This window comes from Streptomyces sp. NPDC053673, from assembly GCF_055585225.1.
Genome location: NZ_JBVJKN010000005.1, coordinates 1 through 44796, shown reverse-complemented (window position 1 = coordinate 44796; position 44796 = coordinate 1). Strand labels below are relative to the sequence as shown.

The 44796-nt window shown below is 71.2% G+C and carries 31 protein-coding genes, 2 tRNA genes, 1 pseudogene and 1 riboswitch; of the genes and pseudogenes, 20 read left to right on the top strand and 14 right to left on the bottom strand.

Annotated elements, in window-relative coordinates; translation table 11 throughout:
- The 6 genes and pseudogenes from ACZ6ZQ_RS09605 to ACZ6ZQ_RS09580 form a co-directional block, all read left to right on the top strand.
- Positions 1 to 632 (top strand): annotated as a pseudogene (locus ACZ6ZQ_RS09605) (DEAD/DEAH box helicase); the annotation flags it as partial.
- A 225-nt stretch (positions 633 to 857) separates the two neighbouring features.
- Positions 858 to 4109, top strand: a complete 3252-nt coding sequence (locus tag ACZ6ZQ_RS09600) for an FG-GAP-like repeat-containing protein (protein WP_469767999.1) — start codon at positions 858 to 860, stop codon at positions 4107 to 4109.
- 226 nt (positions 4110 to 4335) lie between these two features.
- Positions 4336 to 7527, top strand: coding sequence for an FG-GAP repeat domain-containing protein (locus ACZ6ZQ_RS09595; protein WP_469767998.1), 3192 nt, complete (start codon positions 4336 to 4338; stop codon positions 7525 to 7527).
- A gap of 149 nt (positions 7528 to 7676) precedes the next feature.
- The gene (locus tag ACZ6ZQ_RS09590) at positions 7677 to 9260 is read left to right on the top strand and encodes an FG-GAP-like repeat-containing protein (RefSeq protein WP_469767997.1); all 1584 of its coding nucleotides are present in this window, start codon (positions 7677 to 7679) and stop codon (positions 9258 to 9260) included.
- Positions 9261 to 9347: 87 nt separating this feature from the next.
- On the top strand, positions 9348 to 11507 hold the full coding sequence (locus ACZ6ZQ_RS09585) for an FG-GAP repeat domain-containing protein (RefSeq protein ID WP_469767996.1): 2160 nt from the start codon (positions 9348 to 9350) through the stop codon (positions 11505 to 11507).
- 201 nt (positions 11508 to 11708) lie between these two features.
- Positions 11709 to 11781, top strand: a tRNA-Lys gene (locus tag ACZ6ZQ_RS09580).
- Between the two features lie 169 nt (positions 11782 to 11950).
- Here the strand turns inward: ACZ6ZQ_RS09580 and ACZ6ZQ_RS09575 are convergent.
- The 4 genes from ACZ6ZQ_RS09575 to ACZ6ZQ_RS09560 all read right to left on the bottom strand — a co-directional run bounded on the left by ACZ6ZQ_RS09575 (position 11951) and on the right by ACZ6ZQ_RS09560 (position 12920).
- Positions 11951 to 12127, bottom strand: coding sequence for a hypothetical protein (locus ACZ6ZQ_RS09575; protein ID WP_469767995.1), 177 nt, complete (start codon positions 12125 to 12127; stop codon positions 11951 to 11953).
- A gap of 2 nt (positions 12128 to 12129) precedes the next feature.
- The gene (locus ACZ6ZQ_RS09570) at positions 12130 to 12468 is read right to left on the bottom strand and encodes a DUF397 domain-containing protein (protein WP_469767994.1); all 339 of its coding nucleotides are present in this window, start codon (positions 12466 to 12468) and stop codon (positions 12130 to 12132) included.
- 135 nt (positions 12469 to 12603) lie between these two features.
- Complete coding sequence (locus tag ACZ6ZQ_RS09565) at positions 12604 to 12780, bottom strand: hypothetical protein (protein ID WP_469767993.1); 177 nt, start codon at positions 12778 to 12780, stop codon at positions 12604 to 12606.
- A complete protein-coding gene (locus ACZ6ZQ_RS09560) occupies positions 12777 to 12920 on the bottom strand; it encodes a hypothetical protein (protein WP_469767992.1) in 144 nt (47 codons plus the stop codon). The genes ACZ6ZQ_RS09565 and ACZ6ZQ_RS09560 overlap by 4 nt, the downstream gene beginning before the upstream one ends.
- A 204-nt stretch (positions 12921 to 13124) precedes the next feature.
- Between ACZ6ZQ_RS09560 and ACZ6ZQ_RS09555 the strand changes: the two genes are divergently transcribed.
- Together ACZ6ZQ_RS09555 and ACZ6ZQ_RS09550 are read left to right on the top strand one after the other, a co-directional pair.
- On the top strand, positions 13125 to 14237 hold the full coding sequence (locus tag ACZ6ZQ_RS09555; RefSeq protein WP_469767991.1) for a helix-turn-helix domain-containing protein: 1113 nt from the start codon (positions 13125 to 13127) through the stop codon (positions 14235 to 14237).
- 13 nt (positions 14238 to 14250) lie between these two features.
- Positions 14251 to 14835 (top strand): HD domain-containing protein, encoded by a 585-nt coding sequence (locus ACZ6ZQ_RS09550; RefSeq protein ID WP_469767990.1) that lies wholly within the window; start codon positions 14251 to 14253, stop codon positions 14833 to 14835.
- Positions 14836 to 14955: 120 nt separating this feature from the next.
- On the opposite strand, the gene ACZ6ZQ_RS09545 is transcribed toward ACZ6ZQ_RS09550, so the two are convergent.
- Entirely contained in the window at positions 14956 to 15291 is a 336-nt protein-coding gene (locus tag ACZ6ZQ_RS09545) for a hypothetical protein (protein ID WP_469767989.1), read from the bottom strand.
- 25 nt (positions 15292 to 15316) lie between these two features.
- A complete protein-coding gene (locus tag ACZ6ZQ_RS09540) occupies positions 15317 to 15943 on the bottom strand; it encodes a TetR-like C-terminal domain-containing protein (protein WP_469767988.1) in 627 nt (208 codons plus the stop codon).
- A gap of 75 nt (positions 15944 to 16018) precedes the next feature.
- Here ACZ6ZQ_RS09540 and ACZ6ZQ_RS09535 point away from each other — a divergent pair, with 75 nt between their 5' ends.
- The 7 genes from ACZ6ZQ_RS09535 to ACZ6ZQ_RS09505 all read left to right on the top strand — a co-directional run bounded on the left by ACZ6ZQ_RS09535 (position 16019) and on the right by ACZ6ZQ_RS09505 (position 22380).
- Positions 16019 to 16513, top strand: coding sequence for an FBP domain-containing protein (locus tag ACZ6ZQ_RS09535; protein ID WP_469767987.1), 495 nt, complete (start codon positions 16019 to 16021; stop codon positions 16511 to 16513).
- A gap of 76 nt (positions 16514 to 16589) precedes the next feature.
- Positions 16590 to 16790, top strand: a complete 201-nt coding sequence (locus ACZ6ZQ_RS09530; protein ID WP_453663284.1) for a DUF5988 family protein — start codon at positions 16590 to 16592, stop codon at positions 16788 to 16790.
- 282 nt (positions 16791 to 17072) lie between these two features.
- Positions 17073 to 18356: an LAETG motif-containing sortase-dependent surface protein gene (locus tag ACZ6ZQ_RS09525; RefSeq protein WP_469767986.1), complete on the top strand. Its 1284-nt coding sequence runs from the start codon at positions 17073 to 17075 to the stop codon at positions 18354 to 18356.
- 92 nt (positions 18357 to 18448) lie between these two features.
- Positions 18449 to 18522: transfer RNA gene (locus ACZ6ZQ_RS09520), tRNA-Met, on the top strand.
- Positions 18523 to 18775: 253 nt separating this feature from the next.
- Positions 18776 to 19525 (top strand): MerR family transcriptional regulator, encoded by a 750-nt coding sequence (locus tag ACZ6ZQ_RS09515; RefSeq protein WP_469767985.1) that lies wholly within the window; start codon positions 18776 to 18778, stop codon positions 19523 to 19525.
- A 299-nt stretch (positions 19526 to 19824) separates the two neighbouring features.
- Positions 19825 to 20913 carry a PP2C family protein-serine/threonine phosphatase gene (locus ACZ6ZQ_RS09510; RefSeq protein WP_469768261.1) on the top strand — a complete coding sequence of 363 codons (1089 nt, stop codon included), beginning with the start codon at positions 19825 to 19827 and terminating at the stop codon, positions 20911 to 20913.
- A 249-nt stretch (positions 20914 to 21162) separates the two neighbouring features.
- A riboswitch (cyclic di-AMP (ydaO/yuaA leader) is annotated at positions 21163 to 21298 on the top strand.
- An 11-nt stretch (positions 21299 to 21309) separates the two neighbouring features.
- Positions 21310 to 22380: a M23 family metallopeptidase gene (locus ACZ6ZQ_RS09505; RefSeq protein WP_469767984.1), complete on the top strand. Its 1071-nt coding sequence runs from the start codon at positions 21310 to 21312 to the stop codon at positions 22378 to 22380.
- Positions 22381 to 22539: 159 nt separating this feature from the next.
- On the opposite strand, the gene ACZ6ZQ_RS09500 is transcribed toward ACZ6ZQ_RS09505, so the two are convergent.
- The 4 genes from ACZ6ZQ_RS09500 to ACZ6ZQ_RS09485 form a co-directional block, all read right to left on the bottom strand.
- Positions 22540 to 23868, bottom strand: a complete 1329-nt coding sequence (locus ACZ6ZQ_RS09500; protein WP_469767983.1) for a PrsW family intramembrane metalloprotease — start codon at positions 23866 to 23868, stop codon at positions 22540 to 22542.
- Positions 23869 to 24137: 269 nt separating this feature from the next.
- On the bottom strand, positions 24138 to 24941 hold the full coding sequence (gene trmB / locus ACZ6ZQ_RS09495) for a tRNA (guanosine(46)-N7)-methyltransferase TrmB (protein WP_469767982.1): 804 nt from the start codon (positions 24939 to 24941) through the stop codon (positions 24138 to 24140).
- Between the two features lie 160 nt (positions 24942 to 25101).
- Positions 25102 to 26307, bottom strand: a complete 1206-nt coding sequence (gene lhgO, locus ACZ6ZQ_RS09490) for an L-2-hydroxyglutarate oxidase (protein WP_469767981.1) — start codon at positions 26305 to 26307, stop codon at positions 25102 to 25104.
- A 145-nt stretch (positions 26308 to 26452) separates the two neighbouring features.
- Entirely contained in the window at positions 26453 to 27934 is a 1482-nt protein-coding gene (locus ACZ6ZQ_RS09485) for an MFS transporter (RefSeq protein ID WP_469767980.1), read from the bottom strand.
- A 797-nt stretch (positions 27935 to 28731) separates the two neighbouring features.
- On the opposite strand from ACZ6ZQ_RS09485, the gene ACZ6ZQ_RS09480 reads away from it, so the two are divergent.
- Positions 28732 to 30867: an asparagine synthase-related protein gene (locus ACZ6ZQ_RS09480; RefSeq protein ID WP_469767979.1), complete on the top strand. Its 2136-nt coding sequence runs from the start codon at positions 28732 to 28734 to the stop codon at positions 30865 to 30867.
- A 425-nt stretch (positions 30868 to 31292) separates the two neighbouring features.
- On the opposite strand, the gene ACZ6ZQ_RS09475 is transcribed toward ACZ6ZQ_RS09480, so the two are convergent.
- Positions 31293 to 32111, bottom strand: a complete 819-nt coding sequence (locus ACZ6ZQ_RS09475; protein WP_469767978.1) for a DUF427 domain-containing protein — start codon at positions 32109 to 32111, stop codon at positions 31293 to 31295.
- Between the two features lie 92 nt (positions 32112 to 32203).
- On the opposite strand from ACZ6ZQ_RS09475, the gene ACZ6ZQ_RS09470 reads away from it, so the two are divergent.
- The gene (locus tag ACZ6ZQ_RS09470; protein WP_469767977.1) at positions 32204 to 35383 is read left to right on the top strand and encodes a BTAD domain-containing putative transcriptional regulator; all 3180 of its coding nucleotides are present in this window, start codon (positions 32204 to 32206) and stop codon (positions 35381 to 35383) included.
- Positions 35384 to 35495: 112 nt separating this feature from the next.
- On the opposite strand, the gene ACZ6ZQ_RS09465 is transcribed toward ACZ6ZQ_RS09470, so the two are convergent.
- Together ACZ6ZQ_RS09465 and ACZ6ZQ_RS09460 are read right to left on the bottom strand one after the other, a co-directional pair.
- Positions 35496 to 37430, bottom strand: a complete 1935-nt coding sequence (locus tag ACZ6ZQ_RS09465) for a sigma-70 family RNA polymerase sigma factor (RefSeq protein ID WP_469767976.1) — start codon at positions 37428 to 37430, stop codon at positions 35496 to 35498.
- A 214-nt stretch (positions 37431 to 37644) separates the two neighbouring features.
- Entirely contained in the window at positions 37645 to 38412 is a 768-nt protein-coding gene (locus ACZ6ZQ_RS09460) for a TetR/AcrR family transcriptional regulator (protein ID WP_469767975.1), read from the bottom strand.
- A gap of 425 nt (positions 38413 to 38837) precedes the next feature.
- On the opposite strand from ACZ6ZQ_RS09460, the gene ACZ6ZQ_RS09455 reads away from it, so the two are divergent.
- On the top strand, positions 38838 to 40235 hold the full coding sequence (locus ACZ6ZQ_RS09455) for an NAD(P)/FAD-dependent oxidoreductase (protein WP_469768260.1): 1398 nt from the start codon (positions 38838 to 38840) through the stop codon (positions 40233 to 40235).
- Positions 40236 to 40413: 178 nt separating this feature from the next.
- A complete protein-coding gene (locus ACZ6ZQ_RS09450; protein WP_469767974.1) occupies positions 40414 to 42132 on the top strand; it encodes an ATP-binding SpoIIE family protein phosphatase in 1719 nt (572 codons plus the stop codon).
- A gap of 18 nt (positions 42133 to 42150) precedes the next feature.
- On the opposite strand, the gene ACZ6ZQ_RS09445 is transcribed toward ACZ6ZQ_RS09450, so the two are convergent.
- On the bottom strand, positions 42151 to 43476 hold the full coding sequence (locus ACZ6ZQ_RS09445; protein WP_469768259.1) for an MFS transporter: 1326 nt from the start codon (positions 43474 to 43476) through the stop codon (positions 42151 to 42153).
- A gap of 141 nt (positions 43477 to 43617) precedes the next feature.
- Between ACZ6ZQ_RS09445 and ACZ6ZQ_RS09440 the strand changes: the two genes are divergently transcribed.
- Entirely contained in the window at positions 43618 to 44208 is a 591-nt protein-coding gene (locus ACZ6ZQ_RS09440) for a MarR family winged helix-turn-helix transcriptional regulator (RefSeq protein WP_469767973.1), read from the top strand.
- The last annotated feature ends 588 nt before the right edge of the window (positions 44209 to 44796 follow it).

Here is a 44796-nt window from a genome sequence, read left to right as displayed (position 1 = left end):
AGCGTCGCGACCGCGGTGGTGACCGTGGCGGCTTCCAGCGTCGTGACGACCGTCGTGACAACGACCGTGGCGGCTTCCGCCGTGACGACCGTCCGTCCGGTGGTTTCCGTCGGGACAACGACCGTCGTGACGACCGCCGGGACGGTGACCGTGGCGGCTTCCAGCGTCGTGACGACCGTCGTGACAACGACCGTGGCGGCTTCCGCCGTGACGACCGTCCGTCGGGCGGTTTCCGTCGGGACAACGACCGTCGTGACGACCGCCGGGACGGTGACCGTGGCGGCTTCCAGCGTCGTGACGACCGTCGTGACGACCGCGGTGGCCGTTCCTTCGAGCGCCGTGACAACGACCGTCCGTTCAACCGCGACCGCCGCGACGACCGTCCCTCGGGCGGTTTCCGTCGGGACAACGACCGTGGCTTCGAGCGTCGCGACCACCGCGGTGGCAGCGACCGCCCGTTCAACCGCGACCGCCGTGACGACCGTCCCTCGGGCGGCGGTTTCCGCTCCGGCGGCCACGACCGCCCGTACGGCCGCCGTGACGACCACCGCGACCACCGTGGCGGTTCGAGCTCCGGCTCCTTCGGCGGCGGGCGCCGTGACGACAAGCCGCGCTGGAAGCGCAACGGCTGAAGCTGAGCCAAAGGCCTGACGAACGGGCCCGTACCGCACTTCGGTGCCGTACGGGCCCGTTCGCTTTGAACAGGTTCGAATCCCCTTTCGTGGCTTGTGAGGCCGGTGTTAAAGTCGGCGCACTCGCACGGGGGTTGGCTGGGGGTCTCTCTCGCTCGTAGGTGCGTCGCCGCGCAGGCAGACGCCGTTCGCCCCGTGCCTCATGTCCTGGGGAGGGACCTCACTTTGGCTCGTACGAGCAATGCCCGGGTGCGTGGAAACGGCCGTACCCGAGCGGCTCTCGTCCTGGCGCTGGCGACAGTGACGGCGGCGGGATCCGGAATCACGGCACCGCAGGCGACGGCCGTACCGTCCTCGGCCGCGGCGGCCGAGGACGTGACCGTCCTGCCGCCGGGCAAGCGCTTCGCCCCGCGCGCCACCTCGATCCTCAACGCCGGTGAGACCGGCTACCTTCTGGCGCAGGAGAACGACGACCGGCTGCTCTGGATCGACTACGCGACCGGCTCGGCGACCCCGCTCGCCACCCGGCTGCCCGAGAAGCCCCGTTACGACCCCGAGACGGGGTACTGGGACCACTTCCAGCGCCTTCCGATCGCCGAGGGCGGCTACTACGGCACCGGCTCCGACACCGTCGCCCTCCACTCCGCCTCGCCCGCACCGCACGTGACGCTGCAGAAGGGCGCGGGTGCCGTCTTCGCCGACATCGTGCTGCCCGAGGGGCAGTCGTACGTGAGCACCTTCGGCGACACCGTCCTCACCCGCACCGGTGAGCCGGGTGGCGCGCCGACCGGCTACCACCTGCTGCGGTACGAGGGCGGCACGGTCACGGACACGCCCGTCACCGGATTCCCCGAGGGCGCCGTTTTCCAAGGGCTCGAGGACGGCGACGCGGACTCGCTGATCATCCGGTACACGGAGCCCGACGTGCCGAACCAGCGGTGGCGGATCGTGGACCTGGCGGAGGCGGTGGCGAAGCCCCTGCCGGACCGCCCCGATCCCGAGGAGCCGTGGCTGGTGAACGGCTTCCGGCTCGGCGGCGACTCGATCCTGCGGCTGCGTACCGGGCGAGGCAAGGCCGATGTCCTCGACCGTGCCGCCCCGGACACCGTGATCCGCACGGTCGAGACCAGCGCGATGACGTACGACGCGACCTTCGCGATGGTCGGCGGCTCCGTCCTCGCGGTCGAACGGCAGAACCCCGGAGGCAACGAGTACCGGGGGACGGCCCTGTGGCGCCTCGCCGACGAAGGCGGCCTCGAGGAGGTGTTGCAGCTGGCGGACGAGCAGATCGCCGTCGCTCCCGACGGCTCCGTCCTGATCGCCGGGGCGACCTCCGCCGCTGCGCAGGGCGACATCGACTGGGCCGTGCACCGCATCCTGCCCAAGGCGGACGGGGGCCTGGAGACGCGCCGCCTCGCGACGGTCGAGCCCATGCCCGCGCACATCTACGGTCTCTCCCTCGGCAGCGGCATCCTCACCACGGGCGACGACAGCACGCTGTTCCAGCCGTTCACCTACCTCGGCGCGTACCGCAGCACCTGGCTGAGCACCACGGGTGAGCCGCAGGCCGTCCGCACCACGGTGGACGGCCTGCTGAGCGGGCGCGACAGCGACTGCTCCGGCGGGGGGCTGGCCGAGCGCTGCGTCACGATGTGGGCGACCGGTGACGGCTTCCACGGCCGTGAGAACGGCACCGAGTCCGACCTCACCATGCTGTTCGAGAACGGCGCGGCGAACTGGGGCCCACGCGTCACCACCGGTTTCCAGAGCCCCGAACTGACCGACCTGTCGGGCCGGTTCGGCGTGGTCCGCCCGGCCGCCCGCGGCTCCCAGGCCGTCGTCGAGTTCAAGAAGCCGGACTCCGGGACCGTACTGGAGAAGCGGACGGAGGTCGCGGCCGCCGTATGGGGGTCCACCCTCTGGAGCGGCACCAAGGACACGGGTGTGGTCACCTCGAAGACCCTCCCGTCGGGCACCGTCGGCGAGTCCTTCACCACACTCAACAAGTGCGTCCCGCAGGAGCTCCAGGCCGTGGGCCGCTGGGTGTACTGGAAGTGCGACAACGCGTCGGGCGTGTACGACCGGCAGGCCAAGCGGGCCGTCGCCGCGCCGCTCGGGAGCGTCCTGCTGGGCGACGGCTACTTCGTCCACCGGGGCGACGGCACCGGACTCACGCTCTACGACCTGCACGCCGGGCTTCCCGTCTCCGGCGCGGCTGCCGACGTGCCGCACCGCACCCTGGTGAGCGCCGCGGACCTCGGAGAGTCCATCGTGCGGCGCGCCGGCTGGACCGTCGACCGCTTCGGCGGACACGTCGCGTACGCGGGCGCCGACGAGCGGGTGCGCATCGTGCGCACCGGCGTCCCCGCCTCCGCGATCACGGCGATCGACTCCGTGGTGACCACCGGAACGTTCGACCCGGCCGCGGCCGGCGCGCGCTGGACCGGCACGTGGTGGCTCTCCAAGCCGGCCGCCGGCTGGCAGCTCACCGTGAAGCGGGCGGACACCGGCGCGGTCGTCCGCACCGTGTCCGGCGGCGAGGGCCGCGGTCGGATCGACGCGGCCTGGGACGGCAAGGACGGCGCCGGAAAGGCAGTGCCGGGCGGCACCTACCGATGGACGCTCACCGCGCAGCCCGCCGACGGCGTCGGGGCCGCTCTGGTCACCTCGGGCGACATGAACGTGGTGGGCGAGCTGCCGCCGCCGGCGTTCCGCGATCTGGCGGGCGCGGACGGTGTGGGCGACCTGGTCTCGCTGAGCTCCTCGGGCGCGTTCGCGTACCGGCACGGGAACGGGACGGGCGGCTTCTCCGGTGCCACGACGGGCTCCGGCTGGGCGACGTCGGTCGTGGCGGTGCCGTTCGGGGACCTGAACCGTGACCGGTGCAATGACGTGCTGGTGCGGTTGGCGAGTGGTGAGCTGCGGGCGTACCGGCCGGGTTGTGGGAAGGCGCTGACGCCGACGAGTCCGTACACGTCGCTGGGCACGGTGTGGGGTCAGTTCAACGTGCTGACGTCGCCCGGTGACCTGACGGGTGACGGCCGTGCGGATCTGGTGGCGCGGCAGGCGTCGACGGGGGACATGTATCTGTACGCGGACGACGGTGCGGGGAAGCTGAAGGCGCGCGGCCGGATCGGCACGAACTGGAAGCTGTACCGGGCGGTCTTCGGTGCGGGGGATCTGAACGGCGACGGGATCGGTGAGCTGTTGGCGGTGGACGGTGCCAATTCGCTGTGGCGGTACGACGGTACGGCGGCGGGTGCGGTGAAGCCGCGGGCTCTGGTGTTCGGGAACAACTGGGGCACGGGCCGCAATGTGTTCGTCGGTGTCGGTGACCTGAACAGGGACGGCAAGGCGGATCTGGTGTCGCGGAACGCGGCGGGTGAGCTGCTGCGCAACAGCGGGAACGGGGCTGGGTCCTTCGGGTCGACCGTGAAGATCGGGACGGGGTGGCAGGGGTACAAGGGCCTGTTCTGACCCTTGGCAGATGCTTGAGCGGATCCGGTCCGTGTTTCCTGGTGGGACACGGGCCGGACCCATTTTTGAGCGGGTTCGAAACCGCTTCCGTTGATAGTGAAACCACTGTTACGATCCGCGCACTTGTGCTGGGGGGCACGGCAAGGGGATCAGTGGGCCGCACGTCTCTGCGGCTATGAGCTGCCGTGTCTCTTCTCGCCTTTCAGGCTCCTGGGGAGGGGACCTTTTGAAGCGTCGTGCGCTGCTGCGTCCGGACAGACCGTTCACCGCGACCGGCATCCTCACGGGTGTACTCACCACAGTCCTCGTCGTGGGGGCGACCGGCGGTGCCGACGCCGCCCAGCCCTCAGCGGTGGCTCAGCCCGCGGCTGCGGCGGCAGCAACCGTGCCGTCGTGGCTCACACCGCTGAACGTGCGGGACGGTGCGGCAGCCGAAGCGCCCGTCGCCGAAGAGACCGTGATCCCTGCCGACGCCCGGCTCGCCCCGCGTTCCGAGACCCTGCGGGACGCCGGTGCATCCGGATATGCGCACTACCAGGAGGGCACGAGCGGCCTGCTCTGGACCGACTACGCCTCTGGGCGAACGAGCCCGGTCACCGTGCGGGGTTACGGATTTTCCCATTCGGGCCTGCGCATCACGTTCAGCCCCGGCCTGACGACCGAGCCCCGTACCGCGACCATCCACGATCTGGGCGACGGCTCCGTCACGGAAGTGGACGTCCCCGCGAACGCCGTCCACGTCGGGTACAGCGCCGATTCGGTCGCCGTCGTCCGGCGCACGGACGGTGCCATCACCGGCATGAGCGTCCTGAGGTCGGTCGAAGGACAGACCGAGGAACGAGTGGTCGAGGGCTTCCCGTCCGGTACGAGCAGTTACTCGACGCCCAGCCTTCACGACTCCCGGAGTTCCGTCGTCGACCTGCGTGCTGCCGATGGCGCCAACCGTCGCTACGTCCTGGACCTCGAGTCCGCGACTCTGCACAGACTTGCTCCCGAGATGGTGGGCCAAGCCCTCTACGTCAGCGGAGAGTACGTGCTGGGCGTCCCGAGCGACGGTACCGGGCGCATATTCACTGTCCCGCGCGACAACCCATCGGCGACGCCCGTGGTGACCACCCTGCCGGCGCCGTCCGAGGGGGAGTACACGACGGGGGTCTTCCGCGCCGTCGGTGACCACATCGTCTTCCGCAGGAACATCCCCAGCCAGCTGGCCGACGAGGTGCCGGGGCACAAGCTGCAGTCGATCCCGGTGGGCGGTGGCCCGGTGCGGGATCTGCTGCCGTACGCCGCCTCCCAACTGGAGTCCGCTCCCGACGGCAGCGCCGTCGCCGTCGGCGGCACCAGGGCCAGTGACTGGGCCGTGCACCGGATCACGGCCGGTCCGGACGGAACCCCGGAGATCACGCGACTGCATGAGGTACCCCCGGTACCTGTGGCTCCTGAGTCGCTGGCCCTCGGCGCCGGCAAGCTCAGCTACGTGAGCCGGAACGACAGCAACGTGGACAAGTCCCTGTACGAGCGCGACGTGGCGATCCAGGGGACACCCGCGGTCGGAGAGCGCCGACGGGTGTTGAGCCTCTCCGCAGGAGCCGTCCCGGGCGTGCAGTCTCTGGGCGACGGGTACACCGCCGTGATGTGGCCGTTCAGCGTGTGGGTGACGACGGGCGCCAACACCGGTAAGTCGGTGCTCTTCGACAAGCGCTCGACCCTCGTGGACGGACAGGGCCGGTACACGGTGAGCAACGAGGTGGATGGCGCCGCGCCGAAACAGTACATCGGCGACTTCGAGCAGTACGCGGACAACAACGTGCTCCTGACCCGTCCTGCGACGGCCGCGGCTGTGTGGGGCACGACACTCTGGCAGCCCGGCACGGCCACGGGGACGGTCAGCTGGTACGACCTCAAGTCGAAGAAGCGCTCGGCGGATCTGGCCATCGGCTCGGGATGCGTTCCGGTCGACCTCCAGGCGCTGGGGCGCTGGATCTACTGGTCGTGCGGACCCACCGGCAAGGCAGGGGTGTGGGACCAGAAGACCCGTAAGAGCACTGTCGTTCCGTCGGGCGAGGCCCTCCTCGGGGACGGTTTCGTGGTCCGTCGGGACACTGCCGCGGGCAAGCTGATGCTGACGGACGTCCACTCCGGTGGTGGTACGTCCGCGACGACGACCGAGTTCGCCGATGTGCCGGCCGGAGGAGGGACCGTCTCCGGTCGGCGGTTCTCCTGGACCGTGGACAAGTACGGCGGCCACGTCGCGTACGTGGACGCCCAGAAGCGCATCCGCATCAAGCCGGTGACCGTGCCGCGCACTCCGACCGGCATTGCCGACTCGACGACCGCGGCCGCCATCAACTTCACGCCGAACACCGCAGGCCGCCGCAACACCTGGAAGGGAACGTGGCTGCTCACCCGGCCCGTGGCCCGCTGGACCCTCGCCTTCACCGACTCCTCGGGCCGCGTCGCGAAGAAGACCACCAGCACGGACCGGAGCGGTGCGCAGGTCACCGTCGCCTGGGACGGCAAGGGTGACGACGGAAAGATGGTGTTCAGCGGCAAGTACACGTGGATGCTGAGCGCCGATCCAGGAGATGGCACCGGCAGCCGGACGGTGAGTACAGGTACCGTCACCGTCGCCGGAGGGAACACCCCCTTCCGGGATTACAACAGTGATGGCGTGCCTGAGCTGTTCACCCTGCGAGGTGGCGCACTCGCCGCTCACCAGGGGCTCTACGCGGGCAACTACAGCGGCGCGTACCTCCAGTCGTCGAGCGGCTGGACCACCGTCAACGGCGTGGTGCCGTTCGGTGACATGGACGGCGACGGATGCAACGACGTGCTCGTCCGCAACACCACCGGGGACGTCCACCGCTACGGAGTCCAGTGCAACGGCGTCCCCAGCACCTCGGGCCCCAAGGCGAGGATCGGTGCCGGGTTCGGGCAGTTCGACGTGGTGACCAGCCCCGGCGATCTGACTGGCGACGGCCGGGTCGATCTGGTGGCGCGGCAGCGTTCCACAGGCGATCTGTACCGGTACGCCGACAACGGAGCGGGTGGCCTGAGCGCACCGGTCAAGATCGGCAGCAAGTGGACCGCCTACCGGGCGATCATCGGTGCGGGCGATCTGAACGGCGACGGCATCGGCGACATCCTGGCGGTCGACAAGGCAAATTGGCTGTGGCGGTACGACGGCACAGCCGCGGGCGGCCTGAAAGCCCGCGTCCTCGTCTTCGGCAACAACTGGGGCGCCGGGCGCAACGCGTTCGTCGGCGTCGGCGACATCACCGGGGACGGCAGGAACGACCTCGTCTCCCGTGACACCAACGGCAAGCTGCTCCGCAACAGCGGTGACGGCAAGGGCTCATTCGGGAGCACGGTCCAGATCGGGACCGGCTGGCAGCGCTACGACGGAGGCATCTACTGATGCGACCGGTTTCTCGCGTGCAGCGGGCGCCGGCCGGCCGTCCCCTGACAGCCCCGCAGGGCCTCCCGCCCCTCGAGCGCTCTTGCCCCTCGGGTTCCTCCCGCCCCGCAGCCCGCCTTCCGACTCCTGACCGGAAACGAGACCCACTCATGAGAACGACCAAGACCCCACGGCACGCCGCGGTCGGCCTGCTCACCGCGACCGCGCTCGCGGGCGGGCTGCTGGCCGGGGTGACCGGTACCGCCCAGGCGGCGGCCGTCGCGACGCCCCGGGCCGCTGCGCCCGCGACACCCCGCGCCGCCGCGCCCGCGACCCCCTCGTGGCTCATCCCGCTGTCCTTCGCGGGCAACGGCACGACACGTGCCTGCACCGGAATCGTCCTCTCGGCCACCCGGACCCTCGCGGCGCCGGACTGTTTCACGGGCCGGTCCGACACGGACTTCGCGTATGACTACAACCTGGCCACCGGCCAGATCGAGAGCGGCACCAACAGGCCCGACTACCGCACCCACCCGCAGTTCGACGCGACCACCCGCCAGGCCGGTGTCGGTGTCCTCGTCGACAGTCACGTCGAACCTTCCCGGTACGGGAAGCCGGTCCTCGCCGGATCGGCGGACACCGTCCTCTATGCGGTGGGGAAGCCCGCGACGTTCTACTCGTGGGCGGCTCCGGCCGGTGCGTCCGAGCAGCGCGTCAAGCACACCGAGCAGGTCGTGGTGCGCCGCAGCGCCGACTGCGCCGCCGCGCTCGGGCTGGGCAGCAGCCTGCCGCCCGGGATGATCTGCACCTCGGCCGCGCCCGGCACAGCGACGCCCGACCCGAAGGAGCAGTGCACCGGGGACTCCGGCGGCGCTCTCGTGGCAGGCGGCAAGCTGGTGGCGTTCTCCGCGACCGGGGCCGCCGCGTGCGTGCGGGACGGCTTCCGGCTCTACACCGCGGTGCCGACGTACCGTCCGGTGATCGAGGGGTGGACCAGGGACGTCGACCTCGACCACTGGACCACCGGTTCGGTGCTCGGCCGCGAGCCCGGGCCCGGCATCTTCGACCTGCTGCAGTCCGGGCCGTACACGAAGGACCCGGTCAACGGCACCGGCCAGCTCTTCGAGGACGAGTACAACCTGCTGCTCCAGGCCGGCGACTTCAACCGCAACGGCTACGCCGACCTGCTCGGCCGCACACCGGGCGGCACTCTCTACCGGATCCCGGTCAACGAGAACCTCGAGCCCGGCACCCGGGTCAGCCTCGGTACGGGCTGGAGCCGCTACAACCGTCTCCTCGCCGTCCGTGATCTGTCCGGTGACGGCCAGCCGGACGTCGTCGGCCGGGACGCCTCCGGGTACCTGTGGATGCACCCCGGGACGGGATCCGGCGGGCTCGGTGCACGGGTGAAGATCGGCGTCGGCTGGGGCCAGTTCACCGTGATCACGGGCCGTGGCGATCTGTCCGGGGACGCACGCCCCGACCTCCTCGCCCGTGACGGCAAGGGTGATCTGTGGCTGTACCCGGGCAACGGCCGCGGCGGATTCCTGCCCCGCATCAAGGCCGGGGCGGGCTGGAACTCCTTCAACACCGTCGTCGCGTCGGGCGACTTCGACCGGGACGGCCGCCAGGACGTCATCGCCCGTACGCCGTGGGGAGCCGCCTACCTGTACAACGCGAACCACGTGGGCAGCTTCTTCGGGGCGAAGCAGATCACGGACAAGTACTGGAAGCGGTACACCTACCTGTCCTGACAATCATTCAAAGCTGTACAACCACGAGCGGGTCCCGGTGGTCAAAGCTTCCAGGACGATGATGGGGCATCCAACAGGGGGCTGGGCATGACCACCGGCAGGAACACCTGCAGACGTACGTCGCTCGCGGCCGGGGCCGCCGTCGCACTCGTTGCCGGCGGCCTCGGGTTCACTCCACCGGCGGTGGCCGCCACCACGGCGGAGGAGCTGCAGGAGGTCGTCATCGACCTCGGCACGTACCAGGGCGAGCCCGCTTCTCCCGAGCGGATCGCGCTCGCGGCGGGCCAGCTAGCCGTGGCGGCGCGCGTCGACCCGCAGCGCGAACGCGGGCTCTACCTGTACGACCTCGCGGTCACCGGCACTCCGGAGGCGGGTCCGCGCAAGACGATCGCGTCCGATGTCTGGGACGAGTACCCCTGTCCTCCGGGTGACCCCAGAGACGAATGCAGGGATTTCCCGACCGAGTTGCGGGGTACCGGCGACGGCCAGTTCGTGTTCACGAATCCGGTGCCCTACAGCCACACCGTGGTCGACGTCGAGCAGCCGAACGTGCAGAAGGTCCACTCCGTCGGGATGCTCAACACCTTCCAGGCTGTGAGAGCCGTGGACGGTGCGTACGCCGCCGTGGACGAGCCGAACACCGGCAAGCAGTACATCGTGAACATCGCCCGTCAGGACGGCCCTCCCGTGGTCCACACCCGGTCGAGCACCGCGGTCGCGATCTGGGGTTCGAAGATCTGGAAGCCGGGAACGAGCGCCGGCACGGTCAGCTCGTACGACGTGGAGACGAAGGTCAACTCGCCCGAGGTGAACCTCGGTTCCGGCTGCCGCCCCGACGAGCTGCAGTCCGTCGGCCGCTGGCTGTACTGGAACTGCAGAGTCGGGCAGAAGGCCGGTGTCTGGGACCACGCGGCCGGCAAGAACATCACGGTCCCCTTCAGCCACGACACACAGCTCGGCGACGGCTTCCTCGTGCGGTTCGAACACGCCCAGGTGGGCGGGTCGCTGCTGCTCACCGACTTCCACAAGGGAGCCGGCAGTGCGCCGCTGACCAGCACGTTCGCCAGTGACGCCGTGAATGGACTGAGTACGTGGAGCGTCGACCGGTACGGGGGCCATGTGGCGTTCGTGGACACCTCGGGCCGTATCCACGTCAAGCCCGTGACCGTGCCGCGCAGCCCGCTCACCGTGGTCCACTCCACCACCCAGCCGTCGGTCAGCGCTCTGCGATGGCCGTGGCGGGGCGAGTGGCGGATGAGCCGGCCGACCGCGTCCCGTACCTTCGCGGTCAGGGATGCCTACGGGCGACTGTTCGACGAGGGCACCAGCACGGAACGCACCGGGGCGCTCGTACGGGCCACCTGGGACGAGTCGGCCATGTACCCGAAGTGGCCGGTCAGCGGGGCGTACTCGTGGACCGTGGGCGCGCGGCCGGCGGACGGCGCGGCCGAGCTGGCGCGGCGGGAGGGCACGCTCCGGCTCGTCGACGGGTGGGCCGCGTACCGCGACTCCAGCAACGACGGCTACGGCGAGTTCTACTCGATGACGACCACGGGCAAGGCCGCCGTCCACCACCTCGCGGGAGGCACCCGCTCCTGGGCGACGACGGGCTGGGACCCGCGTACGCTCATCATTCCGTACGGCTCAAACACCGGGGACGAGCCCCGCAGCGATGTGCTCCTGCGCACCCCCGACGGCAATCTCTACCGGGCTCCCGGCACCAACCCGATCGACCCCACCCGTCCGCACCACCTGATGGGCAAGGGCTGGCAGGGCTTCGACGCCATCACCTACTCGCCCGACTTCACCGGCGACGGCCGCCCCGACCTGTTCGCCCGGCAGGCCTCCACCGGCATCCTCTTCCTCTACCGCGGCAACAGCCGCGCCGGCCTCGACCCGGCCGTGAAGGTCGGCTCCGGCTGGAAGGGCTGGACCATCATGGGCGCCGCCGATCTGACGGGCGACGGCCACGGCGATCTCCTGGCCCGGGACGCGGGCGGCGAGGTGTGGCGCTACGACGGCACGGGCACGGGCACGTTCAAGCCGCGCAAGCTGGTCTTCAGCGACTGGGGAGCCGGCCGCAGGGAGATCCTCGTGGTCGGCGACGTCACCGGCGACGGCTTCCCGGACCTCCTCTCCCGCGACACGAACGGCAAGCTGCTCCGCAACAAGGGCGACGGCAAGGGTTCGTTCGGCGCGACGGTGACGGTGGGAACGGGGTGGCAGAACTACCGTTCGCTGTTCTGACGGGCCTCGGCGGGCGACGCGGGGTGGGCGCGGGGAGGACGCGCGGTACTCCCCGGCGACCTGCGAGGGTCCGTGGAACCGGCCCCGCCCGTCTGTATCCCGGCCTGTGACACCACCGGGAACCCGGTGGACGACGCCCTGCACCCGATACCCGATCGGATGCCGGGCGTCGTCCGGCTATGCTCAGGGATGACTCGCCGAGGGCCGTTAGCTCAATTGGCAGAGCAGCGGACTTTTAATCCGTTGGTTGTGGGTTCGAGTCCCACACGGCCTACCGTAGAACCCCAGGTCAGAGCACCTCTGACCTGGGGTCGATCTCGTTTCGGGGGCGAAATTCGGCGGATGCTCAGTCAATGCTCAGCCGAAGCGTCAACGATCAAGACACGAAGAAGCCCCGGCTCGCCGACGGGGGACGGCGGGCCGGGGCGGCCTTGGGGCGGTGGTCAGTGGTGAACGAGCTGGCCCTTGCGGGTGGCTCCGCCACAGTCCTCGCACGAGACGACGACCGCACTCTCGCAGATCAGAGCGACGGTGTTGCGGCCTCGGCACTCCCGGCAGGGGGTGCGGTTGTACTGCTTCTGTACGTGCGCGAATGCCGCGTTGACCTGCTGCGCGTTCATGGTCAGCTGGCCACGGCGGCGGCTTGCACCGTCTCTCCGTGTGTGGGCATGAGGTCGTCGAACTCGCCGGCCTTCACGCCCTCGAAGAACTTCCCGATCTCCGCGCGGGTGAAGTACAGGACCGGGCCCGCCGGGTCCTTGTCGTCGGACAGGGCCACCATGCGGGTGCCGTCCGGGATGTGCGGGTGAGGGTGGTCCTTGGCGTCCGGCGCCTCGGCCAGGATGACGCAGTCCTTCAGGATCGGGTCCAGGTCCGTCCGGCTCGACTTGCGCCAGTCCAGACCGGGGGCGGTCAGGTTCTCGTAGGCCTTCTTCGTCCGGCCGTTGCTGATGGTTCCCACGGCTGGTGCCTCCTGATATGGGTGTGGATGTGGAACCCGCCTCCGCACTCGACCTGTCCAGGGTTGGGGGTGCGGAGGCGGGTGTCTTGCGACCCGCCCGCTGCCCAAGCCGCCGCAACGGCAGCGGGCGGGAGCTCACTGGGGTTCCGGACCGCGGTTCCGCCACGACTGCCGCGTGACCCAGCTGTAGTGGTCGCCCTGGTGGCCGGGGTTCTCGGTGCAGCGGGTCCATGTGCCGGGCTTCTTGATCCAGCAGTAGCAGGGGATCACTACACGGTCCTCCGTGGTGTACGGCAGCGTCTTCTCGCTCACGCCTGCCCCTCCTTCGGGCAGTTGCGGCAGCGTCGCGGGTACCAGCGGGTGCGCATGCCGGCGCGGCGGAAGTAGTGCTCACCCTCGACCTCGACCGCGATGGCGGCAGTGAGGACGATGCCGCAGTGGACGCAGTCCATACCTCGCTGTTGACGCTGGGTGAGGCTCCCAATCGGAGGGAGCACCGGGGTCGAACTCTGCACATTGGCATTCACGGAGTGAGTCCCTCGACTACGCTGAGTTGCTCGCTGTCACTGACTACGACGGTAGAAAGCGGAGCACTCCGGAAGTAGTGACTGCGGGTACGGGTATCCCTCCGCTGCTGACGGGCCAAGGGGAGCGCCATGGGCAGTAGTAAGCGATCCACCCCGACCGACAGTCAGGGAACAGCCGCGCGCCAGCGCAGCGGCATCGTCTCCGGCTACGTTCTGCGCCTGGTCCGCGAGCAACTCGGCTTCACCCAGGAAGGTCTCGCCGAGCGCATGCGCGTTGCCGCCGACACGCTCGCCGGGTGGGAGTCCGGCCGCCGCCCCCTAACCGCCCTACCGGTGGGGCAGATGCTTCTCCACCGTCACCGGCTGCTCCAGCTCGGCGCAGCGCCCACGCTCCTCCTCGCCCTCGAGCGAGCGATGGAGGCCGACGTGCTGCTGTCCAGCGCACTGGGCGAGGAGACACCTGCCGACGAGGACCCGCTCGGCGCGTGGGTGATGCAGCGCGACCTGGTCGAGGTACTCACCTGGCCTCTCAACGGGCTTGCTCCCACCCCCCTACGTGACCTGCCTGAGCCCTCCAGGCCGCGCCGGGGCCCGGTACCCAAAGGCCCCGAGCTGCCAGCTGGCGACCGCTGTCGGTTCTTCTCACGCATGCGGCGGACCGCCGAGACCGCCCGTGGCGCCGACCACTTCCTGCTCCGCCGCCAGGCCCTCTATCTGGCCGGGTACGACTCCGCTCCGGATACCGGCGAGTGGCTTGCCCACCAGCAGCGCACGGACCGCCCCGACGACTGGCTGACCCAGTGGCTCAACGCCCGCTCCGTGGCCGCCGTCGCGGCGCGGCAAGGGGATCGCGACCGCATGGCGTACTTCATCGGCAGCCTCGACGGCGACGACGCGAGCGAGGCCGCGAACCTCACCTACTGGGCGTACTGGATCGGCGAGGCACCGCATGTGCAACTGTCGGACGAGTTCATCGCGACCGAAGACCCACGCAATTGGCCGGGCGACAGGCTGTTGCTCCACCTGGTGCGCGGCCTCAGCCCTGAGCACGGGTTCTTCGATCTCAATGTCCATACCCTGTGGACTCTCCTTGCGGCTCGGCCGAACCTCCTCCGGTCCAGCGGAGCCGGCCGCGCCTTACGTGATCGAATCCCCGTGATGTTGGATAGCGGCAAGCTGTCGGCGAGAGCCCGCCGTGAGCTCGAGAACATCCGGTACGCGATCCGCCTTTCCGAGGCGTGAGAGGAGACCAGCTGTGGCTGACGACCTGTCCGCGGTGGCGCACTTCCTGTACGAGGCGGGCACGCTCAAGCACACGCGTCGCACGGGCTGGTGGATGGCTGGGGTGCGCGACCCGGAGTCCGTTGCCGAGCACGCTTGGCGCACTTCGCTGATCGCGTCGATCATCGCCAAGCTGGAGGGCGCCGATCCGGCTCGCGCCGCTCTCCTGGCCGTGTGGCACGACTCGCAGGAGACGCGCACGGGCGACGTGAACTACCTGGGGAAGAAGTACTCCACGGAGGCGGACCCGCAGGTGGTCACGGCGGACCAGGTGGCCGGTATGCCCGAGCAGTTGGCGGCGACGGTACGGGAGTTGGTCGCGGAGTACGAGGCCAAGGAGTCGCCCGAGGCGATCTGCGCGCGGGACGCGGACAAGCTGGAGTGCATGCTCCAGGGCCTCGAGTACAAGGCCCAGGGGTATGAGAGTGCCCAGCGGTGGATCGACAACAGTCGGGGCCGCATCGTCACGGAGACCGGCCGGCGGCTGGCGGACGAGTTGCTGAGCCAGGGGCCGTTGGACTGGCTGCGTGCCGCTCTGGGCGAGAAGCCGGGAGCCTGAACGCACAAGCGCCCCTTGCCCGACCCCGTGAGGGATCGGGCAGGGGGCGCGTCGTGTCATGGCTATTGGCGGCGATACGGATCGAGTGCCAGGGAGGCTGTGTACGCCACCCGGCCCGGCTCACGGGCTCGGCGTGCCGGCCGTGCCCGCGTTCGCCTCGTCGGCTTCCTTCTGGGTGTCGGCGATGGAGCCCTCGATGTCGTCGACCGCCTTTTCGCGCTCGCGGTGGTCGGACCGGGCGTCGCCGGTGACGCGTTCGAAGGTCTTGTCGTCGAGACCGTCGCAGGCTGCCGGCCGCCCGGCTGTCGTCGCGGACTTCTCCAGCTGAGCCGTGAGGGCCTTCTTGCAGGCGGCGGGATCGGGCTCGGGGCCGCTGCCACAGGCGGTCAGCAAGGCGGTGGCGGCGGCAGTGGCAGCGACGGTGGTCATGGCGACGGCAAGGGTGTTGCGGCGCATCGTTCCCCCAGGATGTACGTGATGTTCAAGGAGCATCGTGGCACGCCGGCGACGAAGCTTTGTCGCCGGCGGAGGACGGCCAGTGCGCCAGCAGGACGTGGAGCGCCTCGATCGTCCGGTCCCATGACGCCTGTACGTCACGGGCCGCCCGGAACCCCCCGCTCGCCTCCAGGCTGCTGTAGCCGTGAAACGTGCTGCGCAACAGCCGTACCGCGTCGGTCAGGTCCGGCTCGGACAGCCGGTACGCGCGCATCATCGCGTAGGTGGACTCGATGAGGCGGCGCGGCCCGGACGCGAGGTCCGGTGATGACGCGTCGAGGGCCGACTGGTCGAGGCGGCTCTGCGTCGCGGCGTAGCGTCCGGGGTGTTCCAGGACGAACGTGCGGTAGGCGTCGGCGAACGCGGTCAGGGCGTCCTTGCCCGCCCGCCCCGCGACCGCCGCCGAGATGCGGTCGGCGAAGTCGCGGGTGGCGAGGAGGGCGACCCGGGTCCGCAGCTCCGACACGCTCTTCACGTGCGAGTAGAGGCTCGCGTCCTTGACGCCGAAGTGCCGGGCCAGCGCGGACACCGTCACGTTCTCGAACCCGGCCTCGTCGGCGAGATCCGCCGCGGCCGCGACCACGCGGTCGGTGCTGAGTCCGGCACGAGCCATACGCCGTCTCCGTCCATCAACCTAGGGGATTTAATCGATTGCCTAATACCTCTAGGCAATCGTAGCGTCACGAACATGAAGGCACTCACTGAGCAGGACATCCGCGCCTCGTTCGTCAACTGCTCGAAGGGCGAGGCCCTGCGCCTCACCCTGCCCCGCGACCTCGTCGAGCGGCCCTGGGGCGATCTGGACTTCCTCGGGTGGCGCGACCCCTCCGCCCCCGATCGCAGCTATCTCGTCGCCGAGCGCAACGGACGGCCCGTCGGTGTCTCGCTCCGTTTCCCGTCCCGGCAGCGGGGATACCTGCACCGCAGCATGTGCTCCCTGTGCCTGACCACCCATCCCGGGGACGGCGTCTCCCTGATGACGGCCCGCAAGGCGGGCCGGGCCGGCCGCGAGGGCAATTCCGTCGGGGCGTACATGTGCACCGACCTCGCCTGCTCCCTCTACGTACGGGGGATCAAGGCCCCGGTGCCCGGAGGCCGCTTCCAGGAGTCCCTCACGGTGGACGAGCAGATCGAGCGCACCCGGAACAACCTCTTCGGCTTCCTGGACCAGGTCTCCGGATGACTGGACCGGCTCTCCGGATGAGCTGAATGGGGCTCCGGGGGTGCAAGGTCGTCCGGCGGGTGGGAAAACTGGAGGTATGGCTACCAAGGCACTTCTGGAGGGCGGCCCGGACGATCTGCAGGGAAAGATCGTGCCGATCACCCCGCCTGGCCAGGAGCTGAAGATTCCGCACCGCGGCGGCTACGAGCACTTCAAGGCCACGACGCGGCACGAGGACAGCCCGGAGGGGCGGCTCACCGTGTACGAGTGGTGGGAGCGGACCGAGGTCGCTGAATAGCCGCTGGTCAGCAGGGGTCGGCCAGGGCGGGACAGGTGGACTGCCGCCCGGGCGGTGTCTGTTGCACGCCGGTGACAGTTCCGCGATTGTTCAGGCGATCTTGAGCGGCGAGGATAAGCACATCGCCGCCCGCCGGACAGGGGAAGCGAACGGGGCGTGAATCCCGTTCGGAACCGGACGTGCCGCGGCGATTCTCGCATCGCATCGCAGTGCCTTCCGCCGTCCGCTGTCCGGCCGTCCGCCGGCAGCGCGGCTCTACAGATTCCTTGGGGGGAGTCCACCATGTCCGCACGCCTGTCCCGCCGCCTCGTCGCCGCCACCACCGTCACCGCCGCGGCCGCCATCGGCGCCACGCTCGTGCCGTTCACCGCTTTCGCCGCTCCGGTGGACTCCAGCGCCGCGCCGCTGACGTTCGCCTCCGGCCGGCCGCAGCCTGCGGGTGCGCTGACCCGCGGGGGCGCGAGCAAGTCGTTCACGTTCACCGTGAAGAACGTGTCGGACAAGCCGCAGGACTACTGGGGTTCCGTCTTCGCCTCGGCGGAGGGGCCGGCGTCGATCAACGCGGAGCAGGTGAAGTTCGACGTCGAGGAGATCTCCGCGCCGGACACCGACTCCGGCTCCGGATCCCAGGACGAGTCGATGGTGGGTGCCTTCTACCCGGCCGGCAAGGGACCCGCCTCCGCGTTCAGGATCCCCGCCAAGGGCGAACTGAGCTGGAAGGTGACGGTCGGCCTCAGCAAGAACTACCCGTCCATCAACGGTGACCTCAAGGTGATGTTCGACGCCGGCCCCGACAAGGTGCAGGACGCGAGCGCCGGGAACGTGACGTTCGACGTGGACCCCGAGGGCAAGGGCGGCGACCTGGAGGCGAAGTTCGGCGTCGGCAAGGGCGACGTACTCCAGCTGAACAAGACGACCGAGATCGACCTCTCCCTGCACTCCAAGGGCGCGGGCGTCTACGACTACGGGCTCGGCACCTCGTTCGAGCTCGTCGGCCACGGCACCGTGCTCCCGAAGGTGGAGGTCAAGGTCTACGAGTACGGCCAGTGGGTGCGGCCGAAGCAGACCAGCGAGAACACCTGGGGCCTGCCGGTCCTCGACGGCGGCTTCGGCAACGGCGCCACGCACAGCTACAAGCTGCGCCTGACCGTGAAGGACCTGAACGGCCTCAGCAAGGACACGACCGTGGGCCTGCGTGCGCGGACGCACCTGGTCGTCGGCAACACCTACCCGTTCGCCGGCGCCGACGCCGAGCTCCCGCTGAAGGTGGCGAAGGGCGCCGCCACGCCGTCCGCGACTCCGTCGCCGTCCACCGAGCCGTCGGCAACGGCCACGCCCTCCGCGTCGGCCACCCCCCAGTCGACCCAGTCGACCTCGTCGGCCTCCTCGTCCGCCGCGGTCACCACCACGTCCGCCACCTCCGGCACGTTCGGTGGCGCCGCCACGACGACCGGCGCCCTCGCCCGTACCGGCTCGTCCAGCACCACCTGGTACGTGGCCGGTGCCGCCGCCGTGCTGCTCGCCGCGGGCGGTGCGCTCACCGCGCTCCGGCTGCGCCGTCGCTGAGCCGCGACCGCGGCTCGGACGGGCTTCTGCCGAGCCCGGCGAGGAAAATGGATTGGATCTTGCTCCGCATGGCGTAAGGTGGTGTTCACCGACGCGGGGTGGAGCAGCTCGGTAGCTCGCTGGGCTCATAACCCAGAGGTCGCAGGTTCAAATCCTGTCCCCGCTACTGAAGGCCGAAGGCCCGGGACCACATGGTCCCGGGCCTTCGGTGTTTTCGCAGGCCTTCGCAGGCCTTCGCAGGCCTTCGCAGGCCTTCGCAGGCCTTCGCGGAACTCCGCGGGCCTTCGCGGACCCTCGCGCCGACTCGCGCCCACCCTCGCCCTCAACGCCCGCTCGCCGGCCGGCTCCCCTGCACCGCTGTGAAGCCCGGCTCCCTCTCGCTTGACCTTTACGTAACGTCAAGTTCTAGCGTGATGGTCATGGAGTGGTCGATCCAGGAGATTGCCAGGAAAGCCGGTACGACGAGCCGCACGCTCAGGCATTACGGAGAGCTGGGGCTGCTCGCACCGAGCCGGATCGGCAGCAACGGTTACCGCTATTACGACCAGGACAGCCTCGTCCGGTTGCAGCGGATTCTGCTGCTGCGCGAGCTGGGCCTCGGGCTGCCGGCGATCGCGCAGGTCCTGGAAGGCCAGCGGGACACGGCCGCCGCCCTGCGGACGCATCTGAAGCTGCTGGAGCAGGAGCGGGAGCGCATCGGGCGGCAGATCGCCTCGGTGCGGACCACTCTCGACCGGACGGAGAAAGGAGAGGAACTCATGGCGGAAGAAGTCTTCGACGGCTTCGACCACACGCAGTACGAGCAGGAGGTCACCGAACGCTGGGGCCGCGAGGCGTACGAGAAGGGCGACCGCTGGTGGCGCGCGCTGAGCGCCAAGGAGAAGAAGGCGTTCCAGGCCCGTCAGGTCGCGATCGCCCGTGACTTCGGGCAGGCTCTGAAGGACGGACTGGCGCCCGACAGCGACGAAGCACAGGCGATCGCGCAGCGGCAGTGCGAATGGCTGTCGGTGACGACCGCCCCGACCAGGTCGTACGTCATCGGGCTCGGCGAGATGTACGTCGCCGACCCGCGCTTCACGGCGAACTACGACCGGCACGGGGAGGGGACGGCCGTGTTCGTCCGTGACGCGATGAAGGTCTACGCGGAGCACAACCTCAGCGACGACTGAGGCGCCTCCCGTCCGCCGGACGGACGGGAGCCGGTCACCGGGAGGGCCCCCTGGTTGACCGATCAGCCCGGACTGGTTCCGGCTGGTCCTGACGGATACCGGCCTGTCCTCGCCGGTCCTGGCTGGTCCTGGCTGGTCCTGGCTGGTCCGGATGGCCGATGGCGAGTCGCCGAGCGGCGCGGCTCCGGTCAGCCTGAATGGGGCGCGGTACCGTCCGCAGCCTGGGCGGACCTGGCAGGAGACCACTGGTGGGGCAGCGAGAAGGCGACAACGGACAGCGGCGGGACGGTGGCCGCAGGATGGTCCGGGTGCTGCCCTTCCTGCTGATCGTGGGCGGGATCTTCTTCGACCTGGGCACCCCGGAGTCGTACACCGCGTCGCCGCTCTTCGCCGCGGCACCGCTGGTCGCCGCCCCCTTCTTCTCAGCGCTGTTCACCCTGCTGACGGGAGTCGCCGCCGTCGCGGCGGTGGCCGGGCTGCATACGTACAACGGCACGGCCTCCGACATCCCGGCCGTGACGGAGCTGCTGACCGTGTTCACGGTCTCCGTGCTGGCTCTCTTCATCAATCAGGTCGTACGCCGCAGCGGCCAGCGGCTCGCGTCCGCGCGCGTCATCGCGGAGGCCGCGCAGCGGGCCGTGCTGCCCACGCCGGCCGACCGGATCGGCGGGCTGCAGATCGCCGCGCGGTACGAGGCGGCGCAGGCGGACGCGTTCATCGGCGGGGACCTGTTCGCCGTGCAGGACACTCCGCACGGGGTGCGGCTGGTCGTCGGGGACGTACGGGGAAAGGGACTGGGCGCGGTCGAAGCGGTGGCCGTGATCCTCGGGGCGTTCCGGGAGGCCGCCGAGCAGGAGGCATCGCTGGAGAGGGTGGCACAGCGGCTGGAGCGGGCGCTCGCCCGGGAGGGCATGCGTTCCGGGCTCGACGCGTTCGAGGGCTTCACCACCGCCGTGCTCGCCGAGATCCCCCACGAGGACGGAGTGGTCCGGATCCTCAACCGGGGCCACCCCCCGCCGCTGCTGCTGACCGCGGACGGCGGGCTGGGCATGCTGGAGCCGCCCGAGATCGCGCTGCCGCTGGGCATGGGGGATCTGGGGGCCTCGCCGGACCGGTCGTACGAGACCCCGTACGCGGCCGGTGCCACGCTCCTGCTCTACACGGACGGGCTGACCGAGGCGCGTGACGCGCACGGTGTCTTCTACGATCCGCGCGAGCGGCTGGGCGGCCGGGTCTTTTCCGGACCGGAGGAGCTGCTGGACGCGGTCGTCGCCGACGTACGGCGGCATACGAGCGGCCGGGCGACGGACGACATGGCGCTCCTGGCGGTCGCCAGTCCCGGGGAACGGCAGCCGGAGCGGCGCAGGACGATGCCGGTGGTTCCGTGAACGGAACGCCAGGAATGCAGCGCCACGGAACGTAATCGAAAGACAGCCCTCCGCATAACATTTGACCCACCGTCAGAATGGCCGACCGGATTGAGGGGCAGTCAACTCGCCCGATTCGGGGCTGTTGTGCCTGAAAAGTCCAGGCCAAAGTCGCTAACGATCAATGGGAAGAGCTTGGAATCCGCCCCCCGTGTCTATTAACGTTCGATAACGCAGCGCGGTCGTCACAGTCGTCGCAAGAGACGGCACCGTGCGCACGCGCCGAATCCCGCAAGGGAACCGGGGAACCACCTATTGGGGTGAATCGGGCACTTCGCAGTGCTCGTAGGAGACCTTCCTGCTCCGAACCCGTCAGCTAACCCGGTAGGCGATAAGGAAGGAAAGGAGAACGCCTCCGTGGCGTCCAACGAGCCTGCCCTCCAGGAACCTCCCACCAGCGAGTGGGTCCCCACCAACGAGTGGGCCCCGGCCACCGGGGCGGAGGAATGGAACCCGACCGAGGAATCGGTCCGTTCGGTCCGTGGCAGGCATCGCGTCGTCAAGCAGCGCAACGGACTCGCGCGGAGCTCCACCGTTCTCGGAGTCGGCGTCATCGCCGCGGTCGGCGCGGGTGGCATGGCCACCGCGCAGAACAAGCCGCCGGTCTCCATATCCCTCCCCGACGCCATCACGGACCACCTCCCGGACGCGGATTCGCTTCCCGGCGTGGGCTCCCTCATGTCCTCGGACGACTCCGACTCGGAGAACCGGAACGACGCACCGCTCACCGCCTTCTCCGTCGCCGACACGGCCGCGGACGACGGGCAGGGCGCCGGTGACGCGGGCGAGGCCCTGCGGGCCCGGATCCTCCAGCAGGCGGAGCAGCAGCAGGCCGAGGCCGAGGCAGAGGCGAAGGCAGCCGCGGAGAAGGTCGCCGCCGAGAAGGCCGCGGCGGAGGCGAAGGCGCAGCAGACCGCGGCGGCCGAGGCCGCCGAGGCAGCGGCCGCCGAGGCCGCCGAGGCGAAGCGGCTGGCCGAAGAGGAGGCCGCGCGCAAGGCGGAGGCCGAGCGGCTCGCCAAGCTCGCCGCGAGCTACTCCCTCCCGACGTCCTCGTACACGATCACCTCGACCTACGGCCAGGCCGGTTCGATGTGGTCCTCCGGCTACCACACCGGCCTCGACTTCGCGGCGCCCACGGGTACGCCGGCGAAGGCCGTGCACGGAGGCACCGTCAAGTCGGCGGGCTGGTCCGGGTCGTACGGCTACCGCATCGTGCTGGAGCTCGAGGACGGCACCGAGGTCTGGTACTGCCACCTGTCGTCGATGACCGTCGGCGTGGGGCAGACCGTCGCCACGGGCGAGACCATCGGGCGCGTCGGCGCGACCGGCAATGTCACCGGACCGCATCTGCACCTGGAGGTGCACACCCCGGGCGGCGACGGCATCGACCCGATGGCGTGGCTGCGCGACAAGGGCCTCTCCGTCTAGGACTTGTCCGGGCCTGGGCCCGGACAGGGCCGTACTTCTGGTCGGTCACGGTTCACACGCGAGTCACCGGCAGCTCTGGCGCACCCCCCCCGACGCCTGAGCTGCCGGTTTTTTGTGCCGTGGTGCGGTCCGCGAGGCCGCGGCGATCCGCGTTCTCCGCTACCCCCGGTACGGGTTGTAGTCGCCGTAGTCCAGATACGGCGGTGGCTGCCACACCCGGCCCGTCGCACGCGCCGCGTATGTGAGGGCCGGGCCGGCGACGCTCCTGCGTTGCCAGAGATGGTGGAGCAGCTCCTGCTCGCGGGCGACGAAGTCCGGGCTCCCCGCGCCGCGCTGGGCCCGGTGGCGCAGGAAGGCCAGCGAGGTTGCGAAGGCCTCGTACTCGGAGACGGCGCGGGCGGCCGCCGGGCCGTGGGTACGGCCGGCCATGTCGCGGGCCATCGTGCGCGCTCGCATGGAGGACAGGGCGAGCGGTTCGGCAGGGGCGAGCCAGCCGGCCGCCGCGTACGCGGGCAGCTCGGCCGCGACCGTACGCAGCTCGCGCTGCCGGGTCCAGATCGCCAGCCAGGTCAGCAGCCCGAACGCCGGCACCATGAATGCCGCGTACACGGCGTAGAACCCGAACGGGCCGAACCTCGCCGAGCCGTTCCACAGTGCGTGCATGCCCATCGCGAGGGTGAGGCCGAGCAGCGGCAACACGGTCCTGCGGAACCTCCGGCGCCGGGCGGTGATCGCCGCGAGGCCGAACCCGATGCCCGTCAGCACCGTGAACAGCGGATGCGCGAACGGCGACATCACGATCCGTACGAAGAAGGTCGCGGCGGTGACGGACGCGAAGCCGGACGTGCCGAACGCCTGGTCCTCACCGAAGGCGTTGCCGAGATACAGGATGTTCTCGGTGAAGGCGAAGCCGGTCGCGGTGAAACCGGCGACGACGACGCCGTCGACGATGCCGGTGAAGTCCCGTCTGCGGAAGAGGAAGAGGAGCAGCACGGCGGCCGCCTTGGCGCTCTCCTCCACGACCGGGGCGATGACGGTCGCGCCGATCGTGTCCGCGTGCGACGGATCGGCGGTCGCGGTGGCTATCCACTGGGTCGCGAACGAGTTCGCGATGATCGCGACAAGGGCGGCCGCGCAGGCGCCCCAGGCGAAGGCGAAGAGGAGATTCCGCCACGGGCCCGGCTCGACGCGGTCCAGCCAGCGGAACGCCGCCATCAGCAGCGGGACGGGCAGCACGGCGAGGCCGAGGCCGACCAGAAAGCCCTCGGTGCCGGTCTGTTCGCGGACCAGCGCGAGGATGACCAGACCGGACAGCGCGAGCAGGGTGATCAGGGTCCCGGCGCGTACGGTCTTGCTGCGCCAGAAGTCGCGGCGCGGCTTGTAGCGCCAGCGCGCACGCTCGGGTACGGCGTCGAACAGCGGCTGTTCGTCGCAGGCCGGGACGGCCGGGCGAGCGGCCAGATGCGGCTGCGGGGACCAGTCGGACACCCGATGACCCTAACGAGGGGCACTGACAGTGCGCGATGGTGTTATCGGCCCCGGGTGGTGTTACCGGCGGTCGGGACCTCGACCGTTGCGGGTTGCCGGCGGTCGGGACCTCGACCGTTGCGGGTTGCCGGCGGTTGGGACCTTGACCGTTGCGGGTTGCCGGCGGTTGGGACCTTGACCATTGCGGGTTGCCGGCGGTCCGGGATTACGGCCGCGGCGGTGTTACCGACGGTCGGGAGTCGACCGTTGCGGACTACCGGCCGTGGGTGTCACCGGCTCCGGCGGCGGAAGAGCAGATCGTGCACCACATGGCCCTTGTCGAGGCCCTGGCCCTCGAAGCGGGTCAGCGGGCGGAAGGCGGGGCGGGGCGCGTAGCCGCCGTCCGTCTGCGTGTTCTCGAAGTCCGGGTGGGCGGTGAGGACCTCGAGCATCTGCTCGGCGTACGGCTCCCAGTCGGTCGCGCAGTGCAGGACCGAGCCCGGCTTCATCCGGCTCGCCGCGAGGGTGAGGAATTCGGGCTGGATCAGCCGGCGCTTGTGGTGGCGCTTCTTGGGCCAGGGGTCCGGGAAGTAGACCCGCAGCCCGTCGAGCGCGTCCGGCGTGAGCATCTCGCGGAGCAGGATGATCGCGTCACCGTTGGCCACGCGGACGTTGGTCAGACCCGTGCGCTCCGCGAGCCCGAGCAGATTGCCCTGGCCCGGCGTGTGCACGTCGACGGCGAGGATGCCGGTGCCGGGGTCGGCCGCGGCCATCTGCGCGGTCGCCTCGCCCATCCCGAAGCCGATCTCCAGGACGACCGGCAGCCCGTCGAACATCTCGTCGAGGTCGAGGATGCGCAGTCCGTCGATGTCCAGCCCCCACGTGGGCCACAGCCGCAGCAGGGCATCGCCCTGGCCCGCGGTCACCCGGCTCCGGCGCGGCTGGAAGCTGCGGATCCGTCGCTCATGGTGCGACCCGGCCGGATCGGCGGCGGGCCCGCCGGGAAACCGCGGCTCGCCCTTGGCCCGGATGGTGACGACGCGCGCGTCGCTGACCTGGGGGCCTTCGGCGGTGACGTTCTCGAACTCAGACACAATGCCCCGATTGTACGGCGCGGGCCGTAACCCGGGCTCCGCCCCAGCTCCTGCGCTGCCGCCCCCGGGCCCCGCGCCTCACTCTCCCCCTGCGTCCTGCGGGCACGGGGGGAGACCCCAGCGGGGCTCAGAGCGAGGCCATCCGGTCCGGTGCCCGCCCTCACGCGATGTGCGCCAAAGCTCGCCTCGCCACCTCGCGGCCGATCGGGAGGGACGCCGTCGCCGCCGGGGAGGGCGCGTTCAGTACGTGGACCGTGCGGCGGGCCTCCTTGATCAGGAAGTCGTCCACGAGGGTGCCGTCCCGGAGCACCGCCTGGGCCCGCACCCCCGCGGCCGTCGGCCGCAGATCGTCCTCCGTGACGGCGGGCAGGAGCCGGCGGACCGCCGTGGTGAAGGCGCTCTTGGAGAGGGAGCGGTGCAGTTCGCCCGCGCCGTAGCGCCAGTGGCGGCGGGCGATGCTCCAGGAGCCGGGCCAGCTCAGCGTGGCCGCGAGCTCGCGCGGGTGGACCGTGGACCAGCCGTAGCCCTCGCGGGCCAGGGCCGGGACCGCGTTCGGCCCCACGTGGACACCGCCCTCGATGCCCCGGGTGAGGTGGACCCCGAGGAAGGGGAATGCCGGATCCGGCACCGGGTACACCAGGCCACGCACCAGCTCGGGGCGCGCCAGCTCGTAGTACTCACCCCGGAACGGGATGATCCGCATACCCGGCTCGTCGCCCGCCAGCCGCGCCACCCGGTCGCACTGCAGCCCCGCGCAGTTCACCATGGCCCGGGCGCGGACGATCCTCCCGGAAGCCGTACGGACCGCGACACCCCAGGGCCGCCGGTCGACCGTCCGCACCTCCTCGCCGTAAAGGATCTCCGCGCCCGATGCGCCGGAGGCCTCCGCGAGCTGCGCCGCGACCGCACCGAAGTCGCACACCCCGGTCGTCCCGACCTGGATCGCCGCGAGTCCCCGCACCTGCGGCTCGTACTCCGCGATCTGCGCCGGGCCCAGCTCGCGCACCGGAATCCCGTTCTCCCTGCCGCGCTGGACCAGGGCGTGCAGCCGGGGCAGCTCCTCGCGCTCGGTGGCGACGATCAGCTTGCCGGTGACCTCATGCGCAATTCCGTACTCCGCGCAGAACTTGACCATCTCCGCGGCCCCGCGCACGGCGAAACGTGCCTTCAGTGACCCCGGCCGGTAGTAGATCCCGCTGTGGATCACTCCGCTGTTCCGCCCGGTCTGGTGCCGGGCGGGGCCCGACTCCTTCTCCAGCACCACCACGGAGGTGCCCGGCGCCGCGCGCGTCAGGGCATACGCCGTCGAGAGGCCGATGATCCCGCCACCGATCACCAGCACGTCGCAGTCGTATGCCGCCGTCATCCCACACCTCCCACCCGGGCTGCGCCGTCCCACGTGACACGACACCTGATCGCGGCTGCGTCGCGGGCCGACCCCCCGATGATGCACTGGCCCACTGACAATCGCGTTAAACCAGGTGGGACACGCCTCACGTGAGTCGTACGGCTCACGCCGGAGCCATCAGCAGTGGCCTGGCCCGCTCCCGCAGCTCCGCCACGCGCGGCTCGTCCCCGTACGGCTCGAGCCGGTGCAGCAGATCCCGTACGTACTCCGTCGTACGCGCGGACGAAATCCGGCCCGCGACCTCCACCGCCCGGGTGCCCGCCGCGCAGGCCGCGTCCAGGTTTCCCGACTCCAGTTCGGCCACGGCGCTCACCACCAGGCGCAGCCCGTGCGAGCGGACGAACTCCTCCGTCGGCCGGGACAGGGCCTGCTCCGTGAAGCGCCGCACCTGCCGCGGCGCCTTCAGGTCCCGGTAGCACTCGGCGGCGTCGGCCGCGAACCGGTCGTACGAGTAGAAGCCCAGCCAGGACGGGTCCGCGTCGCCTTCCCGGGAACGCTCCAGCCACGCCTCCGCGGCCCTCAGCGCCGCTCCGGCCGCGGCCGCGTCGCTCGCCTTCGCGTGCGCCCGCGCCTCCACCAGCCGGAAGAAGCTCATCGTCCGGGCGGTGGCCAGTCCGCGGTTGCGCTCCACGGCCGCCTGCGCCAGGTCCACGCCCTCGTCGGCGAAGCCCCGGTACGTGGCCTGCAGCGACATGGAGGCCAGGACATAGCCGCCCAGCGGTACGTCGGCGGCGGCCCGCGCGAGCCGCAGCGCCTGGATGTAGTACCGCTGTGCCGCCTCCTGCTGGCCCGTGTCGAAGGCCATCCAGCCCGCCAGCCGGGTCAGCTCCGCGGTCGCGCCGAACAGCGCCCGGCCGACCTCGTCCGAGTACGAACCGAGCAGCAGCGGCGCCGCGTCGACCCTCAAGCACTCCGGGACCATCGACGAACGCCAGTCGCCGCCGCCGTACTTGGAGTCCCAGCGCCGGGCGTCCTCCGCCGCCTCGCGCAGCTTGGCCACGTCGCTGTGGCCCACGCGGACATGGCTGTCCTCGGGGACGTCCGTGCCTTCCGCGCCCTCCGCGCCCTCCGCACCCGCGGCGCCCGCAGTGCCTGCTGTGCCCTCCACGGTTCGCTCCACCGACGAGTCGGCGGGGGTTATCAGCCAGCGGGACGCGGGCGTCGCGTACGCGCTCACCGCGAAGGAGCCCGCGAGCGACTGCCAGATCCCGCCGCCGCCGGCTCGTCGGCCCGCCAGATCCAGCCGGTACAGCTCGGTGGCCGACTTCACCGCCTCGCCCACGTCGCGCGGGAAGGCGAGCCCGACCTCGGGGGCCGGGTCGGCGTCCGCGAGCCCGATCTCGTGCAGCGGCACCGGGCGGCCCAGCTTCTGCCCGATGGCGGCGGCGATGAGATGGGGTGCGGCGCCTTGCGGCACCATGCCCTTCGACACCCACCTGGCCACCGACGTCTTGTCGTAGCGCAGGGTCAGACCGCGCTGCGCTCCGAGGTCGTTGACCCGCCGGGCGAGACCGGCGTTGCTGATTCCCGCGAGGGCGAGAACGGTGCCGAGCTTCTCGTTCGGCCCGCGTTGCTCCCTGGACATGCGCCACCCCTCGACACACAGACGGCCGCCGGGCGTCCGGTCCGGCGTTCGCGCTGCGTTCCCCCCGTGGGACAACCCCACGGATCCCGGCCGCAAGAGCGCGTGGCCGAGCCCCTCGGAATATGCACCCCCCGCGGAGAACAGCAGTGACACACAGGGTAGTTCGCCGCATCCCGACCGTTAAGAGGCGGTGTTCCGTATGGCGAGATTGTTGTGTGTTCGACGGACGAAGGGCCGCTGGAGCGTGCTCCGGGTGTGTGGCCGTGCGCCTGTCCGTGCGCTCTCGTCCGGCCGGAACGGGAGCGCTTCCATGAGTGCTGCGTGGGTCGGCCCGCTGGCTAGGGATCCAGTGGGCTGGGGGACACCGCCGTCTCAATCCCCGCGGGCGGCGGACCGGTCCGGGAGGCGAACAGCGCCTCCCGGACTGTGTGTCTGTGCGGATGTCGGTACGGATATCCGGTTCCGTGATGCCCGAAGATTGGCTGAATGTCGCCCTTCCGCCGGGCGGCTTCCAGGGTTTGCCGACGGCACCGCGGTCGGTTCACGGCCGTTCCCGGTCGGTGCGCAGTCGGTTGACGGGTCGCTGCGAGGCTGAATCGAGGGCCGGTACGCGGCCGGTTCGAGGCCGCACTTCGCGGTGACGCCGACCGTCGGCAAATGGCCAATGCCAGGGGCGCGTTCACTTTTTGCGCGCGCGACCCGGAGCCCCTCCTGTGCGCTGTTGTCGTGGCAGCATGTCTTCATCGGGTGTGCCGAATCGGGTGTGCCGAGGGTTGTCCACAGGCTGTGGAGGCGCGATGCGGTGGCTGGTGGGGTGGAGCAGTATTGCCGCAAGCTTCGGCACGGCGGGCGCCGTGGGTACCCGGTCCTCCGATCCCGGCGAAGCGAGCCGCACTGTTCACCCCGTCGGTGCGCAGCTCCTGTGGGGAGATCCCGATCCGCTCTGGGCCGTCGGCGACTGGCGGCCCGACGAGATCCGCGTCGTCACCGTCGACCCTCCCCCGGGCTCCGCCGGGGGGACCCCCGTCACCCGCCTTGCCGTACTGGGCTGTTGCGCCGCCGGCGACGAGGAGCTGCGCGTCGGGCTCTTCGCGGCGCGCGGCGGGGCGCTGCGCCATCTCACCGCCTGGGCCGGCAGCTACACCGCGGTCGTCCAGGTCGGCCGCCGGATCACCATCGCCGGTGACCTGGCCGGCGCGCGGCCCGTCTTCTACACGCCCTGGGCCAACGGCACGGCGTACGCCACGGCCGCGCTGCCCCTGGCCGACCTCATCGAGGCCCAGCTCGACATCGGGCACCTCGCCGCGCTGCTCGCCTGCCCGGAAACCCCCGAGGCGCTGCGCGACTCCACCCCGTACGCGGGGGTCAAACGGATCCCGCCCGGCCACGCACTGATCTTGCGTGAAGGCTCACGCGAGATCGCCGGGTACGAGCCGGTCGCCTCGCTCGCCGTCGCCGCGCCCCAACTCGAGACACGGCGGGCGGTGGACGCGATGCGGGACGCGCTGGTCGACGCCGTACGCGCGAGACTCACCGCGCCCCGGCACGCGCCCGAGACGTTGCCGCCCGACCCCGGGCCCGTGCCCGGGATGGGCCCGGCGGAACGGCGCGCGGCACGGGGCGCCCCCGCTCCCGGCATCGGCGCGGACCTCTCCGGAGGCGTCGCTTCCGGGACCCTCGCGCTGCTCGCCGCCGGGCTGCCCGGAGTGCCCGGCACGATACTCGGCCACGGCACGGGCGCGGGGGAGCGGCTGCTGGCCGTGACCTTCAACGACCTGGCAACGCCGCAGGGCCGGGAGGCCGAGATGGAGCGTGCCCGGGCCATCGCCGCGAACCCGAGGCTGCACCACGTGGTCGTCGCGGCGGGCGAGGAGGCACTGCCGTACGCGGGCCTCGAAGGACCGCTGACCGATGAGCCGGGCCCCTCGCTCGTCGAGGCCGAACGCAACAGGAGACGGCTGGCGTCCGGGAGCGCCGACCACTTCACGGGGCTGGGTGCCCGCCAGGTACTGGACGCGCATCCGGCGCGGCTCGCGGACCTGCTGATGGACCGCCGGCGGCGGCCGCTGCTCCGTCCCGTCTCGGCGCTGGCCCGCGCGTCCGGCCCGTCCGCGGGCTCGCTCCTCGTCCCCCTGACGGTCTACCGGGCGGCGCGGCGGCTCGCGCGTACGCCGTACCGGACCGGGCTCGAGTCGGCGGCGGCGCGGCTGCCGGAGGCGAACCGTGCCGCGACAGCGGTGAACGGCCCCCTGGGGGCGTCGCTGGCGGCCCTCACGTGGTCCCGGCCGGGACCGGCGGCGCGATGGCTCACGGGTGAGGCGCTCGCTGAAGTATCGGTTCGCCTGCAGGAGGCGGCGATGCGGCCGACGTCGGTGCAGCGTCCGGGGGAGGCGCGGGCACGTGCCGCGCTCGCGCGGCATGCCGCGGATCACCGGGTGCTGGAGCAGGCCGCGGAGGTGCGCAGCCAGCGGCTGCACGCGCCGTTCCTCGACAACCAGGTCGTACGGGCCGCGCGCGATCTGCCCGAGGCGCTCCGGGTACAGCCCGGGGCGCGGGCCGAGGTCCTGCGCGCCGTGCTCGCGGGCGCGGGCATCCACGATCTGCCGCCGGGCTGGGGCGCGCCGTCCCATGCGGCGTCGACCGCCGCGACGCGGGCGGGCCTGCGGGTCTCCCTGCCGGAGCTGATCGGGCTGTTCGACACGCCGCTGCTCGCCGACGCGGGGCTGGTGGAGGCGCGAGTCGTCCGCAAGGCCCTGCGGGCGGCGTCGGAGGGCGAGCCGGTCCCGCTGGACGGCCTCGCGGACCTGGTCTCCACGGAGCTCTGGCTCCGGCGGCTGCTGGCGCGGCGGGGCACGTGCTGGACGGGGACGGCGGCGCCGCGGCAGCGGGCGGTGGCGGCGGGGGTGCCGCCGAGGCGGACGTTGCAGTCGTAGGCCCCTCTTGGGGCGCGGGGCGCCTCCGGCGGGGGATGCGGTGAGCCTCCGGCGGGTGCGGGTGCGGGTGCGGGTGCGGGTGCGGGTGCGGGTGACGGTGTGCCCGGTGCCGTGGGCGCGGCCGGTGTGTCCGTCCTCAAACTCCCCCTACGCCCTGCGGCGTGGGGGGACCCGGGCTTGATGAGGCCGCTGCCGGTGGGTGGTGGGGCGGGGCCCCTCCGGGCTCGACTCCTCGGGACCGGCGTGTTGCCCGGTACCGCGGGATCGCCCGGTACTTCCGCCGGTCCCTGCGGGGCCGACCCTGCACGGCCCCGCCCCCGGGGCCGTCTCCCGTCCGCGGGCTGTGGGGCAGCTTTGGCCTGGGTCCGGCTCGTACGCCGGGTGCGGGCCGTGGGGTGGGTCTTCTTTGTCACGGGCGGTCGCGGTCAGCGTGGCGGTCTGCTGAAGAGAGTGGCCGGGCGTTCCTGCCGCTCTCCGTCGACGATGATGTCGACGGACTCGTTGTAGAAGGCCACCATGCCCTGGATGACGTTCACGGCCGGCAGCGGATCGGGATAGCTCCAGGCGACGTCGGGCCGTACGTCTTCGGCGCCCGCCCACGACCAGTATTCGGTCGCCACACCCTTGTACGGGCAGCGAGTTCGTGAGTCGGTCCGGGTGAAGAGATCGAGGCGGACGTCCTTGCGCGGGAAGTAGTAGCGGACCGGCAGATGCGTCTCGAACAGGAGTACCGGCGTTCGCGTGTCCGCGACGACCGTGCCCGCGATCTCGACCTGGACGTGACGGGTGCTGGGCAGCGCGTCCACCCGCTTGTGAGGGTCACGAGGGTGCACGAAGATCTCCTCCTCCTCTTCGTACCAGTGGTCGAGCACCTCCCGCCCGAACCACTCGAAGCAGATGTGACCGGCCAGCTCCTCACCGGGATACGTCCAGGCCGCCGCCTTGATGATCCGGTCGTCGAGCACAAGGTCGTAGAAGACGGTGGCTCCCGCGTGACGCCGGGTCGCGGGCCGCTCGGTCCTTCGCAGCAGGTCCGTGCGGACGTCCTCGGCGGGGAAGGCGTACAGCGGTACGGGACGGCCGGGCTCCCACACGAGAAGCGGCCGGTGGCTGTCGACGACCGTGACGTCGTCCTTCGTCCCGCGCACCCAGCGTTCACTGGGCTCCCAGATCACGCTGTCGGCCGGATCGGGCCGGCGCCGGACGACAGGCACGGATCGCGGAGTCCCACTCGATGTGGTCATGAGTCCACCGTGCGCGGCGCCACGGCCCGCGGCAACGCCGCACCCCCGGAAAAGCACGCGCACCCCCGGCGCCGCGTCGCGAGAATGGGGCCGTGCGGTATCTCATCCTCGGTGTCACCGAAGCTCGCGACGAGCGCGGCGGTCCCGTTCCGGTCGGTGGTCCGAGGCTGCGGGCCCTCCTGGGGGCGCTGGCGTACCGGGGCGGGCGGGCCGTCGGCGTACGGGAGCTCGTGGGGGATGTGTGGGGCGCGGAGCCCCCGCACGACGCCCCCGCCGCGCTCCAGGCACTCGTCGCGCGGCTGCGCCGCGCGCTCGGCAAGGGCGCGGTCGAGTCCACCCCCGCCGGCTACCGGCTCGCCGCCGTACCGGACGACATCGATCTGTACGTCTTCGAGCGCCTCGTCCGTACCGGCACCGCCCAGCTCGACGCGGGCGACCCCGGCGCCGCGGCCGGCACGTTCCGCGAAGCCCTCGCGCTCTGGCGGGGTCCCGCGCTCGCGGACCTTCCCGAGGCGGATCTGGGTGTCCGTCCGGAGGCCCAGCGCCTCGCGGCCGTGCGGCAGCGCATCGAGGCCGACCTCAGGTACGGAGCCGCCGACACCCTCGTGCCCGAGCTCGAAGAGCTGACCACGGCGCACCCGTACGACGAAACCTTCCGCGTCCAGCTGATCCGTGCCCTGCGCGCCGAGGGCCGCCAGGCCGATGCCCTCGCCGCGTACGAGGACGCCCGCCGGACCCTTGCCGACGGGCTCGGTACCGATCCGGGTCCCGAACTGACCGACCAGTACGGGCAGTTGCTGGCAGCGCCGCCTGCCGAACCCGGAGGGAACCTGCGGCCCCGGCTCACCTCGTTCGTCGGGCGTGAGCCCGAACTCGCAGCCATACGCGCGGAGCTGACCCGCTCCCGGCTGGTCACCCTCACCGGCCCCGGCGGCGCCGGCAAGACCCGCCTCGCCGAGGAGGCCGCCGCCGCGGACCCCGGCGCCTGGCTCGCCGAACTCGCCCCGCTCGACGATCCCACGGCCGTACCCGGAGCCGTCCTCTCCGCGCTCGGACTGCGCGAGACGCACCTGATCACCCGGGAGGGGCAGCCGCTCCACGACGACCCCACCGAACGGCTCGTCGAGCATCTCGCGCACCGTGCCCCGCTGCTCATCCTCGACAACTGCGAGCACGTCGTCGGCGCCGCCGCCGAACTCGCCGAGACCCTGCTCACCCACTGTCCGCGGCTGCGGATCCTCGCAACGAGCCGGGAGCCCCTGGGGGTGCCCGGAGAATCCGTCCGTCCTGTGGACTCCCTGCCCCAGGACTCGGCCCTGCGGCTCTTCGCCGACCGGGGCGCGGCCGCGAACCCCGTCTTCCGGATCGACGACGACCGTGCGGCGGCCGAGGAGATATGCCGCCGCCTCGACGGGCTGCCGCTCGCCATCGAACTCGCCGCCGCCCGGCTGCGGATGCTCACTCCGCGCCAGATCGCCGACCGTCTCGACGACCGTTTCCGGCTGCTGACCAGCGGCAGCCGCACCGTCCTGCCGCGGCAGCAGACGCTCCGTGCGGTCGTCGACTGGTCGTGGGAGCTGCTGGACGACGCCGAGCGCTCGGCCCTGCGCCGGCTCTCGGTCTTCGCCGGCGGCTGGGATCTGACCGCGGCCGAAGCGGTGAGCGTGGACCCGGGAAGTGGGGACGCGGCCGCCCTGCTGGGCGCCCTCGTCGACAAGTCCCTGGTCACAGCCGTTCCCGACGGAGACGGTGAGATGCGGCTGCGGATGCTGGAGACCATCCACGAGTACGCTGCCGAGCGCGCCGCCGAGACTCCGGAGCTGCGCGCCACTGCGGAGCGCGCCCACACCGCCCACTTCACGGCCCTGGTCGAGCAGGCCGACCCGGAGATCCGTTCGGCCGGACAGTTGCCCTGGATGCGCAGGCTGGAGGCAGACCTCGACAACATCCGCGCCGCCCTCCACCGCGTGACCGCACGCCGCGAGGACGAGCCGTACGCCCTCCGTCTGGTCCTCGCGATGAGCTGGTTCTGGTGGCTGCGCAACTACCGGCCCGAGGGGCTCACCTGGGTCACGCGGACGATCGCCCTCGCCCCGGACCTGGACGGCGGCGGCCGGAACGACCCCCGTTACTGGCCCCGTATGCACGTGCGCATGCTGCAGCTCTTCTTCGACGAGAGCAGTGCGATGCCTGCGGCGTTCGAGGATCCGGACACGCGGCGAACAGCCCGCCGGCTACGGGACGTCTTCCGCGCCGGCGGCGCGGAGGCCGCCCGCTTTCCCGGGCTGGTCTGGCCCTTCGCCAGCTATCTCGCCGACGGCCCCGAACGGGTACGGGAGCTCCTGGACGAATCCATCGCCAACTGCCGTATCCACGGCGGCGACTGGGAGACGGGCGTGGTCCTGATGCTCCGTACGCACATGGCCATCGACTATCCGGGCGGTGTCGAGGGGGTCGACGACGACCTCGCCGAGCTGCGCGACATCAGCCGCCGCGTCGGCGACCGCTGGATGCGCGCGCAGGTCGCGAGCGCCATCGCCGAGGCGGCCATGATGCGCGGGCGGTACGAGGACGCGCACGTCGCGTACACCGAGGGGCTCGGTCTCGCCCGGGAAGTCGGCGCTCATGCCGAGGCCCCGTTCCTGCTGGCCCGGCTTGCCGAACTCGCCTACCGGGCGGGCGATGTGGAGGCCGCCGAGAAGGGCCTCGACGAAGCGTCCGACGAGGCCGAGCGCTACAACGTCCAGGACACCCGGGCGTTCGTGCGCATGCTCCGCTCGGTGATCGCCCTGGAACGCGGCGAGATCCGGCATGCCCGCCGGCTCGCCGAGGAAGCCAAGGTGGCCGCTGCCGCCGGTACGCCGCCGCCGCACTTCGCCGTGGCGCTCAGAGCTCTCGATGCCCGGATCGCCGCCCACGAGGAGGACGGGGGCGCCCTCACCGGCGTGCCCGCACTCGCCGCCGCGCTGCGCGCAGCGCTGGAGTGCCGCTGCGCCGAGGTCATCACCGCACACATCGCCGAGAGCGCCGCTGCCGTGCTGCCGCTGCTCGGTGAGGACCGGCTCGCCGTACGGATCCTCGCCGCGGCGGAGGCGTGGCGGACCGGAATACCCCGGTCCGTGCCGGAGCGCCGCATGGTGGAAGCCGTCGAGAGCGGGGCCCGCGCGAGCCTCGGTGAGGAGCGGTACGAGGCCGAACGCGCCGTCGGCGCCGGTCTCACCCTCGCTCAGGTCATCGAAGCCCTGGAAGCGGCAGTACGCAGCGGCACCTGATCTGCGTGGGCTGATCCGGGGCGCCTGATCTGCGTGGGCTGATCCGCGCTGGCTGACCTGCGTTGGCTGATCCATGCCGCCTGATCCATGCCGCCTGATCCGGGGCGGGCGCTCAGTGGCAGCTGATCCGCGACTGCGCCCAGTCCGCGAGTGCCACCGAGTCGAAGGGGGTGTGCGGCTCCACCACCAGCCGGATCGTCTTCCGCCCGGAGAGACCGACGCTCACCGGCACCGCCGGGTCGCCACCGCGCAGCACCGGCGACCGCCACAGCCGCGCCCCGTCCCCGTACACGGAGAACCGCACCGCGCCGAGGCCGAGGTTCAGATCGTCGACCCCGACCAGGGCGTCGTACGAGATGCACCGGCGGTTCAGGTCGATGGTCACGGACGACTTGGCGCGGACCGAGACCCCGTGCCCGTACCGGGTGCCGTCGATGGACATGCCCCAGCGCTGCCAGAGCCAGCTGCTCTCGCCGAGCCGCACCTCCGGCTCGGTGTGGTCACCGAACGCCCCGTACTTCAGCCGGTTGACCTGGTAGACGGTCGGGTCGGGCGCCGTGGGCGGAGTGGGCACCGGGGTCGGCTTCGGCGCCGGCTTCTGCGTGGGCGTGGTCGGCTTCGGCTTCTGCTCCGACGGTGCGGGCTCGGTCGCCGGGGCCTCCGGGACGGCCGGTGTGGGCTTCTTCGGCGACGGCGACGGCGACGGCTCCGACGCGGAGGACGCGGGCGGAGCCGGGGGCTCCGCCTTCGGAGAAGGGGTGGGCTGCTGCGGTACGACGGGCTGTGCGGCCGACGGCTTCGCCTCGGACTTCGGCGCGGCTGCCGGATCTCCCGACAGCGCCCACACGAGCCCGGCGGTGGCCGCTATGGCCGCCGTCGCGGCGAGTCCGGCCTTCACCGGTGCCGCCAGGCCCTCCGCGGCCGCGGCGCCGCCCGCACCACCGGAACCCGCGGTGGCCGATCCCGATCCGGCCGTGGCAGCGGCGGCACCCGCCCCCGCCGCGCCCGCGGCTCCGCCCGCCACGATCCCGGCCGCCTTGAGCGAGTACCCGGCGGCGAACCAGCCGATGACCGCGACCGGCAGCAGCGCGGGGATCCCGGCATTGACCTGCTCCAGTTCCCCCACGGCCAGCCGGCACCTGGCGCACTCCTCCAGGTGCTTGCGCAGCCCCCGCTCGGCCCGCATCCGCAGCCCGCCCCGGGCGTACGCCCCGAGCCGGTCGGCGTGCTGCGCGCAGTCGCCGCTCGAGGTGAGCGTGCTGCTCACATGGGCCTGCAGATAGGCCTGCTTGAGCCCCTCACGGGCGCGGCCGGCCAGCACCGCCGTGGCGTTGGCGGTGAGGCCGAACAGCGGTGCCACCTCGCTGGGCGACTCCTCCTCGACGGTCGTGTGCCACAGCACCGCCTGCCACCGCTCGGGCAGCGAGCGGAAGGCCTGCAGGGCCAGTGAGCGGTCGGCCTCGTGCATCGCGCGGACGTCCGCGCCGAGATCGATGGTGCCTTGGTCCGGAACCTCGGAGGAGCGGGCGGACCGGTCGGCGAAGACCGCGAAGTCCTCGACCAGTTGCTCCCGCTTCGAGGACTTCGTCCAGGCGGCGGCAACCCGGCGCACGGTCGTCAGCAGATAGGCCCGTACGGCCTGCTCGGGCCCTGCGCCGCCGCGCACCGCCTGCAGCGTCCGGGCGAACACCTCGGCCGTCAGGTCGTCCGCGGTGTCGGCGTCGCGGCAGCACGTGCGCGCGTAGCGGCGCACCGCGCCCGAGTGCCGCCGGAACAGCTCCGCGTACGCGCTGTCGTCACCTTCGCGCATCCGCTGGACCAAGTCGGCGTCGGACGGCGGCAGATCGGCGGCCGTGGCCCCGCTGCCGCCTGTGCGCTGCGGCGGCACGCTCGCGTCGGCGTCCACCGGTCGCCCGGCGCCCGAGGAGCGGCCGACGCTTCTGGAATACCCGGGACCGCCCTGGCTCGGGACCTGCTGAGAAGGCAGCCCGCCGGTCTCCGCGCCGGCTGACCCGGCGAGTGGCTCGTCCCGACCGTCACCGCTCATCGCGGAAGCTCCCGTATGCACCCAGTGACCCGAACTCCGGCCAAGAGTGCCATACAGCAGCAACGTTCAGGACTCCCCCGGACGCACCAACCACTCATCCGGGGAGGCCTCCCGAAACCGAGCACGAGGGTTCGCCCATTCGGGGAGTGCCGAACAGACCGCAAGCCCCCGCGCCCCGACCGTCGTCGCAACGGCCGCGTCATACCGACTGTCGTCACACCGGCCGAGAGCGCAGACCCTCCAGCAAGATGTCCAGCAACCGGGCCGACGCCGCGGCCTGCTGCGCAGCATCGGGCAGCGACGGCGCGGCCGTGGCTATCACCAGCAGCACATCGGCCACCGTGACATCGCCCCGCAGTTCACCGGCCTCGCGCGCCCGGTCGACCAGCTGCCCCACGACCTCGAGCAGCTCGCCGGCACCCGCGTCGTCCTGCTCGGCCGTCGACGCCGGACGCGGCGCGATCACCCGCAGATCGGGCTGACCGGCGATGCCCAGCCGCTGCTGCGGCACCCGCGCCTCGTCGCGCGGGGCCTCCGCGACGACCGTCGAGTCCTCGACGTCCACACCGACGCGCAGCACCTGCGGCGGCAGCAGCCGGCCCGCACCCGACGCGACCGACGTCCGCAGGAACCGGGAGAGCGCCGACCACGGCTCCTCCTCCTGGCCCAGGGCCGTACGCGCCTGCTCCGTCAGCCGGGAGGTCTCCTCCTCGGCTATCCGCCGTACGAGCACGTCCTTGCTCGGGAAGCGGCGGTAGACCGTGCCGACGCCGACCCGCGCCCGGCGCGCCACGTCCTCCATCGGCGCCCCGTAGCCGAGTTCGCCGAACACCTCACGCGCGGCGCGCAGAACATGCTCCAGATTGCGCTGCGCGTCCACGCGCAGCGGAGCCGAACGGCCGGCCGCAGTCGTCGCCACCCGCCCGTTCCCACCGACGTCGGTGGCGACAGCGGTCGGCCAATGCGAATCCTGAATGTGCATGAGCGTTCCCCCGGTAATGATGTCGTCTCCCCCCGGAGACTCCCCGCTGTAACAGCCGGGGTGAATCAGACGAGTCACCGACCCGACACCCCGACGAGGTACGAACATAGTTGAGTCGGGGTCAATTCAGAAGGGGCAGTTCCGTACGGTGCGCCCCCCGATCGGAGCAAGGGCCGGAACGTTCCTGTTTCCGCCCCCTCCCTCCACCCCCCTTGCCCCCGCTGACCTGCGCACCTTCCCCTACGGAGGGGATCCGGCCAGGTGCTGCCCGGCCAAAACCTGCGGTCACACAATTTGCCGGGCCTGTGGACAAACTCCTGAGGCCGTTGCGTCATGGGAAGGTGAAGGCTGCATACTCCCGGGACACGACCCCCGGTTCCTCGCCGCGCACGCGCATTCTCGTCGTCGGCGGTGGCTACGTGGGGATGTACACGGCACTGCGACTCCAGCAGATGCTGAAGGCGGAGCTGGGGCGTGACGAGATCGAGATCGTCGTGGTGACGCCCGAGCCGTACATGACCTATCAGCCGTTCCTCCCGGAGGCGGCGGCGGGCGCGATCTCGCCCCGCCACGTGGTGGTCCCGCTCCGCCGCGTCCTGAGCAGCTGCAAGATCCTCATCGGCGAGGTCAGGACCGTCGACCATGCCAAGCGCACCGCGACGGTCACGACCCTCGCCACCGCGGAGGAGGGCACGGGCGGCATCCAGCTCGGGTACGACGAGTTGGTCATCGCACCCGGCTCGATCTCCCGCACGCTCCCGGTCCCCGGCCTCGCCACGTACGGCATCGGCTTCAAGTCCGTCGAGGAGGCCATCGGCCTGCGCAACCACGTCATCGAGCAGATGGACATCGCCTCCTCCACCCGCGAGCCCGCCCTGCGCGACGCGGCCCTCACCTTCGTCTTCGTGGGCGGCGGCTTCGCAGGCGTCGAAGCGCTCGGCGAGCTGGAGGACATGGCCCGCTATGCCACGCGCTACTACCACAACATCAAGCCGGAGGACCTGAAATGGGTCCTGGTCGAGGCGAGCGACCGGATCCTTCCCGAGGTCGGGGAGGAGATGGGCCGGTACGCCATCCGTGAGCTGCGCGCCCGCAACATCGACGTACGGCTGGAAACCCGTCTCGACTCCTGCGAGAACCGTGTCGCCGTTCTCAGCGACGGCACCCGGCACCCGACCCGCACGGTCGTGTGGACCGCCGGTGTCAGGCCCGCGCCCGTCCTCGCCTCCACGGACCTGCCGCTCAACGAGCGCGGCCGGCTCAAGTGCACCGCCCGGCTCACCGTCGAGGGCGTCGAACACGCGTGGTCGGCCGGTGACGCCGCCGCCGTACCGGACGTCACGTCGGACGAGCCAGGCAAGGAGACCGCGCCGAACGCCCAGCACGCCGTCCGCCAGACGAAGGTCCTCGCCGAGAACATCGTCGCCTCCCTGCGTGGGCAGCCTCTCAAGGAGTACGCGCACGCATACGTCGGATCCGTGGCCTCGCTCGGTCTGCACAAGGGCGTGGCGCATGTGTACGGCCGCAAGCTCAAGGGCTATCCCGCCTGGCTGATGCACCGCATCTACCACCTCAGCCGCATGCCCACCTTCAACCGGAAAGCGCGCATCCTCGCCGAGTGGACACTGTCCGGTCTCTTCAAACGTGAGATCGTCTCGCTCGGCTCGCTGGAACATCCGCGCGCCGAGTTCGAACTCGCCGCGGGAGCCGTTCCTTCCAAGCCCCTCACACGCCGCCACGAGGACCCGCCGAGAAGCGGCCGCGCACCGCGGCCGACGGACAGGAAGGGCCCGGCATCGGGGGAGGAGCCCAGAAAGGACTGACGCCGCTGTCAGTGCCGTCGGTCACACTGGACGTGTGACGATAGGTGGACCGACATCTGCACAGAGTGACCTGTCCCCGGGGCGCGGCCACCACCACGACCAGGACGCTGCCGCCCGTGCGCACGAGGGCGCAGCCGCGCAAGACGATCAGCAACGACACCACGAGGCTAGAAAATCCGTGAACTTCACGCGTTGGAGCGCCCGGCTCCCCGGTACGCAGCGTCGCGCCGCAGCGCGGACGGACCGCGGCTCCGTGCCCGCGGCCCGCGGCGAGTACGACCAGCGGCCGGACCGCCTGCCTGACGCCACCGACGCCACCGAAGCCGACGACGCTCCTGGCTCGCCTGGCTCGCCCGCCCCGCCCACCGCGCCCACGCTGGAGCACTTCTCCGTGCGGGAGCTGCTCGGCCCACTGCCCGCCCTGGTCGCCCTCGTCCACGGCCCGGAGCACCGTGTGTCGTACGTCAACGACGCCTATGCCGCGGCGTTCGGCCCCCGTCCCGCAGGTGCCGTCGCCGCCGAAGGCTGCCCCGAGCTCGCCGAGCTGGGCCTGCTTCCGCTGATGGACCAGGTGCTGCGCAGCGGACGGCCCCGCACCGTGAAGTCCCGCCGTTTCCAGGGCGGCGGTTCGTACACGGTCACCTGCCTGCCCGCCGAGGCCCCCGGCAAGGACGGCCAAGTCGTCAGCGGAGTCCTTGTCTTCGCCGCCGATGTCACGGACCACGCCGAGGCTGCGGAGCGGCTGCGCGCCAGCGAGCGCCGCCACCGCGAAACCGCCGTCACCCTGCAGCGCTCCCTGCTCCCACAGGAGCTGGAGCAGCCCGACGACCTGCGGATCGCCGCCACGTACCAACCGGGCGGCACCGACGCCGCGGTCGGCGGCGACTGGTACGACGTGATCACCCTGGGGGCGGGCCGCACCGCCCTCGTCATCGGAGACGTCATGGGCCGCGGGGTGCGCGCCGCCGCCGTCATGGGCCAGCTGCGCACCGCCGTCCGTGCGTACGCCCGCCTCGACCTGCCTCCGCACGAAGTGCTGCAGCTGCTCGACGGGCTGGCCGCCGAGATCGACGCCAGCCAGATCGCCACGTGCGTCTACGCGGTGCACGACCCCAACGAGGGACGGCTCGTATACGCGTCGGCGGGCCACCTGCCGATCCTCGTACGCGACGCGGACGGTACGGTCCACCGCGCCGAGGAGCCGACGGGCCCTCCGCTCGGCACCGGTGGCTGGATCCACACCTCCGGCACGATCGCCCTCCAGCCCGGCTCCACCGCCGTCCTCTACACGGACGGGCTCATCGAGCGGCGCGGCGAGGACATCGACGAAGGCGTCGCCGCCCTGGAGCGGGCGCTGGAGGGTGCGACCGGCACCCCCCAGGTGGTCTGCGACCGGCTCATCCGCTCCCTGGGCGTGACCGCAGAGCATGACGACGATGTCGCGGTCCTCGTCCTCCAGCACCCCAGCCGCACGGGCTCGGACGCGGAGCTCTTCCACAACGCGGCACTGGAGCTGCTCGGCGGTGTCGAAGCGGCGCCCCGCGCGCGTGCTTTCGCTTCGGGGGTGCTGGCCTCCTGGCGTTTCCCCGGGGAGTTGTGCGATCTGGGCGTCCTCGCCGCGAGCGAACTCGTGGCGAACTCGCTGCAGCACGGCACGCCACCCATGCGCCTGCGGCTCCGGCGCACCGACCGCCGCCTGATCATCGAGGTGACGGACGGGGACGACCATCTGCCGCGCCGCCGCCGCGCGGAAACGGAGGACGAGGCGGGCCGCGGGATCTCCATCGTCGCGACGATCGCCTCGTCCTGGGGGAGCCGCCGCACTCCTGGCGGCGGCAAAGCGGTGTGGTGCGAGTTCGCGCTCCCCGACCAGGAACTCGACCAGGTGCCGGACTAGGTCCTGTCCGGACAGGACCTAGGCGGCGGCTTCGAGCTTGCTCTGTGCGCCGTGCGTGTCCTGCGTGCCGTGCGTGTCGTGCTCGGGGCGGTGCTGAGCGACGATCCGCGACTTCGACGCGAGCGCCGGCCGGTCCTGTACGGCCGTGAGGTTCCGCCCCAGCCTCATGGCCAGCACGGTGATACCGAGCGAGAAGAGCACGAACGTCACGATGTACGGACCGTGCAGCGACGCGCCCATGGGCCCGCCCACCGCCGGGCCGACCGCCAGTGCGAGCTGCTTGACCAGCGCGAACGCCGAGTTGTACTGCCCGACCATCGACTCCGGCGCCAGGTCGGCGACGAGCGGCGCCACGGTCGGCGACAGCATCGCCTCACCGAGTCCGAAGAGCGCGTACGTCGAGATGAACGCGGCCGTCGCCATCGTCTGGCTGCCGTGCCCGAGCCCCGCGTACCCCGCGACGAGCCACGCGACGGCCCAGATCAGCCCGACCGCGGCGATCACACGCGAGCGCCGCCGTCGCTCCACGAACTTCAGTACGAGGAACTGCGCGGCCACAATCACCGCGGTGTTCGCGGCCAGGGCGATGCCCAGGGTCGCCGGGGCGATCCCGGCGGCCTCCGTGCCGTATGCCGCCAGCCCCGACTCGAACTGCCCGTAGCAGGCGAAGAACAGCACGAAGCCCAGCACGGACAGCTGCACCATGGCGCGGTGCCCGAGCAGCGTCCGCAGCCCGCCCTTGGCCTTCGCCTCGGTGTTCTCGGGCCGAGCGTCCTGGATCGACGGCGCACCCGGCATCCGGACGGTCGCGGCGATCCCCGCCAGCACGACGAACATCGCCGCTTCGATGCCGAACAGCAGGGTGAAGCTGGCGGGCCGGCTCTCGTCGATGATCTGCCCGCCGATGAGACCACCGATTCCGAGCCCCAGGTTCTGCAGGAAGAACTGCATGGCGAACGCCCTGGTCCGGGTGGACGGGCTGGAGGCCCACACGATCATCGTCGCGAGCGCGGGCTGCATCACGGCGGTGCCGGCGCCCAGCAGCGCGGCGGAGAGCACGGCCGCCGGCACGCTGTCGGCCAGCCCCATGCTCAGCGCACCTGCGGAGGCCAGCAGCGCGGCCACGACCAGAACGGGCAGGGGTCCCCGCCGGTCGATGGCCCTCCCGGTGAAGGGGAGAACGACAAGCGCGGCCATGGCGAAGACGGCGAGCACGGCCCCCGCCGTACCGGCGCCCAGGTCCCGCACCTGAGCCACATACACATAGAGATACGGAACGGTGAACCCGAGCCCGAACGCGCTCAGCACGTTCCCTGCCTGGATCCGGCGCATCGCAGCGCCCATCGCCTTGGTCACACTCACCTGCTTCGGTTGGTCCGTCGAGCGGAGGACTGAAGTCTCAAGACTTCAACACTAAAGTTAGAGCCTTAACAGTACACATCGAAGGACTTAGAAGCCAACCCGATGCATGGGATAGTGAGGCGCATGTCCGACACCCCCGAGCAGCCCGGCCACCAGAAGCAGGCCACTCAGCTCTCCACGGCCGCGCAGGAGCCGAGCCTCGACGAACAGATCGCGGCGTATCAGCGCGAGTTCCGGGACCTGGACCCCCAGGTGGAGAAGGTCGTCTCGGCCCTCGGCCGGCTCAACCGCCGGATGAACGTCGCGTACGGCCGCCAGGTCGCCGCCCTCGGCATCAGCAACGCCGAGTGGGAGGTCCTCAAGACCCTGGTCCTCTCCGGCGCCCCCTATCGCCTCGGCCCCGGCGAGCTCGCCAAGCGCCTCGGCCTCACTCCGGCTGCCATGACCCATCGCATCGACCGCATGGCGGGCGACGGCCTGGTCACCCGCGACCGCGACGAGACCAACCGGGTGCGCGTCATCGTCGAGCTGACGGACGAAGGGCGTTCGAAGTGGCTGGAGGCGATGCGCATGGCCACGAACTTCGAGGAGGACCTCCTCCAGGACCTGTCGAGCGAGGAGCGCGGAGTCCTGGGCGAGCTGCTCATCCGCGTCCTGCGCCGCGTGGAGCACACCCAGCCGGACGCGGGCGGTCGGCTCACCGACCTGGACTAGCCGCCCGGTCGCCCCGGTCGCCCCGGTCGCCCCGGCTGCCCCGGCTGCCCGGCCAGGTAGGTCGGCAAGGTGGCCCGGGGGTGGCCCGGAAGGCGGTCCGGAAGGTGTCCCGCAGATGGATGAACGGGGGAGTTGACACACCCCTGGTCGATCCGTAAGGTTCTTCGAGTTGTCACGGAGCCGGAATGGTTCTGCGACGGCCACTCCCGCCGCTCATGCGGCAACCAAACTCTGCACGATCTCCCAGCCGGGAAGAATTTTGGCATGCCGAAATTCATTTCGATTGACTCGATTATGAGTCGCCCGGGAAATCCGCTAGAGTTTGAAACGTCGGAACGGCCCAACAGCCAGAAAGACAACCTCCTCTGACTGGGAATCAGGCCCGAAAGGATCTGATAGAGTCGGAACCGCCGGAAAGGGAAACGCGAAAGCGAAGAACGGCCCGGCAGCCCGCTCCAGCGGGTGGCGGAAACGGAAATCGGATCTGCTAAGCTGGAAACACCGAAGGGAAGCGCCCGGAGGAAAGCCCGAGAGGGTGAGTACGAAGGAAGCGTCCGTTCCTTGAGAACTCAACAGCGTGCCAAAAAT

Coding starts and splice junctions, on each gene's coding strand:
- ACZ6ZQ_RS09540 (WP_469767988.1), bottom strand. CDS start 15,943: ATGGCTCGTGCCGGACTCAGCACCGACCGCGTGGTCGCGGCCGCGGCG.
- ACZ6ZQ_RS09555 (WP_469767991.1), top strand. CDS start 13,125: ATGGGCAGTAGTAAGCGATCCACCCCGACCGACAGTCAGGGAACAGCC.
- ACZ6ZQ_RS09530 (WP_453663284.1), top strand. CDS start 16,590: ATGGCTACCAAGGCACTTCTGGAGGGCGGCCCGGACGATCTGCAGGGA.
- ACZ6ZQ_RS09590 (WP_469767997.1), top strand. CDS start 7,677: ATGAGAACGACCAAGACCCCACGGCACGCCGCGGTCGGCCTGCTCACC.
- lhgO (WP_469767981.1), bottom strand. CDS start 26,307: ATGACGGCGGCATACGACTGCGACGTGCTGGTGATCGGTGGCGGGATC.
- ACZ6ZQ_RS09525 (WP_469767986.1), top strand. CDS start 17,073: ATGTCCGCACGCCTGTCCCGCCGCCTCGTCGCCGCCACCACCGTCACC.
- ACZ6ZQ_RS09585 (WP_469767996.1), top strand. CDS start 9,348: ATGACCACCGGCAGGAACACCTGCAGACGTACGTCGCTCGCGGCCGGG.
- ACZ6ZQ_RS09480 (WP_469767979.1), top strand. CDS start 28,732: ATGCGGTGGCTGGTGGGGTGGAGCAGTATTGCCGCAAGCTTCGGCACG.
- ACZ6ZQ_RS09440 (WP_469767973.1), top strand. CDS start 43,618: ATGTCCGACACCCCCGAGCAGCCCGGCCACCAGAAGCAGGCCACTCAG.
- ACZ6ZQ_RS09515 (WP_469767985.1), top strand. CDS start 18,776: ATGGAGTGGTCGATCCAGGAGATTGCCAGGAAAGCCGGTACGACGAGC.
- ACZ6ZQ_RS09455 (WP_469768260.1), top strand. CDS start 38,838: ATGTACACGGCACTGCGACTCCAGCAGATGCTGAAGGCGGAGCTGGGG.
- ACZ6ZQ_RS09560 (WP_469767992.1), bottom strand. CDS start 12,920: ATGGACTGCGTCCACTGCGGCATCGTCCTCACTGCCGCCATCGCGGTC.
- ACZ6ZQ_RS09460 (WP_469767975.1), bottom strand. CDS start 38,412: ATGCACATTCAGGATTCGCATTGGCCGACCGCTGTCGCCACCGACGTC.
- ACZ6ZQ_RS09545 (WP_469767989.1), bottom strand. CDS start 15,291: ATGCGCCGCAACACCCTTGCCGTCGCCATGACCACCGTCGCTGCCACT.
- ACZ6ZQ_RS09535 (WP_469767987.1), top strand. CDS start 16,019: ATGAAGGCACTCACTGAGCAGGACATCCGCGCCTCGTTCGTCAACTGC.
- ACZ6ZQ_RS09485 (WP_469767980.1), bottom strand. CDS start 27,934: ATGTCCAGGGAGCAACGCGGGCCGAACGAGAAGCTCGGCACCGTTCTC.
- ACZ6ZQ_RS09465 (WP_469767976.1), bottom strand. CDS start 37,430: ATGAGCGGTGACGGTCGGGACGAGCCACTCGCCGGGTCAGCCGGCGCG.
- ACZ6ZQ_RS09475 (WP_469767978.1), bottom strand. CDS start 32,111: ATGACCACATCGAGTGGGACTCCGCGATCCGTGCCTGTCGTCCGGCGC.
- ACZ6ZQ_RS09445 (WP_469768259.1), bottom strand. CDS start 43,476: ATGGGCGCTGCGATGCGCCGGATCCAGGCAGGGAACGTGCTGAGCGCG.
- ACZ6ZQ_RS09510 (WP_469768261.1), top strand. CDS start 19,825: ATGGTCCGGGTGCTGCCCTTCCTGCTGATCGTGGGCGGGATCTTCTTC.
- ACZ6ZQ_RS09575 (WP_469767995.1), bottom strand. CDS start 12,127: ATGAACGCGCAGCAGGTCAACGCGGCATTCGCGCACGTACAGAAGCAG.